This window comes from Kineococcus rugosus (assembly GCF_050871975.1).
In the GTDB taxonomy this organism is placed as follows: Bacteria; Actinomycetota; Actinomycetes; order Actinomycetales; family Kineococcaceae; genus Kineococcus.
The window spans coordinates 1-43,712 of record NZ_JBJLSJ010000040.1; the positions used below are offsets into that span (position 1 = coordinate 1).

Sequence of the window (43,712 nt, forward strand, 5' to 3'; positions counted from 1 at the left end):
GGGGGGCCGCCCCCGGACCACCCCCCCCCGGGGGGGCGGCCGGGGGCCGCCCCCCGGCCCCCCCCCCCCGGGGGCCCCCCCCCACGTCCACCTCCTGCGGGCGGGCGCCGCGGTCGGCGCGCCCCCGGCCGCCCGCGTGGTCCAGGACGACGCCGACCACCCTGGCCCGGACCAGCTCCAGGTCCCGCAGGGCGTCGGCCAGCTGCCGGCGGGTCGTGGCCGGGACCTGCGCCACGACGGCCACGCCGTCGACGCCGGTCGCCAGCGCCGCCGCGTCGGCGGCGGCCAGGACGGGCGGCGCGGTCAGCAGGACGAGGTCGAAGCTGGCCTGCAGCTCGTCCAGGACCCGTTGCAGCGCAGCGGACCCGACGAGCTCGTCGGCGCCGGGGGACAGGTCGTGCCGCGCGGTCCCGGCGGGCAGGACGGACGGCCCGGGGGTCTCCACGCGGCGGACCGCGGCGCCGGCGGGGACGGCGTCGAGCAGGACGTCGGCCAGGCCCGGACCCGGGCCCAGCCCCAGCGTCCGGGCCAGGGCGGGGGAGCGCAGGTCGGCCTCGACGAGCAGCACGCGGGTCTCGTGGTCGGCCAGCGCGCGGGCCAGCTCCAGGGCGAGGCCGGCGCCCCGGCCGCCGTCGGCGGCGGGCACCACGAGGAACCGGTGGGAGCCGTCCCCGGCCAGGGACCGGACGGTGGCCCGCAACCGCCGCACCGCCTCGGCCCGGTCGCCCCGGCCGCGACGCCGGCCCGGGCGCCGGCCGCGCCCGGGCGCGGGCAGGACGGCCAGCACGGGGACGTCGGTGACCTCCAGGACGTCGTCGCGGTCGCGGACGCGGGTGTCGAGCAGCTCGCGGCCCACGACGACACCGACGACGAGCAGCGCGCCGAGCACGGCGCCGATCCCGGCGTCGAGGCGGCGGTCGGGGGAGAACGGGGCCCGCGGGGCGGTGGCGGGGGCCACGGTGGTGACGTCGATGGTCGTCGCCTCGCCGGGTTCGACCGGCGAGAGCGACTCGGTGGCGTCGGCGAGCTGGTCGCCGACGGCGTTCGCGATGGCCGCGGCGGACTCGGCCGACCCGGCCACGGCGGTGATGTCGATGAGGACGGTGTCCTGCTGGGCCTGCGCGGTCACCTGGTCGGCAAGGGCGTCGGCGGTGGTGTCCAGGCCGAGCTGGTCGACGACCGGCTGGAGCACGGTCGGGGTGACGGCCAGCCGCACGTAGGACTGCACGAGGCTGCGGGTGTAGGAGGACCCCTGCGCCAGCTCCCCGATGGACTGGCCCTGCCCGGGGGACAGGAACACGCTGGCGGTGGCGCGGTACTGCGGTGCGGTCCGGTAGCTGGCGCCGTACCCCAGGGCGCCGCCGAGCGCGAAGCACAGCAGCAGGGCCAGCCAGGACCGGCGCAGCAGCGCCAGGTACGCGATGAGGTCCACAGCCGCCTCTCCCGCTCCCGGGACCGTCCTGGGCGCGGCGACTGCAAATATAGGTGCCTTCCCCGGCAGGAGGAGCACATTCGGTGAGGGGTGTTGTACGCGCAGCCAGGGGCCGGGTGAGGCCGGCCGACCGCGGGACGTGGGGTCCGGTGGGCCGCAGCGCCGGCGCGAAGCTCCTCGTGATGGGCGTCTCGGGGTTGCTGTCCGTCGTCTCGATCCGCCTCGTCCTGGGGCACTACGGCGTCGAGGCGTACGCGCAGTACGGGCTGCTGGTCTCCATCGCGGCCCTGCTCCCGTTCGCCGACCTCGGGATGGGCGCCGCGGTCCTCAACAGCGTCGCGGCCGCGACCGACCCCGCCCGCGACGAGCACGTGCGCCGCACCCTCGTCGGGGTGTTCCGGGTCGTCGCGGTCTCGGGCACCCTCATCGTCGCCGCGGGCGCGGTGGTCACCGCGGCGGGCGGCTGGCCGACGCTGCTGGGGGAGGGCCTGCTGCCCGGTTCCGGGCCGGCCGCGGCGATGACGTGCCTGGTGCTGTTCTGCCTGACCCTGCCCCTGGCCGTGGGCCAGCGGATCCTCACCGCGCTGGGCCGCAACCACGTCCGCGTCCTCGTGCAGGGGCTGGCCTCGCCGCTGTTCGCGACGACGGTCGCCGTCCTGGTCGCCACCGGCGCGCGCGGCGGCGGGTACCTCGCCGCGTTCTCCTACGGCGGCGGCGTCCTCATCGCCGCGCTCGGCTCGCTGCTGGCCTTCCGCCGGCTGCCGGGCCTGGCCGGGGCGGTCCTGCGGGACGTGTGGCGGGTGCGGGCCGTGCGCGGCGCCCCCGTGCTGGGGGTGGCCGGGCCGTGGCTGGTCCTGACCCTGGCCCTGCCGGTCGCGATGCAGACCGACCGGCTGCTGCTGAGCCACCTCGCCGGCAGCACCGAGCTGGCCGAGTACGGGCTGGGCTTCTCGCTGTTCTCCATCCTCAGCCAGACCGTCAGCGCCGCCGGGGTGGCGCTGTGGCCGGTGTTCGCGAAGGCGCGGACCGCCGGGCAGGTGCGGTCGCCGTTCGCGATGGCCGGGGCGTTCGGGGCGGGTGCGGCGGCGGCCGCGGTCGCGCTGGCGCTGGTGCTGCCGTGGGTGGTGCCCGTCGCCGGCGACGGGGCCGTCCGGCTCGACGCGTGGCTGACGTGGGCGCTGGTGGCGCTGGTGGTCGTCCAGGCGGTGAACTACCCGCTGGGCATGTACATGACCGACGCGGCGGGCCTGCGGTTCCAGGTGCCGCCGGTGCTGCTCATGGTGCCCCTGAACCTGGGGTTGTCGTGGTGGCTGACGACGCGGCTGGGCGCGGGCGGGCCCGTCGTCGGGTCGGCGGTCGCGGTGGCGCTGTGCCAGTTCGCCCCGGGCGTCCTCTACGTGCGGCGCGACCTCGCGCGGCGGCGGCGGGAGGCCCGCGCGACCCTGCCCGGGCCGGCCGGTCCCGGGATACGTTGAGGGCGTGGGCGTCTCCAGAACCCCGGGGTTCGAACGGGTCCGGTTGTACCGCACCCTGCGCACGGCCCACCTGGAGCAGGCGCTGCAGCTGCACCCGGCCGTCATCGTCTACTCGCGGCGCCGCTACGACTTCGACGACGCCCTGGCCGCGCGCCTGGACCTCGTGCACGCCGGGCCGTGGCGGGCCGCGGCCCTGCTGCTGCGCCGCGGCGCCGCCGAGGTCGAGGTCAACGAACCCCTCATGCGGATGGCGGTCCGGGCCACGGCCGTGGCCGTCGCCGCCGCCCGGGTCCGCGGGCTGCTCACCGGCCGGCAGCCGCGCCTGGTCAGCTACGGCATCGAGAACCTCGACCCGTTCGGTGCCCCCCGCGACGCCCGCGCCGCGCTCGCCGCGCACCTGGACCGGGCCCTGACCCGTTTCGTCTGGGGTCAGCTGGACCGCTTCGTGTACGGCACCGAGGCCGCCCGCGACCTGTACGCGCGGCTGCTGCCGCCGTTCGGCGACCCCGCCGGGCACCGGCTGCTGCCGACCCTGCCGCAGCCGTGCGACTGCCCGCCCGCCCCCCGCGACCGGAGCGCGGTGCTGTTCCTGGGGGCCTTCTCGCCCCGCAAGGGCTTCGGGCTGCTGCGCGAGGCCTGGCCCGCGGTCCGCGACGCCGCGCCGGGTGCGCACCTGCACCTGGCCGGTCAGGGCGCGCAGGCCGCCGAGGCGGCCGCCTGGGCCGAGGCCGACCGGACCGTCGAGCTGTCCCTGGACCCGCCCCGCCCGCTCGTGCACGCGGCGCTGCGCCGCGCCCAGGTGCTCGTGCTGCCCTCCCAGCCGCAGCCGGGCTGGCGCGAGCAGCTCGGGCTGCCGCTGACCGAGGCCCTGGCGCACGGCTGCACCGTCGTCACGACCGACGAGACGGGCCTGGCCCCGTGGCTGCGCGCGCACGGCCACACCGTCGTCCCGGCCGGCGGCAGCCCCGGCGAGCTGGCCGGGGCCGTCGCCGCCGCCCTGCGCGCGGCCCGCCCCGCCGCCGGTGTGCTGGCCGACCTGCCCGCCCGCGACGGGCGCCTGGCCGCCGACGACTGGCTCTTCGCCCCCTCGCCCCGTTGACCGCCCGCTGACCGCCCGGGTCTCAGCGGCGGGTGAACTCCACGACCTCGTCCAGGGTCCCCGTCCACTGCCGCCCCCGCGCGAACCCGGCCGCCGCGAGCACCGCGTCGTCGGCCGCGACCGTCGCGTCGCCCGGCCGCCGCACGACCCAGACGGTGTCGTGGCCGGCGAGGCGGTCCAGGGACTCGCCCAGCGGCCGGGACCGCCCGGTCAGGTCGCCCACCTCGGTGGCCGGGGCGAGCAGCGTCACGTCCTCCAGGCCGGTGAAGCAGCGCGGGTAGGCCACCGAGACGGCCCGGGTGGTGAGCGTCACGACGCCGTCGACCGGCGCGCGGCGGGCCCCGAAGTAGACGGCCTGGCCGGGGGAGGCGTTGCGGCACAGGTACTGCGCGACCTGCGCCCAGTCCGCGCCGCTCTTGGCGTCCGGCTGCCGCTGCGAGGCGAGCACCGGGACCACCAGCAGCACCGCCAGCGCCGCGACCACCGCCCGCGGCCGCCGGCCCAGCGCGGCCAGGCCCGAGCCCAGCAGCAGCGCGAGGGCCGGGGTGCAGAAGGCGAAGTAGCGCGCGTTGTGCAGCGGGGCGGACACCAGGGAGTACCCGGCCACCACCGCCGTGGGCAGGACCAGCCAGGGCAGCGCCCACAGCGCGGTCCGGCGCGCGCCGGCCGGGCCCCTCGCGGCCCGGGCCAGCGCCACCGCGACCAGGGCCCAGCCCAGGACGGCCAGCGCGACCGCGGCCGGGCGCCACCAGTCCGTCCCCCGCCCGGGCGCGCCGACGACGGTGGGGGTCTCGCCGAGGAAGAACTGGTTGACGACGACGCGCACCGCCAGCTCGACGGGGCCGAGGTGGGCGTCCCCGAGCTGCCCGCTCTGCCGGCGCGCCAGCAGCAGCACGGGCGAGGTGACCAGCGCCGCGGCCGCGGCGCAGGCCAGCCAGGCCAGCCGGTCGCGCCGGGCGGTCCCGCGCCGCAGCACCAGGGTGGTCCCGTGCGCGGCGAGCAGCAGCAAGAGGTAGACGTTCAGGACGCACCCGGTCGCCGCGCAGGCGGTGTAGGCGATCCAGGGGCCGCGGCGGTGCCGGTCCAGGGCCCGCACGAGCAGCACGGTGGCCCAGACCGCGAGCGCGGTGGCCGCCGCGGACGAGCGGGCCTCGGCGCCCGCCCACGTCACCCGCGGCAGCAGCGCGAACGCCGCCGCGGCCAGCAGCGGCACCGGGCCCGGCCCGGCCAGCCGGCGGGCCAGGACGAGGACGCCGACGGCCGCGACGCCCACGGCCACGGCGCTGGGGGCGCGCAGCGCGAGCTCGGAGGTGCCGGCCACCGCGGTCCAGACGTGCGCCGCGGCGTAGTACAGCCCGTGCACGGCGTCGAGGTGCTGCAGCATCCGCCACAGGTCGGCGGGGTCGCGGCCCGCGGCGGAGATCGTCGCGGCCTCGTCAGTCCACAGCGAGGGCCGCCACGCCCCGGCGAGGGACACCAGCGCCGCCAGCAGGCCGACCAGGGGGAGCAGCACGCCGTCGCGCACGGGGCGCGCGGCGGGCGCCGGGGCGCGGGTGGACAGCGCGCTCACACCGGCACCGGGGTCCCGCGGCGTCCGGTGCGCCGCCCGGCCAGGGCCCGGTACAGGTCGGCGTGCGCCCGCCCCACGACGTCCCAGTCGCGCCCGGACAGGTCCGGCCGGCCGGCCGGCGGGTCGTCGCGGACGGCCGTCAGGGCCCGTTCGAGGTCGTCCGCCCGCAGGGGGCCGGTGAAGGTGTGGACCCAGCCGGGCCCGACCTCGGCGGCCAGCTCGGCGGCGGCCGGCCCGGCCGGCAGCAGCACCGGCCGGTCCAGCGACAGCGCGAGCAGCTGCGCCCCCGACCCGCCGCGGGCGGGGTAGGGCAGGACGACGAGCTCGGCGGCGGTGACGGCGCGCACGAGGCCGTCGTCGTCGAGGTGCCGCAGGTCGGCCAGGACGCGCCGGTCGCGGGCGGCGGCGGCGCGCACCCGCCCGGCCAGCGCGGCGTCGGCCGGGGCCCCGGCCACGTGCAGGGAACGCTCGCCGGGCAGGGCCTCGAACGCGGCCAGCAGGTCGTCGACGCCCTTGTAGGCGCGCAGCAGCCCGGGGTGCACGACCCGCCCGGGCACCTTCGGCGAGCCGGGGCGGCCGGCGTACCAGTCGCGGTAGTGCCCGTGCGGGACGACGACGGGCGCCGAGCGCGGGCAGGTGGTCCCCACGGTGCGGCCGGTGAGGTGCACGGTCGTGGTCGTCACGGCGTCCAGGCGCCGCAGCAGCAGGCGCTCGACCGCGCCGCCGGGTTCGTGCGGGGTGGGGTTGTGCACGGTCCGCACGACGGGGGTCCGGCGCCGGCGCACCCGCGCCCACAGCGCCGCCGTCGCGACGGCCCGCACCAGGCGCCCGCGGCGGGTCCGGCTGCGCAGCAGCAGCTCGGGCCAGTGCAGGTGCAGCACGTCGTAGCGGCCCAGCAGGGCGCGCGGCCAGGAGAACGTCACCGCCCGCACCCCGTCGGCCGTCCCGGTGGGCAGGTTCCGCAGCAGCAGCGTCAGGTACGGGTTCGACGTGGGCCGCGGGGTCCGGAACGACTGCAGGACCACGGGGCCGCCGGTCGAGCTGCCGGTCGAGCTGCCGGTCGAGCTGCGGGACAACGGGTCAGCCGTTGGTCTCGATGAACTGCCGCAGCAGGGTCGAGGTCGTCCCGCGGGTGTAGGGGAAGTACACGACGCGGGCCCCGACGGCCGCCATGCTCGCCTCCAGGACGGCGCCCTTGGGCGTCCCGCGCCAGTCGTCGCCCTTGAACAGGACGTCGAAGTGCAGGCGGTGCCACATGGGCATCTTGTCGCTGGTGCAGTCGTCGACGACGACGCGGTCCACGACGGACAGGCTCTGCAGGATCTCCAGCCGCTCGGCCAGCGGGATGACCGGCCGCCGCCCCTTCGTGGCCTCCAGGACCTCGTCGGTGACGGCGCCGACGACGAGCTCGTCGCAGGACTCCCGCGCCCGGCGCAGGATGTTCAGGTGCCCCACGTGGAACAGGTCCCACGCCCCGGGGACGTAACCGGTGCTCATGCCGTCCTCCCGTCGAGCGCGCCGACCTGCCGGAACCACGCCACCATCGAGGCGGCGGTGACGAGGGTGAACGCGACGGCCAGCGCGCCGTACACCCAGCCGAACAGCGCGGGCACGCCCGCCAGGACCATCACCAGGCACAGGACGCCGTAGTCGACCGGCACCGAGGCCAGCGACCGCAGCGTCGAGTGCGCGCGCGCCTCCCCGGCGGCGACGGTGGCCTGGCCGTCGCGCGTCCCGGCCAGCCGGCGCAGGTGGTCGTTGAGGATGATGGTGAAGAACCACGTGCTGGCCACGGCGCTGAACAGCAGCGGCAGCAGCAGCCACGCCCCCGGGCGGGGGTCCCAGCCGCGGTGCGCGGCGATGAGCACCGCGAGGTGGACGGTGGCCGTCTTGGCGGCGTCGACGACGTGGTCGAGCCACTCGCCGGCCGCCGACCCGCCCCCGCGCAGCCGAGCGAGCTGGCCGTCGGCGGCGTCGAGGGCGTAGCCGAGGACGAGCAGCGCGGCCACGACCGGCCCGGTCCACCACCGCGGCGGCAGCAGCGCCAGGGCGGCGATCCCGAGGCCGGTGGCGACGGCGGAGGCCGCCGTGACCTGGTTCGGGGTGGCGCCGAGGACGTGCGCGGCGGCGGCGAGCCGCCGGCCCAGGGGCCGGTTGACGAACCGGGAGTAGGCGGGTGCGCCGCGGGCGCTCTTCTGCGCCCCCGCGAGGCGGGCGAGCGAGGCCCCGTAGCGGGGCCGCGCGAGGGTGACCACCGGGTCGGCCGGGGTGGCCGTGAGATCGTCCATGGTCTGGTCCAGCCTGCCACCGTGGTGACTCTGCGTGTGCGAATTGCTAGAAGTTTCGGTCACGGAGTGTCCTGACGGGACGAGGATGGCCTTCCGAGGGAAGATTGCGGAGAGAAACGGACGGTACACGCCGTGCAGCCGACTGGGGAGAGCACCACGCGTGTCGTGGTCGCCGTGCTGACCTACCGACGCCCCCGCGACCTGGCCGAGGTGCTGCCCGCGCTGCGCGCCCAGGCCGCCGCCGTCCAGCCCCCGGCCCGGGTCCTCGTCGTCGACAACGACCCCGCCGCCGGCGCCGCGGGGGCGGTCGCGGCGCTCGCGGCCACCCCCGGCGCGCCGCTCGCCCACGTCCACGAGCCGCGCCCGGGCATCGCCGCCGCCCGCAACCGCGCGCTGGCCGAGGCCGCCGGCGACGACGTGCTCGTCTTCGTCGACGACGACGAGCGGCCGGCCCCGGGCTGGCTGGCGCACCTGCTGGCCCTGCACGCGCGGACGGGCGCGGCCGGGGTCGTCGGCCCGGTGGTGTCCCGGTTCGAGGGCCCGCTGGACCCCTGGATCGCCGACGGCCGGTTCTTCGAGCGGCGCCGGCTGCCGACCGGGACCCCGGTGGCGGTGGCGGCCACGAACAACCTGCTGCTGGACCTGCGGCAGGTGCGGGCCGCCGGCGTCGCCTTCGACGAGCGGTTCGGGCTCAGCGGCGGCTCCGACACCCTGTTCACCCGGGCCCTGGTCGCGGCCGGGCTGCAGCTCCTGTGGTGCGACGAGGCCCTGGTCACCGACGTCGTGCCCCCGGCCCGGGCGACCCGGGACTGGGTGCTGCGCAGGGCGTTGCGCAGCGGCAACGGGTGGAGCCGGACCTCCCTGAAACTGGATCCCCGGCTCGCGGTGCGCCTGCGGCTCAGCGCCGCGGGCGCGGTGCGCGCGGGCGCCGGGGCGGGTGCGCTGCTGGCCGGGACCTGCGCCCGGCGCCGGCCCTGGCGGGCCCGCGGGGCGCGCACCCTGGCCCGCGGGCTGGGCATGGTCGGGGGAGCCTGGGGCTGGACGTACGTCGAGTACGCCCGGCCCGCGGCGCGGCCGGCTACGGGTGCAGCTCCCGGCACGCCGACAGGGCCGGCAGCAGCCCGCCGCTGAGCGCCTGCTGCAGCGAGGGGGCCGTGGAGTCTCTGTCCGACAGGCTGATCGTGAGCGCGGACCCGTCCCGTCCGTGCGTCGGCCAGGCGATCGCCAGGTCGGGGTCGAGGGGGTCGACGCCGTGCTCGCGCTCGGGGGCGTACCCCGTGGAGCACAGGTACACGACGGTGGAGCCCTCGGCCAGGGAGCAGAACGCGTGCCCGACGCCCTCGGGCAGGAACACCGACCGGCGGTCCACGTCGTCGAGCAGCACCGAGGCCCAGCGCCCGAAGGCCGGCGACCCCACGCGCAGGTCGACGACGACGTCCAGGACCGCCCCGGCGGGGCAGAACACGTGCTTGGCCTGTCCCGGGGGGACGTCGGCGTAGTGGACGCCGCGCACGACCCCGGCCGCCGACACCGAGCAGTTGGCCTGCGCCAGCGCCAGGTCCCGGCCGGTGGCCGCGCGCAGGTCCGGCGCCCGGAACCACTCCAGGAAGGTCCCGCGGGGGTCGTGGTGCAGGGGCGGGGTCAGGACCAGCGCCCCCGGGATGGGAAGTTCTTCCACGTGCACTCAGTGACCTCAGGATTCCGCAGCGTCAAGACCTGCACATCTGCAGGTAACGCTCAGTATGCTCGGCGCGATCACGTTCTAGAAGCTCTTGGGTACGGGGGGTGACCGGATGCGCTGGATGGTGACCGGAGCCGGCGGACTGCTCGGTCACGACGTCGTGCGGGCGGTGCACGACGGCGACCCGCGCGCCGACGTCGTCGCCCTCACCCGCGGCGATCTGGACGTCCTCGACGCCGACGCCTGCCGCCGGGTCCTGGCCGGGGCCGACGTCGTCGTCAACTGCGCCGCGTGGACCGCCGTCGACCGGGCCGAGACCGAGGAGGCCGCGGCGACCGCCGTGAACGCCGGCGGGGCCGCGAACGTGGCCGCCGCCGCCGCGGCGACGGGAGCCCGGCTCGTCCACGTCTCCACCGACTACGTCTTCGACGGCCGCTCCCGGCGGCCCTACCGCGTGCAGGACCCGACCGGGCCGGTCTCGGCGTACGGGCGCGGCAAGCTCGCGGGGGAGCGGGCGGTGGCCGCCGCCGCGGCCGACGCGCTCGTGGTGCGCACGGCCTGGTGCTACGGCGCGGCCGGGGCCTGCTTCCCGCGCACCGTGCTGCGGCTGGCCCGCGAGCGCGGCGCCCTGTCGGTCGTCGACGACCAGGTCGGGCAGCCCACCTGGACCGCCGACGTCGCCCGCGTGATCGTCGACCTCGTCCTGGCCGCGGCCCCGGCCGGCACCTACCACGCGACGGCCGCCGGGCGCGGGACCTGGTGGGAGTTCGCCCGGGAGGTCGTCGCCGCCGGGGGCCTGCCCGACGTCCCGGTGCGGGCCGTGGCGACCGACGCGTTCCCCACCCCGGCCCGTCGCCCGGGTTTCTCCGCCCTGGACGCCACCGACCTCGCCCGCGTCGGCGTCGAGCCCATCGGCGACTGGCGCGAGCGCTGGGCGGTCGCGGCCCGGGAGGTGCTCGACGGGGCGCGGGAACTGGTCTAGAACCGGTCGGAGAACCGGGGCCGGTCCAGCAGCCCGAGCAGGTAGTCCCCGTACCCGCTCCTGGCCAGGGCCGTCCCCCGTGCGCGCAGCTCGTCGTCGGAGATCCAGCCCTTGACCCAGGCGACCTCCTCCGGGCACCCGATCTTCAGGCCCTGCCGCGCCTGGAGCGTCCCGACGAAGTTGCTCGCCGCGAGCATCTGGTCGAACGTCCCGGTGTCCAGCCACGCCGTGCCCCGGGGCAGGACCTCGACGTTCAGCCGGCCCCGTTCCAGGTACGCCCGGTGCACGTCGGTGATCTCCAGTTCCCCCCGCGCGGAGGGTTCCAGGTCGCGGGCGATCCCCACGACGTCGCCGTCGTAGAAGTACAGGCCGGGCACCGCGTAGGTGCTGCGCGGGTGGGCGGGTTTCTCCTCCAGCCCCACGACCCGCCCGTCGGCGTCGAACTCGACGATCCCGTACGCGCTCGGGTCGCGCACCTGGTACGCGAAGATCGTGGCGCCCTCGACCGAGGCAAACCGCTCCAGCTGCTGCCCCAGGCCCGGGCCGTAGAAGACGTTGTCCCCCAGCACGAGCGCGACGTTGTCGTCCCCGATGAACTCCTCGCCGATGAGGAACGCCTGGGCCAGCCCGCCGGGTTCGGGCTGCACCGCGTACGACAGCTCGACGCCGAAGTCGGACCCGTCGCCGAGGAGGTGCTGGAACTGCGGGGCGTCCTGCGGGGTCGTGATGACCAGGATCTCCCGGACCCCGGCCAGCATCAGCGTGGACAGCGGGTAGTAGACCATCGGCTTGTCGTAGACGGCCAGCAGCTGCTTGCTGGTCGCCCGGGTGATGGGGTGCAGTCGCGTCCCCGATCCGCCGGCCAGGATGATCCCCCGCATGGGGTGAGTGTGCCACTACTGTGTGTCGCATGAGGTTGCTCGTGACCGGTGGGGCCGGGTTCATCGGCAGCCACTACGTGCGCACCGCGCTGACCACCGCGGCCGACGTCACCGAACTCGTCGTCCTCGACCGGTTCACCTACGCGGGCAACCCCGAGAACCTCGCCCCCGTCGCCGCCGACCCCCGCCTGCGGGTCGTGCGTGCCGACGTCGCCGACCCCGCCGCCGTCGACCCGCTGGTCGCCGCGGCCGACGTCGTCGTGCACTTCGCCGCCGAGACCCACGTCGACCGCTCGATCGAGGGCGCGGCCGGCTTCGTGCGCACCAACGTCGTCGGCACCCAGGTGCTGCTCGACGCCGCGCTGCGGCACGGCGTGGGCAAGTTCGTGAACGTCTCCACCGACGAGGTGTACGGCTCCCTCGAGACCGGGTCCTGGACCGAGGACCACCCGCTGGAACCGAACTCGCCGTACTCGGCCTCCAAGGCGTCGGCCGACCTGCTCGTGCGCGCCTACGGCCGAACCCACGGCCTGCCCGTCTGCACGACCCGCTGCTCCAACAACTACGGGCCGTACCAGTTCCCCGAGAAGGTGGTCCCGCTGTTCGTGACCAGCCTGCTCGACGGCGGCACCGTCCCGCTGTACGGCGAGGGCGCCAACGTGCGCGACTGGCTCCACGTCGACGACCACTGCCGCGGCATCGACCTCGTCGTCCGGGGCGGCCGGCCCGGGGAGGTCTACAACATCGGCGGCGGGACCGAGCTGACCAACCGGCAGCTCACCGAACGCCTCCTGGCCGCCGTCGGCGCCGACTGGAGCCGGGTGCGGCACGTGCCCGACCGCCCGGGCCACGACCTGCGGTACTCGGTGGACACCACCAAGATCCGGACCGAGCTCGGGTACGCCCCGGTGCACGACCTCGACGCGGGCCTCGCCGAGACCGTCGAGTGGTACCGCACCCACGAGCACTGGTGGCGGCCGCTGCTGGCGACCCGCCCCTAGCGGGCCAGCTCGGCGAACTCCGCACCGGTCGCGGCCGCCAGGTCCTGCGGCGCCAGCTCCACCTGCAACCCGCGCCGCCCCGCGCTGACGAGCACCGTGGCGAAGCCGCGCGCGGAGACGTCCAGGAACGTCGGCAGCGCCGTCCGCTGGCCCAGCGGGCTGATCCCGCCGACGACGTACCCGCTGCTGCGCTGGGCCCGCGCCGGGTCGGCCATCACCGCCCTCTTCCCGCCGGCCGCCGCGGCCAGCGCCTTCAGGTCCAGCATCCGCGCCACCGGCACCACCGCGCACACGAGGCGGCCGTCGACGTCGGCCAGCAGCGTCTTGAACACCCGGTGCTCGTCGACGTCGAGGCCGCCGGCCCGCAGCGCGCGGACGGCCTCGTCCCCGAACCCGTCGTGGGCGGCGTGGTCGTAGGGCCGGGGCGTGTGCTCGACGCCGCGGGCGGCCAGCAGCTTCAGCGCCGGGGTCCCGGCGTCGGCCCTGCGCGCCATCAGTTCGCGCTCACCGGCCACTCGGGCAGCTCCGTGGCCGGGACCGCGCCGAAGGTCTGGATCAGGGCCGTCTCGCGGCGCAGCACGTCCAGCTCGGCCTGCAGCCGGGCGGTGGTGTCGGGAGCCTCCAGCAGCCGCTGCCGCTGGTCCAGGTCCAGCACCACCGCGGCCGCGACCAGGTACGACAGCACCCGCGGGTCGTCGGGCGCCTCGGCGCCGCCGATGTCGAGCACGTCGCGGTACTCGTCGAACGCGCGGCTGACCGAGTCCGCCAGCACCGTCAGCCGGCCGTCGCTGTCGTCGTCCTCGACGTCGTCGTCGCCGAACGGCTCGACCAGCCCGGTCAGGTACGGCGTCCCGGCGGACTCGTCGATCCCCACGACCCGGAAGCGGCTGGCCCCGACGGTGACGATCTCGTACCGGCCGTCCTCGGTCTCGGTCACGTCGCGCACCAGCGCCACGCAGCCCACCGAGTGCAGGCCCTGGACGTTGCCGGGCCCCACCTCGTGACCCGCCTTGATCGCCACGACGCCGAAGCCGCGCACGTCGTCCCCGTCCAGCTCCCCGTCGAGGCCGCCGTCGCCCACCAGGTCCTGCACGAGCAGCCGGTAGCGCGGCTCGAAGACGTTCAGGGGCAGCACGAGACCGGGGAACAGGACGCTGCCCAGCGGGAACAGCGGGAGGCGTTGCGGCACGCGAGCCACCCTAAGACCTCCGGATCGTAGACTCGCCTCCCGTGAGCACCCCCCTCCTGCGCCGCGTCGACCTGCGGGGTCAGGTCCTCGACGCGATGGCCCTGCGCTCGGTCGTCCCGCGCGCCGACGTCGACGTCGCCGCCGCCCTGGCCGGCGTCGCCCCGATCTGCGAGGAGGTCCGCGCCCGCGGCGTCCCGGCCCTGCTGGAGCTCACCGAGCGCTTCGACGGGGTCCGCGTCGAGGACGTCCGCGTCCCGGCCCAGGCCCTCGCCGACGCCCTGGAGGGCCTGGACCCGCAGGTGCGGGCCGGGCTGGAGGAGGCCGTCCGCCGCGCCCGGCTCGTCCACGCCGACCAGCGGCGCACGACCACCACCACCGAGGTCGTGCCCGGCGGCACCGTCTCCGAGCGCTGGGTGCCCGTCGGCCGCGTCGGGCTCTACGTGCCCGGCGGCCGGGCGGTCTACCCCTCCAGCGTCGTCATGAACGTCGTCCCGGCCCAGGCCGCGGGCGTCGCCTCGATCGCGGTGACCAGCCCCGCGCAGAAGGAGTTCGGCGGCTCGGTGCACCCGACGATCCTCGCCGCGTGCGCGCTGCTGGGCGTGGAGGAGGTCTACGCCGTCGGCGGCGCGCAGGCCGTGGCAATGTTCGCCTACGGGGCCCGGGACGCCGACGGGACCCTCGTCGTGCGGCCCGTGGACGTCGTGACCGGCCCGGGCAACATCTACGTCGCCTCCGCCAAGCGGTACGTCCAGGGCGTCGTCGGCATCGACTCCGAGGCCGGCCCCACCGAGATCGCCGTCCTGGCCGACGCCACCGCCGACCCCGTCCACGTCGCGGCCGACCTGGTCAGCCAGGCCGAGCACGACCCGATGGCCGCGGCCGTCCTGGTCACCGACTCGCCCGCGCTGGCCGACGCCGTCGACGCGGCCCTGGCCGAGCGGGTCGCGGCGACCAAGCACTCCGGCCGCGTCGAGGAGGCCCTGCGGGGCCGGCAGTCGGCCACCGTCCTCGTCGACGACGTCGAGGCGGGCCTGGCCGTCGTCGACGCCTACGCCGCCGAGCACCTGGAGATCCAGACCGCCGACGCCCGCGCCGTCGCGGCCCGCGTCCGCAACGCCGGGGCGGTGTTCGTCGGGCCGCACTCGCCGGTGTCGCTGGGCGACTACTGCGCCGGGTCCAACCACGTCCTGCCCACCGGCGGCACCGCCGCGCACTCCGGCGGGCTGAGCGTGCAGACGTTCCTGCGCGGCATCCACGTCGTCGACTACGACGAGCGGGCGCTGCGGGACGTGGCCCCGCACGTGGTGGCGCTGGCGGGGTCGGAGGACCTCCCCGCCCACGGCGAAGCGGTGACGGCGAGGTTCGGCCGGTGAGCGGGGAGGAGCCCGACCTGCCCGACTTCGACTTCGACGCCGAGTTCGAGAAGGCGTTCGGGCCGAAGAAGCCGCTGCGGTCGGTCATCGTCGTCGGCGTGAGCCAGGCGCAGGCGCTGGCCGCGCTGCTGCCCGAGCACGGCGTCCAGGCGCACGTCGTGCCGGTCAAGGGCATCGGGTCGGTGCTCGTGACCCTGGACCCGGGCACGGGGGAGCAGGACGTCGCCACCCTGTCCGCGGCCGTCCCGCAGGCCGAGTTCGTCCTGTTCACCGTCGGCGAGGAGTCGATCGAGGGGCAGGCGTGGGTGGGCGGGGCCCGCGGGGAGGACCCCCGGCCGGGTCTGCTGCTGTCGGTGTGGCCCGACCTCGTGCAGGACCTGGTGCTGGGCAAGGCCGACCCGGCCGAGCACGCCGTCGGCACCGAGCCGCCCCGCAGGGGCGGGTTCTGGAAGCGCCGGCGCGGCGGCGGCGAGGACGAGGACCGCTGACGCGGCGGGGTCCACGTCGGGGTCGGGGCGGGGTCGGGGCGGGGATCGCGACGCGGTGACCCCGCGCTCGTTGCAAACGTTCTCAGAAAGGTGCGCCCGAAGCCTTCCGCCCGGCTCCGGGGTGTCCTAGCGTTCTTCCGCAGCGTGTTGTGCGCACGACCCGATGAAGCGTCCGGAGGAACTGCCTCGTGCCTGCCATGAACGTGGCCGTGCTGGGGTGCTGGCACGTCCACGCCAAGGACTACGCCCGCTCCGCAGCGGCCCACCCCGACACCACCCTCGTCGCCGCCTGGGACCCCGATCCCGCGCTCGGCCGCCCGCTGGCCGAGGAGTTCGGGATCGAGCACACCGACGACCTCGACGCCCTCCTCGCCCGCGAGGACGTGCACGCCGTCACCGTCACCACCGAGACCACCGCCCACACCGAGGTGATCTCCAAGGCGCTCGCCGCCGGCAAGCACGTCTTCACCGAGAAGCTGCTCGCCCCCACGGTCGAGGAGTCCGAGCGCCTCGTCGCCCGGGCCGCCGACGCCGGGCTCGCCCTCGTCGTGTCCCTGCCGCGGCTGTACCACGGGTACACCCTCGCGATCCTGGAGCTCCTCGGCTCCGGGGCGCTGGGGACGCTGACCCACGCCCGGGTGCGGCTGTCCCACGACGGCGCCGTGCACGGCGGCGACCCCGGCTGGCTGCCCGACCGGTTCTTCGACCCGGTCCCCAGCGTCGGCGGCGCGCTCACCGACCTCGGCTGCCACCCGGTCTACCTGACGCAGCTGTTCCTCGGCGCCGAACCGCGGACCGTCCGCGCGGTGTACGGCTCGGTCACCGGCCGCGCGGTCGAGGACCACGCCGTCGTCACCGTCGGGTACGACGACGGCCGGATCGGCGTCGTCGAGGCGGGGTTCGTCAGCGACGACGCCTTCACGATCGACGTGCACGGGACCGAGGGGTCCGTGCACTACACCGACGACGGCGGGCGCCTCACCCACCGCCGCCCCGGCGGCCGGGTCGAGCAGCTCGACGTCCCCGCCGACGCCCCCGACGCGTTCGCGCAGTGGGTGCGGCACGCCGCCGCCGGGACCCGCGCGACCGAGAACCTCGCACGTGCCGTCGACCTCACCCGCCTCGTCGTGCGGGCCAACACCGCAGCAGGAGTGAAGGAATGAGCAGGACCGTCACCGGGACCGTCAAGGTCGGCCTCATCGGCGGCGGCGGGATCACCCGCGCCCACGTCAAGGGGTACCGCGCGCACGCGGAGAAGATCGCCGTCACCGCCGTCGCCGACGTCGTCGAGGAGGCCGCGAGCACCCGCGCCGCCGAGCTCGGCGCCGAGGCGTTCACCGACTACCGCGAGATGCTGCGCACGGCCGACCTCGACGCCGTCGACATCTGCCTGCCGCACCACCTGCACGCCGAGGCCATCGTCGCGGCGGCCGAGGCGGGCAAGCACGTGCTGTGCGAGAAGCCGCTGTGCCTGACGGCCGACGAGGCGGCCCGCGTCGCCGGGGCCGTGCGGGCCAACGACGTCACCCTCATGTGCGCCCACAACCAGCTGTTCTTCCCCTCGGTGGCCAAGGCGAAGGAGATCCTGGACTCGGGGGTCCTCGGGACCGTCTACGAGGTCCGGACGACCGACAGCTTCCACAACGACTTCGACCCCGAGAACATGGGGTGGCGCGCCTCGGCCCGCACCAGCGGCGGCGGTGAGCTCATCGACACCGGGTACCACCCGACGTACCTGCTGCTGCACCTGGCCGACGCCCGGCCGACCGAGGCCACCGCCTTCCTGTCGACGCACCGGCTGAAGTTCATGGAGGGCGAGGACTCGGCGCAGGTGCTCGTCCGCTTCGACAACGGCGTGGTCGGGCAGATGGTCACCAGCTGGGCCTACGACCCGGCGCCGGGCACCGAGAAGTTCTCCGTCGTCGGCGAGCTGGGGTCCCTCACCGGGACCGCGAACTCGGTGACGTACCGGCTGCGCAGCGGCCAGGAGGAGACCTTCGAGTTCGCCGAGGTCGACTCCTTCGTCGAGGAGATCGGCGCGTTCGCCGACTGCCTGCGCACCGGGACGCGGCCCCTGCACACCGAGACCGAGGGGATCGCGGTCCTCGGGGTGCTGCTCGCGGCCTACGAGGGTGCGCGCACCGGGACGATCGCGAAGGTCCTGACGATCTGAGGGGCTCGTCCGGGCGTGTGATCCCGACTGGACGGCGCACGCCCGGACCGCCCGGCGCGTACGGTGGACGTCCGTGCGCCCCCTCCTGGACTGGCTGAACTCGCCTGCGCTGGTCGCCTTCTCGGCCCCGACGACGTGGGCCGAGGTCCTGGGGTTCGTCACCGGCGCCGTCTGCGTCTGGTTCGTGGCCCGGCAGAACGTCTGGAACTGGCCGCTGGGCATCGCGAACAACCTCCTGTGGATCGTGCTGTTCGCCTCGGTGGGCCTGTACGCGGACTCGGGTCTGCAGGTCGTCTACGTGGTCCTCGCGGTCTGGGGCTGGTACCAGTGGCTGCGCGGAGGGGACTCGCGCAGCGGGTTGGTCGTCACCCGCACGACCGCCCGGCAGTGGCGGGGGTTGCTGGTGGCCGGTGCCGTCGGCGGGGCGGGACTGGTCCTGTACCTCGACCACTTCACCGGGTCCACCGTGCCGCTGGCCGACGCCGCCACGACGACGCTGTCCCTGCTGGCGACGTGGGGGCAGTGCCGCAAGAAGGTGGAGTCCTGGTGGCTGTGGATCACCGCCGACGTGGTCTACGTCCCCCTGTACCTGCACAAGGGGCTCACCCTCACGGCCGTCCTGTACGTCGGCTTCCTGGTCCTGTGCGTGAAGGGACTGCTCGCCTGGCGGCGCGACCTCGGGGTCGGCCCCGTCCCGGTGCCCGCGTGAGGACGGGTCTGGTCGTCGGGAAGTTCTACCCCCCGCACCCGGGGCACCACGCCCTCGTCGAGACCGCCGCCGACCGTTGCGACGAACTGGTCGTCCTCGTCGAGGCCGCCGACCGCGAAACGGTCCCCCTCGCCGACCGGGTCGCCTGGATGCGGGCCGAGCACCCGCGGGTCCGCGTGCTGGGGGCCCGCTGCGACGCCCCCGTCGACTACGGCAGCGAGACCGTCTGGGCCGCGCAGGTGCGCATCGTGCAGGTCGCACTGGCCCTGGCCGGCGTCGACCGCGTGGACGTCGTCTTCTCCAGCGAGGCGTACGGGACCGAGCTCGCGCGCCGGCTGGGTGCCGTCCACGACCTCGTCGACCCGGGACGGACCCGCGTCCCGCTCTCGGCCACCCGGGTCCGCACGGACCCCCTGCGGCACTTCGCGAGCCTGCGCCCCAGCGTGCGCGCCGGTCTCGCCGTCCGGGCGGTGCTGCTGGGCGCGGAGTCGACCGGTACGACGACCGTCAGTCGTCTCGTCGCCGAGGAGCTGCGATCCCGCGGCGGTGCGCACGCGCGCACGGAGTGGGTGCGCGAGCACGGCCGCGACCACTCCGTGGAGCTCCTCGAACGTCGCGGTCCGGGTGCGCGCATGGAGGACGTCGTCTGGACCCCGGCGGACTTCGCGGCCATCGCGACCCGGCAGAACGCGCTGGAGGAGGAGGCGGCCCGCACGGGTGGTCCGGTCCTCGTCTGCGACACCGACTCCCTGGCCACGACGATCTGGGAACGCCGCTACCTCGGGAGCACGTCGCGCGCCACGCAGGAGGCCGCCGACCGCCGCAGCCCGCGCCGCACGTACTTCGTCACCGACCACGTCGGCGTGCCGTTCGTGCAGGACGGGTACCGCGACGGCGAACACGTCCGCGCAGAGATGACCGACTGGTTCCTGCAGGCGTTGACCGCCGCGGGGGAGTCGTGGGTCCTGCTCACCGGGTCGATCGCCGAGCGCGTCGAGCTGACCCTGCGGGTGGTCGACCGGCAGGTCGCCGACCGGTTCACCTTCGGCGAGCCCCTGGGTTAGCGCCGCACGCTGACGACGACCTCGCTGTCGGTGACGCTGACCGCCTCCACCGTCAGCCCGCCCACCTCGGCCGAGGTGCCGACGGCGAGCGAGACGTCCTGCCCCGCGACCTCCAGGTCGACGGTCCCGTCGCCCACCCCCGCCAGCCGGGCCTCCACGCCGAGCACCGACACCGCGGCGTCGTCCTGCGAGCGCGGGTAGGTGATCGTGCACCCGTCCAGCGTGCAGTCGGTCGCGCCGGAGGAGTCCCCGGAGGCGCAGCCGGTGAGGACGGCGACGGCGAGCAGCAGGGCGGGGACGGAGCGCACCGGGCCAGGGTAGGTCGGGCGGGCCGGCCCCGTCTGGGAGACTTGCCCCCGTGACCGAGACGACCACGCTGGCCGACCTGCCGCTGCGCGAGGACCTGCGCGGCGAGCACCCCTACGGCGCTCCCCAGCTGCACGTCCCGGTCGTGCTGAACGTCAACGAGAACCCGTACCCGGTCGCCCCCGAGGTCGTCGCCGACATCGCCGCCGCCGTCGCGGAGGCCGCGACCGGGCTGAACCGCTACCCCGACCGCGAGTTCCTCGACCTGCGCGCCGACCTCGCCGCGTTCCTGCGCACCGAGTCCGGCGCCGACCTCGCCCCCGAGCAGGTCTGGGCGGCCAACGGGTCCAACGAGGTCATGCTGCACGTCCTGCAGGCCTTCGGCGGCCCGGGCCGGACCGCGCTGAGCTTCGCCCCCACCTACTCGATGTACCCCGAGTACGCCCGCGACACCCTCACCACCTGGGTGACGGGGCGGCGCGAGGACGACTTCACGGTCGACGTCGACCACGCCCGCGAGCAGGTCCGCCTCCACCGCCCCTCGGTGGTGCTCCTGACGAGCCCGAACAACCCGACGGGGACCGCGCTGCCGCTGGAGACCGTCGAGGCGGTGCTGCAGGCCGCCGGGAACGCCGTCGTGGTCGTCGACGAGGCCTACGGGGAGTTCCGCCGCGCCGGCACCCCCAGCGCGCTGGAGCTGCTGCCCCGGTACGGCAACCTCGCCGTCAGCCGCACCATGAGCAAGGCGTTCTCCCTGGCCGGTGCCCGCGTCGGGTACCTCGCGGCCTCGCGGGCGTTCGTCGACGCGCTGCGGATCGTGCGCCTGCCGTACCACCTGTCCGCCGTCACCCAGGCGACCGCCCGCGCCGCGCTCAAGCACTCCGCGGCCCTGCTCTCGACCGTCGACGAGCTCCGCACCCGGCGCGACGAGACCGTCCAGTGGTTGCGCGGCAGCGGTTTCGACGTCGCGGAATCGGACGCGAACTTCGTCCTGTTCGGACGGTTCGAGGACCGGCACGCGGTCTGGCAGGGGTTGCTGGACCGCGGTGTCCTCATCCGCGAGACCGGCCCGGCCGGCTGGCTGCGGGTGACCGTCGGCACGGCCGACGAGATGCAGAAGTTCCGATCGGCACTCCAGGAAGTGGTGGACGAGAAGTGAGCCGTACCGCGCGGATCGAGCGCAGCACCAGCGAGTCCAGCGTCCTCGTCGAGCTCGACCTCGACGGGTCGGGGCAGACGCGGATCGACACGAGCGTGCCGTTCTACGACCACATGCTCACGGCCCTGGGCAAGCACTCGCTCATGGACCTCACCGTCCGCGCGACCGGCGACACCCACATCGACGTCCACCACACCGTCGAGGACACCGCCATCGTCCTGGGCCAGGCGTTCCGGCAGGCGCTGGGGGACAAGGCCGGCATCCGCCGCTTCGCCGACGCGACCGTCCCGCTGGACGAGGCGCTGGCGCACGTCGTCGTGGACGTCTCGGGCCGGCCGTACTGCGTCCACGAGGGCGAACCGGCCGGGCAGGAGTTCCACCTCATCGGGGGTCACTTCACCGGTTCCCTGACCCGGCACGTGCTGGAGAGCTTCGCCTTCCACGCCCAGATCTGCCTGCACGTGCGGGTGCTGGCCGGCCGGGACCCGCACCACGTCGTGGAGGCGCAGTTCAAGGCGCTGGCCCGCGCGCTGCGCTACGCCGTCGAGCCGGACCCGCGCGTGCAGGGCATCCCCTCCACCAAGGGCGCGCTGTGAGCCGCAGCGTCGTCGTCCTGGACTACGGGTTCGGCAACGTCCGGTCCGCGGTGCGCGCCCTGGAGCGCGTCGGCGCCGACGTCGAGCTCACCGCCGACCGCAAGCGGGCTCTGGAGGCCGACGGCCTGCTCGTGCCCGGGGTGGGGGCCTTCGCCGCCGTCAACGCGGGGCTGAAGGCCATCGGCGGGGACTCCATCGTCGACCGGCGGCTGGCCGGCGGCCGCCCGGTCCTGGGGATCTGCGTGGGGTTGCAGGTCATGTTCGAGACGTCCACCGAACCCGGTGAGGGGCTGCCCGACGGGCTGGGCCAGTGGCCGGGCACGGTGGAGCGGCTGCCCGCCGAGGTCGTCCCGCACATGGGGTGGTCGACCGTCGAACCGCCCGCGGGCTCGACGCTGTTCGCCGGGATCGAGGACGAGCGGTTCTACTTCGTGCACTCCTACGCGGTGCAGCGCTTCGAGATGGTCGACACCACCGACGGCCGGGTCCCGCTGCCGCAGCTGACGTGGGCCGAGCACGGCACGCGCTTCGTCGCGGCCGTGGAGAACGGCGCGCTGTCGGCGACCCAGTTCCACCCGGAGAAGTCCGGTGACGCGGGGGCGCAGCTGCTGCGCAACTGGGTGGGCTCCCTGGCCTGAGGGGCCCGGTCCGGTGGTGCCCCGGCACCACCGGACCCTCGTAGACTCGCCCCCCGTGACCAGCGAGAACACCCCCACCCCCCGGCGCCTCGAACTGCTCCCGGCGGTCGACGTCGCCGACGGCCAGGCCGTCCGGCTCGTCCAGGGCGAGGCCGGCAGCGAGACCTTCTACGGCGCCCCGCTCGAGGCGGCCCTGGCGTGGCAGGAGGCCGGGGCGGAGTGGGTGCACCTCGTCGACCTCGACGCCGCCTTCGGCCGCGGGTCGAACCGCGAGCTGCTCGCCGAGGTCGTGGGCCGGCTCGACGTCGCCGTGGAGCTGTCCGGCGGCATCCGCGACGACGCGTCCCTGGAGGCCGCGCTGGCGACCGGGTGCCGGCGCGTGAACCTGGGGACCGCCGCCCTGGAGGACCCGGAGTGGACGCGCGCGGCCATCGCCCGGCACGGCGACCGCATCGCGGTCGGTCTCGACGTGCGCGGCACGACCCTCGCCGCGCGGGGCTGGACCCGCGAGGGCGGGGACCTGTGGGAGGTCCTGGCGCGCCTGGACGCCGACGGCTGCTCGCGCTACGTCGTCACCGACGTCACCAAGGACGGCACCCTGCGCGGCCCGAACGTCGACCTGCTGCGCGAGGTCTGCTCGCGGACGTCGGCTCCCGTGGTGGCCTCCGGGGGGATCTCGAGCCTGGAGGACCTGCGCGTGCTGCGCGACCTGGTCGACACCGGCGTCGAGGGCGCGATCGTGGGCAAGGCCCTGTACGCGGGCGCGTTCACCCTGCCCGAAGCGCTCGACGTGGCGGGTCGGCCCTGACCGAGCACCGCGCCGGGCACGAGGAGGGCCACGACCCGCGCCGCACGGACTCCGCGGGGGTGCCGTGGGCCGGGCGCACCCTGGCGCCCAACGCCTTCGCCGCCGACGACGGGTCCCGGTCCGGGCCGCTGGCGCGGGCGCTGGAGGCCTGGGCGGGCACCGGTGGGGACGCCGTGGAGCGGGTGCGCGCCGAGCGCGCGGTCGTCGCGGCGCTGGCCGGCAGCCGGGTCTTCGCCCCCGTCGTGGCCGAGCTGGGTGAGGTCGGCGCCGACGGCGGCGACAAGAGCGCCGACATGGCGCTGGCGCTGCTGACCCAGCCCGACGGGCGGCGGGGGCTGCCGCTGTTCACCGACCTCGCGGCGCTGTCGGCCTGGCGCGCTGACGCCCGCCCCGTCCCGGTCCCGGCCGAGCAGGCGGCCCTGTCGGGGGTGCAGGAGGAGTGCGACGTGCTCGTGCTCGACCCGGCAGGGCCGGTGCGCTTCGTGGTGCGCCGCAGCGCGTTCTGGACCCTGGCGCGGGGTGGGGAGTGGATCCCCGCCGCGCTGGACGCGACGGTGGCCGCCGCGGTCGCCGACGCCGTGGCCGACCTGCCGGCCGTGCGGGGGACCCGCTGCGAGCCCGGCCGCGGTGCGGAGCTGCGGGTCGTGCTGGGGGTCACCCCGGGGCTGGACCGACCGAGGCTGGACGAGCTGCTGCGGGTCGTGGGGGAGCGGCTGGCCTCCGGCGTCGTCGCCGAGCGGGCCGAGTCCCTGGAGTTCCAGGTCCTGCCCGCCTGACCCCGCGGGCCCGGGTCGTCGCCCGCCGGACGACGACCCGGGCGGTGGGGCCTCAGCCCTCGGCCGACTCCGCCGCCACGGTCTGCTCGCGCGCCTTGATCGTGGTGTAGGCGCCGATCCCGGCCGCGGTCAGGGCGAGCACCGTCGTCCAGCGCTTGTTGAAGACGTGCCCGGTGGCCGCGTCGAGGCTGAGGCGCCCCGGGCCGCCGACGGCCAGCGCCACCGAGGCCAGGCCCAGCACGGCCGGGTACTCGAAGCCGCCGGAGGTGGCGAAGAACCCGTTGGGCTTGTGCACGAACGAGGCCGCCGCCATCGCCGCGGCCGCCGAGGCGCCGCCGACGGGGGTGGCCAGGCCGAGGGCGAGCAGGGCGCCGCCACCGGCCTCGGAGGCGCCGGCCAGGACGGCGTTGCGCTTGCCGGGGCGGAAGCCCATGGCGTGCATCGCGCCGGCGGTGCCCTCCAGGCCGCCGCCGCCGAAGGCGCCGAAGAGCTTCTGCGCGCCGTGCGCGATCAGCGTGCCGCCGATCCCGAGACGCAGGGCGAGCAGGCCGAGGTCGTTGGTCGCCACGTGGTACCTCCAGGTGCTTGCGGGTTCAAGGTTTGCGGGGTACATCAGACCACCTCGGCGCCGCACCCCGCGCAGCGGGGCGGGCACCGGGCGGACGGGGCGCCGGGGCCTGCCAGAGTGCTCGCCGTGCCTCCCGCCGTCCCCGGCCGCGCCACCGCTCTCGCCCGGGCGTTCCGCCCCTACCGCGACGTCCTGTCGGTGCGCGGCGTCGTCCTCCTCGAGCTCGTCGGCTCCCTGGGGCGGGTCCCGCTGTTCATGGCCGGCATCGTCTGCGTGCTGCACGTCGTGCAGACCCTGGGGCTGGGCTACGGCCCGGCCGGTCTGGTCGGTGCGGCCGCGACCGTCGGCACCGCGGTCAGCTCGCCGTGGCGCGGCTGGGTCGTGGACCGCTACGGGTTGCGGCGGGCGCTGGTCCCGACGGTGCTGGCCCAGGCCGCCTGCTGGTCGATCGCGCCGTTCCTGCCGTACGCGGGGCTGCTCGCGGTCTCGTTCGTCGCCGGTGCGCTCGGTCCGCCGGTGTTCACGGTCGTGCGCCAGTCGCTGGCGGTGGTCGTCCCGCCCGAGCGCCGCCGCACGGCGTTCTCCCTGGACGCCGTGCTCGTCGAGTTCTCGTACATGGTCGGTCCCGCGGCCGGGACGGCGATCGCCCTGGGGTCCTCCACGACGACGGCCATGCTGGTGGTGGGCGCCGCCCAGGTCGTCGCGGCCGCGGCGCTGTTCGCCCTGGACCCGCCGCTGCGCAGCGCCCCCGCCGACGTCGAGCACCGCGGCGCGGCGAGCCGGGGCGGGCACGGGGTCTGGACGTCGGCCCTGCTGCTGGCGATGGCGTGCGCGTTCGCCGCCGACCTGGTCCTGTCGGCCACCGACATCGGCATCGTCGCGCGGTTGCGCGAGGAGGGGGCGGTCGGCTGGACGGGGCTGGTGCTGGCGGTCTGGGCCGCCGGGTCGGTCGTCGGCGGGCTCGTGCACGGGGTGCTGCCCCGCGCGGTGCCGCCGTGGCTGCTGGTGGCCTGCCTCGGGGCGGCCACGGTGCCCCTGACGGTGCTGCACGGACCGCTGGCGCTGGCGCTCGGGGCCTTCGTGGCGGGGCTGTTCTGCGCGCCGGTCATCAGCGCCACCGTCGACCTGGTCGCCCACGGCGTCCACGAGTCGGTGCGCGGGCGGGCGATGGGCTGGCACGCGGCCGCGACGACCGTCGGCGCCGCCGCCGGTGCGCCGCTGGCCGGAGCCGTCAGCGACGCCGGCGGGACCGGCGCCCCCTTCCTGGTCGTGGGTGCGCTCGGCCTGGTCGCCGGGGCGGTGACCGCCGGGCTCGCCCGGCGGACGCGCCTCAGACCACGCTTCCCGTGAGGCGCTCGCCGGGGCCCTTGCCCGGTTCGTCCGGGACCGCCGAGGCCTCGCGGAAGGCCAGCTGCAGCGAGCGCAGGCCGTCGCGCAGGGAGCGGGCGTGCTGCCCGCCGATGTCGGGGGCGGAGGTGACCACGAGACCGGCCAGCGCGGTGATGAGGATCCGGGCCTCGGCCAGGTCCAGGTGGTCCTCGGCGTCCGGCCCCTCGGCCAGCCCGCACTTGACGGCGGCGGCGCTCATGAGGTGGACGGCGGTGGTGGTGACGATCTCGGCGGCGGGGACGTCGGCGATGTCGCGGGCGAACCCGTCGGCCGGGGAACCGGCGCCGTCGCCGTCGGGGGTGCTCTGTGACTGCATGCTGATACTCTTGCAGGCGACCGACCGGCACACGTCAGCCGATCCCCGCGGAACACCACCGGGGGACCGGTGGTCCGTGGGGCCGGCACGCGAAGCGGAGGCCTCCTCCCACCCCGGTGCTCACGGCGCCGCGGGTCCTGGTCCGCGGTCCTCCCCGGAGGGCCGCAGCGGCGTCCCTCGTCGCGCTCGTCCCTCGTGGTCGAGGCGTGGTGGGTGCGCCGTCGGATCTGGTGGCCCCCGCAGCGCGTCCGTGCACGGGGGCCTTCCTCGTGTCCGGCGGCCCCACACGACGACGAAGGAGCAGCACATCAGCGAGCCCCGCATCAACGACCGCATCCGTGTTCCCGAGGTGCGGCTCGTGGGCCCCAACGGCGAACAGGTCGGCATCGTGCGCGTCGAGGACGCGCTGCGGCTGGCGGACGAAGCAGGCCTCGACCTCGTCGAGGTCGCTCCGACGGCGCGGCCGCCGGTCTGCAAGCTCATGGACTTCGGCAAGTTCAAGTACGAGTCCGACATGAAGGCCCGCGAAGCCCGCAAGAACCAGACGAACACGATCCTCAAGGAGATCAGGTTCCGTCTGAAGATCGACCCGCACGACTACGGCACCAAGAAGGGCCACGTCGAGCGGTTCCTCAAGGCCGGGGACAAGGTCAAGGTCATGATCATGTTCCGCGGGCGTGAGCAGTCGCGGCCCGAGATGGGCTTCCGGCTGCTGCAGCGCCTCGCGGAGGACGTGGCGGACCTGGGCAGCGTCGAGAGCTCGCCGCGCCAGGACGGCCGCAACATGGTGATGGTCATCGGGCCGCACAAGAAGAAGGCCGAGGCCAAGGCCGAGGAACGCCGCCGCAAGGACGCCGAGGCCGCGCAGCCGGCCGACGACGCCCCGGCCGCGGAGGCCCCGGTCGCCGCCTCGTCCGACGAGACGGCCGCCACGGCGTCCTGACGCCCACCTGACACGGCCCGCGGGAGGCACGCTCCCGCGGGCCGTTCGCCAGACCAGGCCGGGGTCCACCCCCCGGCACCGAACACAGGAGAAGACGTGCCCAAGAACAAGACCCACTCCGGCGCCAAGAAGCGGTTCCGCACCACCGGCTCCGGCAAGGTCATGCGTGAGCGCGCCAACAAGCGCCACCTGCTCGAGGTGAAGCCGAGCAAGCGCACCCGTCGCCTCTCGGTCGACGCGGTCGTGTCGCCCGCGGACGCCAAGAAGATCAAGAAGCTCCTCGGCATCTGATCCGCGGCCGGTCCACCCGGACCGGTGCTCACCGACAACCAGCGGGCGCGCGACCCCTCCGGTCCCGCCGCAGCCCGCGACCGACTGACTAGGAGTACCCCGTGGCACGCGTGAAGCGCGCAGTCAACGCCCAGAAGAAGCGTCGCACCGTCCTCGAGCAGGCCAGCGGCTACCGCGGCCAGCGCTCGCGCCTGTACCGCAAGGCGAAGGAGCAGGTCACCCACTCCCTCGTCTACGCGTACCGCGACCGCAAGGCCCGCAAGGGCGACTTCCGTCGCCTGTGGATCCAGCGCATCAACGCCGCGGCCCGCGCCGAGGGCATGACCTACAACCGCTTCATCCAGGGCCTGAAGGCCGCTGAGATCGAGGTCGACCGTCGCATGCTGGCCGAGCTCGCCGTGTCCGACCCGGCCGCCTTCTCGGCGCTGGTGAAGACGGCCAAGGCCGCCGTCCCGGCGACCGCGGCCCCCGAGGGCTCCGCGGCCTGATCCGCCGGACCCCGACGCAGAACGCCCGGCAGTGCCGCACACCGACGTCCCCGTCCTCTCGAACCCCCGAGCGGAGCGGGTGAGGTCCGTGCACGCGCTGACCGGGCGTTCGGCGCGTCAGCGCCACGGGCGGTTCCTCGCCGAGGGCCCGCAGGCCGTGCGCGAGGCCGTCGCGGCCGGGGCGGCGCTGGAGCTGTACGTCACCGCGGACGCCGCCGAGCGGTACCCCGGGATCGTCGCCGGGGCCCCCAGGGTGTGGACCGTCACCGACGAGGTCCTCGCCGCGATGAGCGACACGGTCACCCCGCAGGGGCTCGTCGCGGTCTGCCCCGCGACGACGACCGACCTCGAGGACGTCCTCGCCGCCCAGCCGCGCCTGGTCGCCGTCCTGGACCGCGTCCGCGACCCGGGCAACGCCGGGACGGTCCTGCGCGCCGCCGACGCCGCCGGTGCCGACGCCGTCGTCCTGACCGCCGGCAGCGTCGACGTCTTCAACCCCAAGTGCGTCCGGTCGACCGCCGGCAGCCTGTTCCACCTGCCCGTCGTCGTCGGCGTCCCCCTCGCCGACGCCGTGACGGCGTTGCAGCGCAGCGGTTCCACCGTCCTGGCCGCCGACGGCCGGGGGGACCGCGACCTCGACGACCTGGCCGACGAGGCGGCGCGCGGGACGGTGCGGGACGTCGACCTGCGCCGCCGCACGGCGTGGGTGTTCGGCAACGAGGCCGCCGGCCTGGACGACCGGGGCCGGTCCCTGGCCGACGCGGTGGTGCGGGTCCCGCTGCACGGGCGGGCCGAGAGCCTGAACCTGGCCACCGCGGCCGTGGTGTGCCTCTACGCCAGCGCCCGCGCGCACCGCGGCGCGCACCCCGCCGCACCGGCCTGAGCGGTCCCCGCGGTGGTGGGCCGTCCCCGATGCCTTAGTGTCACAGCGTGCCCGAGGCGAGGGGGAGCGCCGGGGCCGCGTCGTCGGCCCGTCCCCTCGTGGTGCCCGAGCTCCGGTTGGACGACCTTCCCGACGGTGTCGTCGTGGTCGCCGGCGACGGGTCCATCACCGACCTGAACCAGGTGGCCGAGCGGCTGCTGGGCCGGCCCCGCGCCGAGCTCGTCGGCACGCCCCTGCGGCGGGCCCTGCCGCTGCAGGACACCTCCGGGCGCCGCTGGTGGGACGTCCTGCGCGACGCCGGCCGCCGCCCCAGCGGGGTCACCGAGGACGGCCACCCCGAGCGGCTGCTGCTGCTGCCCGGCGGCACCGAGCTGCTGGTGACCGCGCGCTTCCACCGCGACGGGACCGGCCGGCTGCTGCGCGCCGTCCTGGCGCTGCGCACCCCCGACGAGCGCCGCCGCGCCGAGACCGACACCACCAGCCTCATCGCGACCGTGGCCCACGAGCTCCGTTCCCCGCTGACGTCGGTGAAGCAGTTCACCGCCAGCCTGCTGCGCCGGTGGGACCGGTTCACCGACGAGCAGAAGCGCCTCATGCTGAGCACGGTGCAGGCCGACGCCGACCGCGTCAGCCGCCTGGTCGGGGACCTGCTCGACGTCGCCCGCGTCGACGCGGGCCGGTTGACGGTGCACCGGCGGCCCATGGACCTGGCCGCGCTGGTGCGCGAGCACGTCGACCGGCTGCGGATGGCCGGGTACGACGACGAGCGGTTCGTGCTGACGGTGGCCCCGGACCTGCCCGAGCTGTGGGCCGACCCCGACCGGATGGCCCAGGTCGTGACCAACCTCGTGGACAACGCGGTGCGCCACGGCGCGGGGACCGTGGAGGTGGCGGTCGCCGCCGTGGACGGGTGGGTGGTCCTGACCGTCGACGACGGCGGCGAGGGCGTCCCGGACGAGAACCGGCCGTACGTCTTCTCGAAGTTCTGGCACGGCGGCGCCCGCAGCGGGACCGGCCTGGGCCTGTACGTCACGCGCGGCCTGGTGGAGGCGCACGGCGGCGACGTGGACGTCGACACCGCCCCGGCCGGGGGCGCCCGCTTCACCGTGCGGCTGCCCGCGGGCGAACCGGCGCCGGTGGCCTGAGGCTCGCGGGCGGCCGGGGCCGGCTGTCTGGGAGGATCGGGTCAACGACCCGATCCGCCCGTCCCGAGGAGTGCGCACCCCGATGTCCGACCAGCCCGACGTGCCCGAGGGCGCGGTGGACGAGGCGAGCGTGCAGGCCGCCCTCGACGCCGCCCTGGCCGCGGTGGCCGCGGCCGCCGACCTCGACGAGCTCAAGGCCGCCCGCCTGGCGCACGCCGGTGACCGCAGCCCCCTGGCCCTGGCCAACCGCGCCATCGGGACGCTGCCCGGGCCCGAGAAGGCCGCCGCCGGCAAGCGCGTGGGCCAGGCCCGCGGCCGCCTGAACGCCGCGGTCGCCGCGCGCACCGAGGTGCTCGAGGCCGAGCACACCGAGCGGGTGCTGCGCGAGGAGGTGGTCGACGTCACCGTCCCGGCCGCCCGCGCCGAGCGGGGCGCCCGCCACCCCATCCCGCTGCTGGTCGAGCGGGTCGCGGACGTGTTCACCGCGATGGGCTGGGAGGTCGCCGAGGGGCCCGAGGTCGAGGCCGAGTGGTTCAACTTCGACGCGCTGAACTTCGACGCCGACCACCCGGCGCGGCAGATGCAGGACACGTTCTTCGTCGCCGACGAGCAGGGCGGCCCGGGTTCGGGGCTGGTGCTGCGCACGCACACCTCCCCGGTGCAGGCCCGGTCGCTGCTGAACCGCGGGGTCCCGCTGTACGTCGTCTGCCCGGGCAAGGTGTTCCGCACCGACGAGCTCGACGCGACCCACACGCCGGTGTTCCACCAGCTCGAGGGCATCGCGATCGACGAGGGCCTGACGATGGCCAACCTCAAGGGGACGCTCGACCACTTCGCGCGGGCCATGTTCGGCGACGCCGTCCAGACCCGCTGGCGCCCGGCGTTCTTCCCGTTCACCGAGCCCAGCGCCGAGCTGGACCTGCGGTTCTCCCTGGGCCGCGACGCCGAGCGCGGCTGGATCGAGTGGGGCGGCTGCGGCATGGTCAACCCGAACGTCCTGCGGGCGGCGGGGATCGACCCCGACCGCTACCAGGGCTTCGCGTTCGGGATGGGGATCGAGCGGACGCTGATGTTCCGCAACGGGGTGACGGACATGCGCGACGTGGTGGAGGGTGACGTGCGGTTCAGCCGGGTGTTCGGGGTGGAGGACCTCTCGGCCTCCGGCGTGGCGACGGTGCGGGAGGGCGGGCTCTGATGCGCGTCCCGTTGAGCTGGCTCGCCGAGCACGTCGACCTGGAACCGGGGGCCCGCGGCGCCGACGTCGCCGCCTCCCTGGTCCGGGTGGGCCTGGAGGAGGAGGGCGTGCACACCGCCGGCATCACCGGCCCGGTGGTCGTCGGCCGCGTCCTGGACCTGGTGGGGGAACCGCAGAAGAACGGCAAGACGATCAACTGGACCCACGTCGACGTGGGCCCGGAGCACAACGACGCGGACGGCTCGCGCGGCATCGTCTGCGGCGCGCACAACTTCGTCGAGGGCGACCTGGTCGTCGTCGCGCTGCCCGGGGCCGAGCTGCCCGGGGGGTTCGGCATCGCCGCGCGCAAGACGTACGGCCACGTCTCCGACGGCATGATCTGCTCCTCGAGGGAGCTCGGCCTCGGCGACGACCACGACGGGATCATCGTCCTGTCGCAGTTCCTGCCCGGGGTGGAGGTGACCCCGGGGCAGGACGCGCTGGAACTGCTCGGCCTGGCCGAGGAGACCGTCGAGGTCAACGTCACCCCCGACCGCGGGTACTGCTTCAGCATCCGCGGCATCGCCCGCGAGTACGCCCACGGCACCCGCCGTCCCGTCGAGGACGTCCTGCGCGACCCCGTCGACGTCGAGGTGCCGCTGCCGGCCGGGCCCGGTTTCCCCGTGCGGCTGGAGGACGACGCCCCGCTGCGCGGCGCGGTGGGCTGCGACCGGTTCGTCGCGCGCGTCGTGCGCGGGGTGGACCCCACCCGCCCCTCGCCGCGGTTCGTCGCCGACCGCCTGCGGCAGGCCGGGATGCGGCCGATCTCGCTGGCCGTCGACGTGACGAACTACGTGATGCTCGCGACGGGCCAGCCGCTGCACGCCTACGACCTGGACGCGCTGCAGGGCGAGGTCGTCGTGCGGCGGGCCCGGGCGGGGGAGACGCTGACGACGCTCGACGGCGTCGAGCGCACCCTGCACCCCGAGGACCTGCTCATCACCGACGAGGTCCCCGGCGACCCGTCGACGTCGCGGGTGCTGAGCCTGGCCGGGGTCATGGGCGGGCAGGCCAGCGAGGTCACCGACGGCACCCGGGCGGTGCTGCTGGAGGCGGCGCACTTCGCGCAGGTCAGCGTCGCGCGCACGGCGCGCCGGCACCGGCTGCCCTCGGAGGCGGCCAAGCGCTTCGAGCGGGGCACGGACCCGGCGATCTGCGACCGCGCCGTGGAGCTGGCGGTGCGCCTGCTGGTCGAGCACGGCGGCGGCACCCCCGATCCCGGGGCCACCGACGTCGGGGAACCGGCTGCGCCGCAGCCCATCACCATGGACGCCGGGTTCCCCGAGCGCGTCGTCGGCGTCCGGTACGCCGCCGACGAGATCGTCTCGATCCTCACGCAGATCGGGTGCGCGGTGACCGTGGAGGGTCCGGTCCTGACGGTCGTGCCCCCGACGTGGCGTCCCGACCTCGTCGGCCGGGTGCACCTGGTGGAGGAGGTCGCCCGCGTCGCCGGGTACGACGCGATCCCCTCGGTGCTGCCGCCGGCTCCCGCCGGGACGGGCCTGACGTCCGCGCAGCGGGCCCGCCGGTCGGTGGCCCGGGCGCTCGCGGACGAGGGGTTCGTGGAGGTCCTGAGCTACCCGTTCGTGGCGGAGTCGGTGTTCGACGCGCAGCAGCTGCCGGCGGACGACCCCCGCCGCCGGGCGCTGCGGCTGGCGAACCCGATGTCGGAGCAGCAGCCGCTGATGCGGACGAGCCTGCTGGACTCGCTGGTGGAGACGGTGCGGCGCAACGTCTCGCGCGGTCTGCGGGACCTGGCCGTGGTGGAGGTGGGGTCGGTGACGCACCCGAGCCCGGGGGCGGCGCCGGCGCCGGTCCTGGGGGTCGAGGCCCGCCCGGACGAGGAGGACCTGGCCCGCCTGCGCGAGGCGGTCCCGGCCCAGCCGCTGCACGTGGCGGGCGTCCTGACCGGGGTCCGGCGCCGTCCGGGGGCGCTCGGCGACGGGTTCGCCCGCGCCGGGGAACCGGTGAGCTGGGCCGACGCGGTGGAGGCGGCGCGCACGGTCGCCGCGGCCGTCGGGGTCGAGGTGGCGGTGGAGGCGGTCGAGCACGCGCCCTGGCACCCCGGGCGCGGGGCGCGGGTCGTGACCGGCCAGGGGCACACCGTCGGCTACGCCGGGGAGCTGCACCCCGGCGCGGTCGCGGCCCTGGAGCTGCCCGCCCGGGCGGTGGCGTTCGAGCTGGACCTGGACGTGCTGCTGGCGCAGGTGGGGGCGACGCCGCAGGTCGCGTCGCTGTCGCCGTTGCCGGCGGCCACCCAGGACGTCGCGCTCGTGGTGGACGCGGCGACGCCCGCGGCCGCGGTGGAGGCGGCGCTGCGGGAGGGGGCGGGCCCGCTGCTGGAGGACGTGCGGCTGTTCGACGTCTACACCGGTGAGCAGGTCGGGGCGGGGCGCAGGTCGCTGGCCTTCGCGCTGCGCTTCCGGGCGCCGGACCGCACGTTGACGGCCGAGGAGGCGAGCGCGGCCCGGGACGCCGCGGTGGCGGTCGCCGCGGAGCGGACGGGGGCCACCCAGCGTGTCTGAGCCGGTGTCGGGTCCGCTGCGGGTCCAGCCCGTGCGCGCGCTGGTGACCGGCGCGAGCCGGGGCATCGGCCGTGCGGTGGCGCTGGGGCTGGCGCGGGCGGGGTTCACGGTGGCGGTGACGGCCCGCAACGCCCGGGAGCTGGACGAGCTGGTCGAGGAGATCACCTCCGACGGCGGCCGGGCGGTGGCCACCGCGTTCGACGTCACCGACGCCGCGGCGGTGGCCGCGGGGGTGCACGCGCTGGAGCTGGAGCTGGGCGGTTTCGACCTGCTGGTGCAGTCCGCGGGCCGCATCGAGGCCCGGGAGGTCCCGCCGTGGGAGGCGGACCTCGCCCAGGTCAGGGCGGTGCTGGAGGCCAACGTGCTGGGGCCGTTCCACGTCGCGCGGGCCGTGCTGCCGGGGATGGTGGCGCGGGGGGCGGGCCGGGTGGTGGACCTGAGCTCGGGGGCGGCGTCGAAGGACGGCGGGACGTACGCGGCGTACGCGGCGAGCAAGGCGGCGCTGTTCCGCCTCGGCGGGGCGATCGCGGCCGCGGGGGCCGAGCACGGCGTCCTGGCGTTCGAGCTGTCGCCCGGGGTGGTCCGCACGGCGATGTCGTCGGGCATGCGCCAGCACGCCGACCGCACGGACTGGACGGACCCGGAGGAGGTCGTGGCCATGGTGCTGGCGATCGCGAGCGGGGAGCTGGACGCGTGGTCGGGCCGGTTCCTGCGGGTGGGGGCGGACACGCCGGCCTCCCTGCGGGCCGCGGCTCCCGCGCTCACCCCGACGGCCCGCCGGCTGGTGGTCGCGCCGTACGGTCCGGACGACCCGATCGCCTGACCCCTCCATGCATGACTAGACCGTTGCGTGTATGTTCATGCACATGGAACCCGGGAAGCGGCTGAAGGTCGCCGTCGCAGGGGCCAGCGGCTACGCCGGTGGCGAGGTCCTGCGCGTGCTGCTGAACCACCCGCACGTCGAGATCGGCGCCCTCACCGGTGCCTCCAACGCCGGCAGCCGCCTCGGCGAGCTGCAGCCGCACCTGCTGCCGCTGGCCGACCGCGTCCTGCAGCCCACGACGCCGGAGGTCCTCGCCGGCCACGACGTCGTCTTCCTGGGCCTGCCGCACGGCACCTCGGCGGCCGTGGCGGCCCAGCTCGGCGAGGACGTCGTGGTCGTGGACCTCGGGGCCGACCACCGGCTGACCGACCCCGCCGCGTGGGAGCGGTTCTACGGCGGCGAGCACGCCGGGTCCTGGCCCTACGGCCTGCCGGAGCTGCCCCTGGCCGGCGGCGGCTCCCAGCGCGACCGGCTCGCCGGGGCGCGGCGCATCGCCGTCCCGGGCTGCTACCCGACCGCGGTGAGCCTCGCGCTCGCCCCCGGCTTCACGGCCGGCCTGCTCGACCCGGCGGACGTCGTGGTGGTGGCCGCCTCGGGCACCTCCGGCGCCGGCAAGGCCCTCAAGCCCCACCTGCTGGGGTCGGAGGTCATGGGGTCCATGAGCCCGTACGGCGTCGGCGGCGGTCACCGGCACACCCCGGAGATCGAGCAGAACCTCACCCTCGCGGGCGGGTCCGGCGTCACGGTGTCGTTCACCCCGACCCTGGCCCCGATGTCGCGGGGGATCCTCGCCACCTGCACCGCGCGGCTGGCCGCGGGGGCCCGCGCCGACGACGTGCGCGCGGCCTGGGAACGCGCCTACGCCGCTGAGCCCTTCGTCCACCTGCTGCCCGAGGGGCAGTGGCCCTCCACGGCCCAGGTGCTCGGCGCGAACGCCTGCGCCCTGCAGGTCGCCGTCGACGAGCACACCGGCCGGGTCCTGGTCGTCGCGGCCATCGACAACCTCGTCAAGGGGACCGCCGGCGGTGCCGTGCAGTCCGTCAACATCGCCCTCGGCCTGCCCGAGGGCGCCGGTCTGACCGCAGTGGGAGTCGCCCCGTGAGCGTGACGGCAGCAGCAGGTTTCCGGGCGGCGGGGGTGACCGCGGGGCTGAAGGCCTCCGGCCGGCCCGACCTCGCCCTCGTGGTCAACGACGGTCCGCTGGACGCGGCCGCGGCGGTCTACACCTCCAACCGGTGCAAGGCGCACCCGGTGCTGTGGAGCGAGCGCGCCAGCGCCGACGGCCACGTCAAGGCCGTCGTCCTGAACTCCGGCGGCGCCAACTGCTTCACCGGCCCGCAGGGTTTCCAGACCACCCACGCCACCGCCGAGCTCGTCGGTGAGCTCACCGGGTCCGGCGCCGCCGACGTCGTCGTGTGCTCCACCGGGCTCATCGGCGTGGAACTGCCGCGCGAGGCGGTGCTCGAGGGCGTGCGCGCGGCCTCCGCGGCCCTGTCGACCGAGGGCGGGACGGCCGCCGCGACGGCGATCATGACGACGGACACCGTCTCGAAGCAGGCCATCGGCAGCGGCGACGGCTTCGTCGTCGGCGGCATGGCCAAGGGCGCGGGCATGCTGGCCCCCGGCCTGGCCACGATGCTCGTCGTCCTGACCACCGACGCCGTCGTGGGGGCCGCCGACCTCGACCGGGCGCTGCGGGCCGCGACCCGCACCACCTTCGACCGCGTCGACTCCGACGGGTGCATGTCCACCAACGACACCGTGGTGCTCATGGCCTCCGGCGCCGGCGGCGTCACCCCCGACCCGGCGGCCTTCGACGAGGTCGTCCGGCGGGTGTGCGCCGAGCTGGCCCGCATGCTCGTCGGCGACGCCGAGGGCGCCGACCACGACATCGCGATCGAGGTCGTCGGGGCGGCCACCGAGGCCGAGGCCGTCGAGGTCGCCCGCTCCGTCGCCCGCAACAACCTGTTCAAGGCCGCCGTCTTCGGCAAGGACCCGAACTGGGGCCGCGTCATGGCCGCGGTGGGGACGACGTCGGCGCGCTTCGACCCGCAGACGCTCGACGTGAGCCTGAACGGCGTCCCGGTCTGCGTCGACGGGACCCCGCACGCCGACCCGGCGCAGGTCGACCTGGGCCCCCGCGAGGTCCGCGTCCGCATCGACCTCAAGGCGGGGGACGAGACGGCCACGGTGTGGACGAACGACCTGACCCACGCCTACGTCCACGAGAACAGCGCGTACTCCTCGTGAGCGAACTCGCCGAGCTCAGCGCCCAGGACAAGGCCAGCGTCCTCGTCGAGGCCTTGCCGTGGCTGCAGAAGTGGCACGGCGCCCTCGTCGTGCTCAAGTACGGCGGCAACGCCATGGTCGACGACGAGCTCAAGCGCGCCTTCGCCGAGGACGTCGTGTTCCTGCGCACCGCCGGGCTGCGGCCCGTCGTCGTCCACGGCGGCGGCCCGCAGATCTCCACGATGCTGCGCAAGCTCGACATCCGCAGCGAGTTCCGCGGCGGTCTGCGGGTCACCACCCCCGAGACGATGGACGTCGTCCGGATGGTGCTCACGGGTCAGGTCGGCCGCGAGCTGGTCGGTCTGCTCAACGCCCACGGCCCCCTCGCGGTCGGCCTGTCCGGTGAGGACGCCGGTCTGCTGCGCGCCACCCGGCGCGGGGCCGTCGTCGACGGCGAACTCGTCGACGTCGGCCTCGTCGGCGACGTCGTGGGGGTCGACCCCCGGGCCGTGGTGGACCTCCTGGACGCCGGGCGCATCCCCGTCATCTCGACCGTCGCGCCCGAGGTCGACGACGACGGGAACCCCGTCCACGGCCGGGTCCTCAACGTGAACGCCGACACCGCGGCGTCGGCCATCGCCGTGGCCCTGGGCGCGCAGAAGTTCGTCGTCATGACCGACGTCGCCGGGCTGTACCGCGACTGGCCGAACACCGACTCCCTCGTGCGGGAGATCGGGGCCGACGACCTCGCCGAGCTGCTGCCGTCCCTGGAGTCGGGGATGGTGCCCAAGATGGAGGCCTGCCTGCGCGCGGTGCGCGGCGGCGTCCCCCGCGCCACCGTCATCGACGGCCGGCAGGCGCACTCGGTCCTGCTGGAGGTCTTCACGACGTCCGGCAACGGCACGATGGTCGTGCCGTGAGCACTCAGGGAGGAACCGTGGAACTGGCCCGGACGGCCGAGGCGCTGCCCGCGACGGACGGTTCGTCGCAGGCGTGGCTGGACCGCTACGCGCATTCGGTCATGCAGACCTTCGGCACCCCGCAGCGCGTCCTGGTCCGCGGTGAGGGCCCCTACGTGTGGGACGCCGAGGGCACGAAGTACCTCGACCTGCTCGGCGGGATCGCGACGAACTCCCTCGGTCACGCCCACCCGCTGCTCGTCGCGGCCGTGACCGCGCAGCTGACGACGCTGGGGCACGTCTCGAACTTCTTCGCCTCCGCCCCGCAGGTGGCCCTGGCCGAGCGGCTGCTGGAGGTCTCCGGCGCCCCGCGGGGCTCGGCGGTGTTCTTCGCGAACTCCGGCGCCGAGGCCAACGAGGCCGCGTTCAAGATGGCCCGGCGCACCGGCCGGACCAAGGTCGTCTCGACCCTCGGCGCGTTCCACGGCCGGACGATGGGCGCGCTGGCGCTCACCGCCAAGGAGGCCTACCGCGCGCCCTTCGAGCCGCTGCCCGGCGGGGTCGAGTTCGTCCCCTACGGCGACCTCGGCGCGCTCGGGCGGGCCGTCGACGGCGCCACGGCCGCGGTGTTCCTCGAACCCCTGCAGGGGGAGAACGGGGTCGTGCCCGCCCCCGACGGCTACCTCGCCGGTGCTCGCCGGATCACCGCCGAGCACGGCGCGCTGCTCGTCCTGGACGAGGTCCAGACCGGCATCGGGCGCACGGGGGAGTGGTTCGCGTTCCAGAACCCCCGGCACGAGGGCGTGGTCCCCGACGTGATGACGCTGGCCAAGGGCCTGGGCGGCGGGATCCCGGTCGGGGCGGTCGTCGCCTTCGGGCCGGGCAACGCGACGCTGCTGGGCGCGGGGCAGCACGGCACGACGTTCGGGGGCAACCCGGTGGCGTCGGCGGCCGGGCTCGCGGTGCTGCACGCGATCGAGCGCGACGGCCTGCTGGCCAACGTCCGCGCCGTCGGGGCGCACCTGCGCGCGGCGGTGGAGGCCCTGGGGCACCCGCTCGTCGAGGGCGTGCGCGGGGAGGGGCTGCTGCTGGGCATCGGGTTGACCCGCCCGGTCGCCGGCGAGGTCGTGCAGGCCGCGCTGGCGAACGGCTTCATCGTCAACGCGGCTCGTCCGGACACCGTCCGGCTGGCCCCGCCGCTGGTGCTGACCGCGGCGCAGGCCGACACGTTCACCGCGGCCCTGCCCGCGATCCTCGACGCCGTCCAGGCGGAGGTGGCCCCGTGACCGTCCGGCACTTCCTGGCCGACGACGACCTGACCCCCGCCGAGCAGGCGGAGGTCCTGGCCCTGGCCGCGCGCCTGAAGGCCGACCGGTTCGCCGAGCGGCCGCTGGCGGGACCGCAGACCGTCGCGCTGCTGTTCGACAAGCCCTCGACCCGGACCCGGGTGTCCTTCAGCGTCGGCGTCGCCGACCTCGGCGGGGTGCCGCTGGTGGTCGACGCGGCTGGTTCGCAGCTGGGCCGCGGTGAACCGGTCGCCGACACCGCGCGGGTCCTCGAGCGCATGGCCGCGGCGATCGTGTGGCGCACGTTCGCCCAGAGCGACCTCGTCGAGATGGCCGCGAACTCCCGGGTGCCGGTCGTGAACTCCCTCACCGACGACTACCACCCCTGCCAGATCCTGGCCGACCTGCAGACGGTCGCCGAGCACAAGGGGACGCTGGCCGGGCTGACGCTGGCCTACGTCGGCGACGGGGCGAATAACATGGCCCACTCCTACGCCCTCGGCGGCGCGACCGCCGGGCTGCACGTGCGGATCGGCACCCCGTCCTCGGACCTGCCCGACCCCGCCATCATCGCCCGGGCGCAGGCGGTCGCGGCGACCACCGGCGGTTCGGTCGCGGTGACCTCCGACCCCCTCGAGGCGGTCGCCGGCGCGGACGTCGTCGCGACGGACACCTGGATCTCGATGGGGCAGGAGGGCCAGGAGTTCGAGCGCTTCCGCCCGTTCTCGCTGACCTCCGCGCTGCTGGCGCGGGCCAAGGACGACGCGATCGTCCTGCACTGCCTGCCGGCCTACCGCGGCAAGGAGATCGACGCCGACGTCCTGGACGGCCCGCGGTCGGTGGTGTGGGACGAGGCGGAGAACCGCCTGCACGCCCAGAAGGCGCTGCTCGTCTGGTTGCTGGAGAAGTCCCGGTGAGCCTGGCACCGGGGTCCGGCGCGGGGACGAAGGCGTTCCGGCACGACCGGATCGCCACCGTGCTCGCCCGGTTCCCGGTGCGCTCGCAGACCGAGCTGGCCGCCCACCTCGCCGAGGAGGGGGTCGCCGTCACGCAGGCCACCCTGTCGCGGGACCTGGTGGAGCTGGGCGCGGTGAAGGTCCGCGACGGCGACCGCGGCCTGGTCTACGCCCTGCCGGCCGAGGGCGGTGACCGGACACCGCGCCGCGGCGTCGGGCAGGAGGTGCTGGACGCGCGCCTGGCCCGCTGGTGCGAGGAGCTGCTCATCAGCGCCGAGGCCTCGGCGAACCTCGTCGTCCTGCGCACGCCCCCGGGGGCGGCGCAGTTCCTGGCCAGCGCGGTCGACCACTCGGTGATGCCGACGCTGCTGGGCACCATCGCCGGCGACGACACGGTGCTGGTGATCACCCGCGACCCCCTCGGCGGGGACGCCGTCGCCGCCCGGTTCCTCGCCCTGGCCCGCCGCGCCACCCCCGAGGACCCCCAGAACGACCTCCAGGACGACCCCGAGAGCGAAGTGGACGTGTGATGACCGAGAACTCCCCCCAGCAGGGCGAGAAGGGTTTGTGGGGTGCCCGGTTCGCGACCGGCCCGGCCGAGGCGATGGCGGCCCTGTCGAAGTCCACGCACTTCGACTTCCGGCTCGCCCGCTACGACCTGGCCGGTTCCCGGGCCCACGCCCGGGTGCTGCGCACCGCGGGGCTGCTCGACGAGGCGACGCTGGACGCGCTGCTGGCCGGCCTGGACGCGCTGGAGGCCGACGTGGTGTCGGGCGCGTTCGTCCCGGCCGCCGAGGACGAGGACGTCCACTCGGCCCTGGAGCGCGCGCTGGTGGAGCGCGTCGGCGCCGACGTCGGGGGGCGGCTGCGGGCCGGCCGGTCCCGCAACGACCAGATCGCGACGCTGCTGCGGATGTTCCTGCGCGACCACGCGCGGGTCGTCGCCGGGCTCGTGCTGGACGTCGTCGAGGCGCTCCTGACCCAGGCCGCGGCGCACCCGGGCGCGGCGATGCCGGGCCGCACGCACCTGCAGCACGCCCAGCCGGTCCTGCTGGGCCACCACCTGATGGCGCACGCCTGGCCGCTGCTGCGCGACGTGGAGCGGTTGCGGGACTGGGACGCCCGCGCGGCGGTCTCGCCGTACGGCTCGGGGGCCCTGGCCGGTTCCTCCCTGGGCCTGGACCCGGTCGCGGTGGCCCACGAGCTGGGGTTCACCCGCAGCGTCGAGAATTCCATCGACGGCACGGCCTCGCGCGACGTCGCGGCCGAGTTCGCGTTCGTCGCGGCGATGATCGGCGTGGACCTGTCCCGGATCTCCGAGGAGGTCATCGCCTGGGCGACCAAGGAGTTCTCCTTCGTGACGCTCGACGACGCCTGGTCGACCGGGTCGAGCATCATGCCGCAGAAGAAGAACCCCGACGTCGCGGAGCTGGCCCGCGGCAAGGCGGGCCGGCTCATCGGCGACCTCACGGGTCTGCTCGCGACGCTCAAGGGCCTGCCCCTGGCGTACAACCGCGACCTGCAGGAGGACAAGGAACCCGTCTTCGACGCGGTCGACACCCTGGAGCTGCTGCTGCCGGCGGTGGCGGGGATGGTCGCGACGCTGCACTTCCACACCGACCGGATGGCCGCGCTGGCCCCGCAGGGCTTCGCGCTGGCCACCGACGTCGCGGAGTGGCTCGTGCGCCAGGGGGTGCCGTTCCGCGAGGCGCACCAGGTCTCCGGGGCCTGCGTGCGCCGCTGCGAGCAGCGCTCGGCGGCCGAGGGCCGCAGCGTCGAGCTGTGGGACCTGACGGTGGAGGACCTGGCGTCGATCTCCCCGCACCTGACCCCCGAGGTCAAGGACGTGCTCTCGACCGAGGGGTCGCTGTCCTCGCGCGACGGCGTCGGCGGGACGGCCCCGCTGCGGGTCGCCGAGCAGCTCGAGGCGGCCCAGGACGCCCTCGCGAGGCACCTGGCGTGGGCGCGCCCGTGAGCCTGCCCCGGTCGTTCTACGACCGGGACGTCCTGGAGGTGGCGCGCGACCTGCTGGGCCGGGTCGTGCGCCACCGGACCCCCGCGGGTGTCGTGGGGGTCCGGCTGAGCGAGGTCGAGGCGTACGCCGGGCAGCAGGACCCGGGGTCGCACGCCTTCCGCGGCCCCACCCCCCGCACCCGCGTGATGTTCGGCGAGCCCGGGCACGCCTACGTCTACTTCTCCTACGGCATGCACTGGTGCGTGAACCTGGTCTGCGGTCCCGAGGGCACGGCCTCGGCGGTCCTGCTGCGGGCGGGTGAGGTCGTCGAGGGCCTGGAGCTGGCCCGGTCGCGCCGGGTCGCGGCCCGCAAGGACGTCGACCTGGCCCGCGGCCCGGCGCGGCTGACGCAGGCCCTGGGCGTGGACCGGGCGCAGGACGGCGTCGACGTGTGCTCGGGGGGTCCCTTCGAGGTCGTGGCGGGGGAGCCCGTGGCGGACGCGGACGTGGCGTGGGGGCCGCGGGTGGGGGTGGCCGGGGCGGGCGCACCGACCCCGTGGCGCGCTCGCGTCGTGAACGACCCAACGGTGTCCGCGTACCGTGTCGGCGGGCGACGGTCGCCCGGTACGCGGAGCACCTAGGGGAGAACGAGTCGTGAGCGACGTCTGGGACGAACTGCAGTGGCGGGGCCTGGTGGCGCACTCCACCGACGAGGCCGCGCTGCGGGAGGCTCTGGCGACGGGTCCGCTCACCTACTACGTGGGGTTCGACCCGACCGCCGCGAGCCTGCACGTCGGTCACCTCGTGCAGGTGCTCACCGCCCGGCGCCTGCAGCGGGCCGGTCACCGCCCGCTGATCCTGGTGGGCGGGGCGACGGGCCTGGTGGGGGACCCGCGGCCGTCGGCCGAGCGGACGATGAACGACCCCGCGGTGGTCGCCGGCTGGGTCACCGGGCTGCAGGCGCAGATCGCCCCGTTCCTGGACTTCGAGGGTCCGGCGGCGGCGACGATGGTCAACAACCTCGACTGGACGCAGTCGATGTCGACGATCGAGTTCCTGCGCGACGTGGGCAAGCACTTCAGCGTGAACCGCATGCTGGACCGCGAGGCCGTGAGCAAGCGCCTGGCCACGACGGGCATCTCCTTCACCGAGTTCGCCTACGTCCTGCTGCAGAGCAACGACTACCTCCAGCTGAACCGCCTCCACGGCTGCACGCTGCAGCTGGGCGGCTCGGACCAGTGGGGGAACATCACCGCCGGCTGCGAGCTCGTCCGCCGGGTGGACCAGGAGACGGTCCACGCCCTGGCGACGCCGCTGCTGACGAAGGCCGACGGGACGAAGTTCGGCAAGACCGAGTCCGGAGCCGTCTGGCTGGACCCGGACCTGACCAGCCCGTACGCGTTCTTCCAGTTCTGGCTCAACGCCGAGGACGCGAAGGTCGTCGACTACCTCAAGGCGTTCAGCTTCCGCAGCCCCGAGGAGATCGAGGAGCTCGGGCGCGCCGTGCAGGAGAACCCCCGGGCGCGGGCGGCTCAGCGGGCGCTGGCGCACGAGGTGACGGCGCTGGTCCACGGGGAGGCCGCCGCGGTGGCCGTGGAGCAGGCCTCGTCGGCGCTGTTCGGCGGGGCCGACCTGGACGGCATCGACGAGCGGACGCTGCGCGGGGCGCTGGAGGAGCTGCCGACGGCCACGCCGGCCGACCGGACGGTGCGGGTGGCCCAGCTGTTCGCCGACACCGGCCTGGCGACGAGCCTGAGCGGCGCGCGGCGCACCATCGGCGAGGGTGGCGCGTACGTGAACAACGTCAAGGTGGCCGACCCCGAGGCGACCCTGGCCGACGTGCAGCTGCTGCACGACCGGTACGCGGTGCTCCGGCGCGGCAAGAAGTCGCTCGCGGCAGCCGCACTCCCGTTGCCGCAGTAGCAGATCGGTCGTCGGGGCGCACGCGATTTGCATGCCGCCCCGACGGCCGCGTAATGTTCTCGATGTCGCCCCGGCGGGGCGGAAAACCGGAGCTCACGAGCTTGGGTGGTCCGCGTCCAGGGGGTGGCGCCGGGAGGTCTTGACCGGGGTGGGGTTGCAGGTTGGCCCGATG

Annotated in this window: 46 protein-coding genes; 34 read left to right on the forward strand and 12 right to left on the reverse strand. The window is 75.6% G+C overall.

Annotated elements, in window-relative coordinates:
- Positions 1-1,432: Wzz/FepE/Etk N-terminal domain-containing protein (locus tag ACRYM6_RS19320; protein WP_432544514.1), on the reverse strand; the 1,432-nt coding region annotated here is incomplete at its 3' end.
- Between the two features lie 149 nt (positions 1,433-1,581).
- Between ACRYM6_RS19320 and ACRYM6_RS19325 the strand changes: the two genes are divergently transcribed.
- Both ACRYM6_RS19325 and ACRYM6_RS19330 read left to right on the forward strand, forming a co-directional pair.
- Positions 1,582-2,907 carry an oligosaccharide flippase family protein gene (locus ACRYM6_RS19325; protein ID WP_432544515.1) on the forward strand — a complete coding sequence of 442 codons (1,326 nt, stop codon included), beginning with the start codon at positions 1,582-1,584 and terminating at the stop codon, positions 2,905-2,907.
- Positions 2,908-2,911: 4 nt separating this feature from the next.
- Positions 2,912-4,006 (forward strand): glycosyltransferase, encoded by a 1,095-nt coding sequence (locus ACRYM6_RS19330; RefSeq protein WP_432544516.1) that lies wholly within the window; start codon positions 2,912-2,914, stop codon positions 4,004-4,006.
- Positions 4,007-4,028: 22 nt separating this feature from the next.
- On the opposite strand, the gene ACRYM6_RS19335 is transcribed toward ACRYM6_RS19330, so the two are convergent.
- Genes ACRYM6_RS19335 through ACRYM6_RS19350 form a run of 4 tightly spaced genes read right to left on the reverse strand, consistent with a single transcriptional unit; the run spans position 4,029 to position 7,864 of the window.
- A complete protein-coding gene (locus tag ACRYM6_RS19335; protein ID WP_432544517.1) occupies positions 4,029-5,576 on the reverse strand; it encodes a glycosyltransferase family 39 protein in 1,548 nt (515 codons plus the stop codon).
- Positions 5,573-6,652 carry a hypothetical protein gene (locus tag ACRYM6_RS19340; protein ID WP_432544518.1) on the reverse strand — a complete coding sequence of 360 codons (1,080 nt, stop codon included), beginning with the start codon at positions 6,650-6,652 and terminating at the stop codon, positions 5,573-5,575. The genes ACRYM6_RS19335 and ACRYM6_RS19340 overlap by 4 nt, the downstream gene beginning before the upstream one ends.
- Positions 6,653-6,656: 4 nt before the next feature.
- Positions 6,657-7,073, reverse strand: a complete 417-nt coding sequence (locus ACRYM6_RS19345) for an adenylyltransferase/cytidyltransferase family protein (RefSeq protein ID WP_432544519.1) — start codon at positions 7,071-7,073, stop codon at positions 6,657-6,659.
- Positions 7,070-7,864 (reverse strand): CDP-alcohol phosphatidyltransferase family protein, encoded by a 795-nt coding sequence (locus ACRYM6_RS19350; RefSeq protein ID WP_432544520.1) that lies wholly within the window; start codon positions 7,862-7,864, stop codon positions 7,070-7,072. Before ACRYM6_RS19350 ends, ACRYM6_RS19345 begins: the two co-directional genes overlap by 4 nt.
- Positions 7,865-8,038: 174 nt before the next feature.
- Between ACRYM6_RS19350 and ACRYM6_RS19355 the strand changes: the two genes are divergently transcribed.
- The gene (locus tag ACRYM6_RS19355) at positions 8,039-8,995 is read left to right on the forward strand and encodes a glycosyltransferase family 2 protein (protein WP_432544521.1); all 957 of its coding nucleotides are present in this window, start codon (positions 8,039-8,041) and stop codon (positions 8,993-8,995) included.
- Here the strand turns inward: ACRYM6_RS19355 and ACRYM6_RS19360 are convergent.
- On the reverse strand, positions 8,943-9,548 hold the full coding sequence (locus ACRYM6_RS19360) for a dTDP-4-dehydrorhamnose 3,5-epimerase family protein (RefSeq protein WP_432544522.1): 606 nt from the start codon (positions 9,546-9,548) through the stop codon (positions 8,943-8,945). The two genes, ACRYM6_RS19355 and ACRYM6_RS19360, sit on opposite strands and share 53 nt — an antisense overlap.
- 109 nt (positions 9,549-9,657) lie before the next feature.
- On the opposite strand from ACRYM6_RS19360, the gene rfbD reads away from it, so the two are divergent.
- Positions 9,658-10,527, forward strand: a complete 870-nt coding sequence (gene rfbD, locus ACRYM6_RS19365) for a dTDP-4-dehydrorhamnose reductase (RefSeq protein WP_432544523.1) — start codon at positions 9,658-9,660, stop codon at positions 10,525-10,527.
- Here rfbD and rfbA read toward each other — a convergent pair.
- Entirely contained in the window at positions 10,524-11,408 is an 885-nt protein-coding gene (rfbA, locus tag ACRYM6_RS19370) for a glucose-1-phosphate thymidylyltransferase RfbA (RefSeq protein ID WP_432544524.1), read from the reverse strand. The two genes, rfbD and rfbA, sit on opposite strands and share 4 nt — an antisense overlap.
- 29 nt (positions 11,409-11,437) lie before the next feature.
- On the opposite strand from rfbA, the gene rfbB reads away from it, so the two are divergent.
- Positions 11,438-12,409, forward strand: coding sequence for a dTDP-glucose 4,6-dehydratase (rfbB, locus tag ACRYM6_RS19375; protein ID WP_432544525.1), 972 nt, complete (start codon positions 11,438-11,440; stop codon positions 12,407-12,409).
- Here the strand turns inward: rfbB and ybaK are convergent.
- Both ybaK and ACRYM6_RS19385 read right to left on the reverse strand, forming a co-directional pair.
- Positions 12,406-12,903, reverse strand: coding sequence for a Cys-tRNA(Pro) deacylase (gene ybaK, locus ACRYM6_RS19380; protein ID WP_432544555.1), 498 nt, complete (start codon positions 12,901-12,903; stop codon positions 12,406-12,408). The two genes, rfbB and ybaK, sit on opposite strands and share 4 nt — an antisense overlap.
- Positions 12,903-13,598 carry an LON peptidase substrate-binding domain-containing protein gene (locus ACRYM6_RS19385; RefSeq protein WP_432544526.1) on the reverse strand — a complete coding sequence of 232 codons (696 nt, stop codon included), beginning with the start codon at positions 13,596-13,598 and terminating at the stop codon, positions 12,903-12,905. The genes ybaK and ACRYM6_RS19385 overlap by 1 nt, the downstream gene beginning before the upstream one ends.
- Before the next feature lie 95 nt (positions 13,599-13,693).
- Between ACRYM6_RS19385 and hisD the strand changes: the two genes are divergently transcribed.
- The 6 genes from hisD (at position 13,694) to ACRYM6_RS19415 (ending at position 19,405) form a co-directional block, all read left to right on the forward strand.
- A complete protein-coding gene (gene hisD, locus ACRYM6_RS19390; RefSeq protein WP_432544556.1) occupies positions 13,694-14,971 on the forward strand; it encodes a histidinol dehydrogenase in 1,278 nt (425 codons plus the stop codon).
- Positions 14,968-15,459 carry a hypothetical protein gene (locus ACRYM6_RS19395; protein ID WP_432544527.1) on the forward strand — a complete coding sequence of 164 codons (492 nt, stop codon included), beginning with the start codon at positions 14,968-14,970 and terminating at the stop codon, positions 15,457-15,459. The genes hisD and ACRYM6_RS19395 overlap by 4 nt, the downstream gene beginning before the upstream one ends.
- A gap of 197 nt (positions 15,460-15,656) precedes the next feature.
- Positions 15,657-16,622, forward strand: a complete 966-nt coding sequence (locus ACRYM6_RS19400) for a Gfo/Idh/MocA family protein (protein WP_432544557.1) — start codon at positions 15,657-15,659, stop codon at positions 16,620-16,622.
- Positions 16,619-17,632 (forward strand): Gfo/Idh/MocA family protein, encoded by a 1,014-nt coding sequence (locus ACRYM6_RS19405; RefSeq protein ID WP_432544528.1) that lies wholly within the window; start codon positions 16,619-16,621, stop codon positions 17,630-17,632. Before ACRYM6_RS19400 ends, ACRYM6_RS19405 begins: the two co-directional genes overlap by 4 nt.
- Before the next feature lie 73 nt (positions 17,633-17,705).
- Positions 17,706-18,341, forward strand: coding sequence for a nicotinamide riboside transporter PnuC (gene pnuC / locus ACRYM6_RS19410; protein ID WP_432544529.1), 636 nt, complete (start codon positions 17,706-17,708; stop codon positions 18,339-18,341).
- On the forward strand, positions 18,338-19,405 hold the full coding sequence (locus tag ACRYM6_RS19415; protein WP_432544530.1) for an AAA family ATPase: 1,068 nt from the start codon (positions 18,338-18,340) through the stop codon (positions 19,403-19,405). The genes pnuC and ACRYM6_RS19415 overlap by 4 nt, the downstream gene beginning before the upstream one ends.
- Here the strand turns inward: ACRYM6_RS19415 and ACRYM6_RS19420 are convergent.
- The gene (locus ACRYM6_RS19420; protein WP_432544531.1) at positions 19,402-19,713 is read right to left on the reverse strand and encodes a hypothetical protein; all 312 of its coding nucleotides are present in this window, start codon (positions 19,711-19,713) and stop codon (positions 19,402-19,404) included. The two genes, ACRYM6_RS19415 and ACRYM6_RS19420, sit on opposite strands and share 4 nt — an antisense overlap.
- Positions 19,714-19,763: 50 nt before the next feature.
- On the opposite strand from ACRYM6_RS19420, the gene ACRYM6_RS19425 reads away from it, so the two are divergent.
- Genes ACRYM6_RS19425 through ACRYM6_RS19445 form a run of 5 tightly spaced genes read left to right on the forward strand, consistent with a single transcriptional unit; the run spans position 19,764 to position 23,688 of the window.
- Complete coding sequence (locus ACRYM6_RS19425) at positions 19,764-20,870, forward strand: histidinol-phosphate transaminase (protein ID WP_432544532.1); 1,107 nt, start codon at positions 19,764-19,766, stop codon at positions 20,868-20,870.
- Positions 20,867-21,466, forward strand: coding sequence for an imidazoleglycerol-phosphate dehydratase HisB (gene hisB, locus ACRYM6_RS19430; RefSeq protein ID WP_432544533.1), 600 nt, complete (start codon positions 20,867-20,869; stop codon positions 21,464-21,466). Before ACRYM6_RS19425 ends, hisB begins: the two co-directional genes overlap by 4 nt.
- Positions 21,463-22,104, forward strand: coding sequence for an imidazole glycerol phosphate synthase subunit HisH (hisH, locus tag ACRYM6_RS19435; protein ID WP_432544534.1), 642 nt, complete (start codon positions 21,463-21,465; stop codon positions 22,102-22,104). Before hisB ends, hisH begins: the two co-directional genes overlap by 4 nt.
- A 55-nt stretch (positions 22,105-22,159) precedes the next feature.
- Positions 22,160-22,912, forward strand: coding sequence for a bifunctional 1-(5-phosphoribosyl)-5-((5-phosphoribosylamino)methylideneamino)imidazole-4-carboxamide isomerase/phosphoribosylanthranilate isomerase PriA (priA, locus tag ACRYM6_RS19440; protein WP_432544535.1), 753 nt, complete (start codon positions 22,160-22,162; stop codon positions 22,910-22,912).
- Positions 22,913-22,971: 59 nt separating this feature from the next.
- Positions 22,972-23,688: an SseB family protein gene (locus tag ACRYM6_RS19445; protein WP_432544536.1), complete on the forward strand. Its 717-nt coding sequence runs from the start codon at positions 22,972-22,974 to the stop codon at positions 23,686-23,688.
- Between the two features lie 52 nt (positions 23,689-23,740).
- Here ACRYM6_RS19445 and ACRYM6_RS19450 read toward each other — a convergent pair whose 3' ends face one another.
- Positions 23,741-24,256, reverse strand: a complete 516-nt coding sequence (locus ACRYM6_RS19450) for a DoxX family protein (RefSeq protein WP_432544537.1) — start codon at positions 24,254-24,256, stop codon at positions 23,741-23,743.
- A gap of 126 nt (positions 24,257-24,382) precedes the next feature.
- Here ACRYM6_RS19450 and ACRYM6_RS19455 point away from each other — a divergent pair, with 126 nt between their 5' ends.
- The gene (locus tag ACRYM6_RS19455) at positions 24,383-25,606 is read left to right on the forward strand and encodes an MFS transporter (protein WP_432544538.1); all 1,224 of its coding nucleotides are present in this window, start codon (positions 24,383-24,385) and stop codon (positions 25,604-25,606) included.
- Here the strand turns inward: ACRYM6_RS19455 and ACRYM6_RS19460 are convergent.
- Complete coding sequence (locus tag ACRYM6_RS19460; protein ID WP_432544539.1) at positions 25,587-25,961, reverse strand: DUF1844 domain-containing protein; 375 nt, start codon at positions 25,959-25,961, stop codon at positions 25,587-25,589. The two genes, ACRYM6_RS19455 and ACRYM6_RS19460, sit on opposite strands and share 20 nt — an antisense overlap.
- Positions 25,962-26,268: 307 nt before the next feature.
- Between ACRYM6_RS19460 and infC the strand changes: the two genes are divergently transcribed.
- The 17 genes from infC (at position 26,269) to tyrS (ending at position 43,540) form a co-directional block, all read left to right on the forward strand.
- Positions 26,269-26,904, forward strand: coding sequence for a translation initiation factor IF-3 (infC, locus tag ACRYM6_RS19465; protein ID WP_432544558.1), 636 nt, complete (start codon positions 26,269-26,271; stop codon positions 26,902-26,904).
- A gap of 96 nt (positions 26,905-27,000) precedes the next feature.
- Positions 27,001-27,195, forward strand: a complete 195-nt coding sequence (gene rpmI, locus ACRYM6_RS19470) for a 50S ribosomal protein L35 (protein WP_432511998.1) — start codon at positions 27,001-27,003, stop codon at positions 27,193-27,195.
- 101 nt (positions 27,196-27,296) lie between these two features.
- Positions 27,297-27,683 (forward strand): 50S ribosomal protein L20, encoded by a 387-nt coding sequence (rplT, locus tag ACRYM6_RS19475; RefSeq protein WP_432544540.1) that lies wholly within the window; start codon positions 27,297-27,299, stop codon positions 27,681-27,683.
- A 31-nt stretch (positions 27,684-27,714) separates the two neighbouring features.
- Entirely contained in the window at positions 27,715-28,566 is an 852-nt protein-coding gene (locus ACRYM6_RS19480; protein ID WP_432544541.1) for a TrmH family RNA methyltransferase, read from the forward strand.
- Positions 28,567-28,613: 47 nt separating this feature from the next.
- Positions 28,614-29,711: a sensor histidine kinase gene (locus ACRYM6_RS19485; RefSeq protein ID WP_432544542.1), complete on the forward strand. Its 1,098-nt coding sequence runs from the start codon at positions 28,614-28,616 to the stop codon at positions 29,709-29,711.
- 82 nt (positions 29,712-29,793) lie between these two features.
- A complete protein-coding gene (gene pheS, locus ACRYM6_RS19490; RefSeq protein WP_432544543.1) occupies positions 29,794-30,906 on the forward strand; it encodes a phenylalanine--tRNA ligase subunit alpha in 1,113 nt (370 codons plus the stop codon).
- The gene (gene pheT, locus ACRYM6_RS19495) at positions 30,906-33,470 is read left to right on the forward strand and encodes a phenylalanine--tRNA ligase subunit beta (protein WP_432544544.1); all 2,565 of its coding nucleotides are present in this window, start codon (positions 30,906-30,908) and stop codon (positions 33,468-33,470) included. The genes pheS and pheT overlap by 1 nt, the downstream gene beginning before the upstream one ends.
- 4 nt (positions 33,471-33,474) lie before the next feature.
- On the forward strand, positions 33,475-34,293 hold the full coding sequence (locus tag ACRYM6_RS19500; protein WP_432544545.1) for an SDR family NAD(P)-dependent oxidoreductase: 819 nt from the start codon (positions 33,475-33,477) through the stop codon (positions 34,291-34,293).
- Between the two features lie 43 nt (positions 34,294-34,336).
- Complete coding sequence (gene argC / locus ACRYM6_RS19505) at positions 34,337-35,395, forward strand: N-acetyl-gamma-glutamyl-phosphate reductase (RefSeq protein WP_432544546.1); 1,059 nt, start codon at positions 34,337-34,339, stop codon at positions 35,393-35,395.
- Positions 35,392-36,543 carry a bifunctional glutamate N-acetyltransferase/amino-acid acetyltransferase ArgJ gene (gene argJ, locus ACRYM6_RS19510; protein ID WP_432544547.1) on the forward strand — a complete coding sequence of 384 codons (1,152 nt, stop codon included), beginning with the start codon at positions 35,392-35,394 and terminating at the stop codon, positions 36,541-36,543. Before argC ends, argJ begins: the two co-directional genes overlap by 4 nt.
- Complete coding sequence (gene argB / locus ACRYM6_RS19515; RefSeq protein WP_432544548.1) at positions 36,540-37,442, forward strand: acetylglutamate kinase; 903 nt, start codon at positions 36,540-36,542, stop codon at positions 37,440-37,442. Before argJ ends, argB begins: the two co-directional genes overlap by 4 nt.
- Entirely contained in the window at positions 37,439-38,707 is a 1,269-nt protein-coding gene (locus ACRYM6_RS19520; protein ID WP_432544549.1) for an acetylornithine transaminase, read from the forward strand. The genes argB and ACRYM6_RS19520 overlap by 4 nt, the downstream gene beginning before the upstream one ends.
- Positions 38,704-39,624, forward strand: a complete 921-nt coding sequence (gene argF, locus ACRYM6_RS19525) for an ornithine carbamoyltransferase (protein ID WP_432544550.1) — start codon at positions 38,704-38,706, stop codon at positions 39,622-39,624. Before ACRYM6_RS19520 ends, argF begins: the two co-directional genes overlap by 4 nt.
- Positions 39,621-40,193 (forward strand): arginine repressor, encoded by a 573-nt coding sequence (locus ACRYM6_RS19530; RefSeq protein ID WP_432544551.1) that lies wholly within the window; start codon positions 39,621-39,623, stop codon positions 40,191-40,193. The genes argF and ACRYM6_RS19530 overlap by 4 nt, the downstream gene beginning before the upstream one ends.
- Entirely contained in the window at positions 40,193-41,638 is a 1,446-nt protein-coding gene (gene argH / locus ACRYM6_RS19535) for an argininosuccinate lyase (RefSeq protein WP_432544552.1), read from the forward strand. Before ACRYM6_RS19530 ends, argH begins: the two co-directional genes overlap by 1 nt.
- Complete coding sequence (locus ACRYM6_RS19540; RefSeq protein WP_432544553.1) at positions 41,635-42,258, forward strand: DNA-3-methyladenine glycosylase; 624 nt, start codon at positions 41,635-41,637, stop codon at positions 42,256-42,258. The genes argH and ACRYM6_RS19540 overlap by 4 nt, the downstream gene beginning before the upstream one ends.
- Before the next feature lie 13 nt (positions 42,259-42,271).
- Positions 42,272-43,540, forward strand: coding sequence for a tyrosine--tRNA ligase (tyrS, locus tag ACRYM6_RS19545; protein WP_432544554.1), 1,269 nt, complete (start codon positions 42,272-42,274; stop codon positions 43,538-43,540).
- The last annotated feature ends 172 nt before the right edge of the window (positions 43,541-43,712 follow it).

Coding starts and splice junctions, on each gene's coding strand:
- ACRYM6_RS19345 (WP_432544519.1), bottom strand. CDS start 7,073: ATGAGCACCGGTTACGTCCCCGGGGCGTGGGACCTGTTCCACGTGGGG.
- ACRYM6_RS19350 (WP_432544520.1), bottom strand. CDS start 7,864: ATGGACGATCTCACGGCCACCCCGGCCGACCCGGTGGTCACCCTCGCG.
- rfbD (WP_432544523.1), top strand. CDS start 9,658: ATGCGCTGGATGGTGACCGGAGCCGGCGGACTGCTCGGTCACGACGTC.
- rfbA (WP_432544524.1), bottom strand. CDS start 11,408: ATGCGGGGGATCATCCTGGCCGGCGGATCGGGGACGCGACTGCACCCC.
- rfbB (WP_432544525.1), top strand. CDS start 11,438: ATGAGGTTGCTCGTGACCGGTGGGGCCGGGTTCATCGGCAGCCACTAC.
- ybaK (WP_432544555.1), bottom strand. CDS start 12,903: ATGGCGCGCAGGGCCGACGCCGGGACCCCGGCGCTGAAGCTGCTGGCC.
- hisD (WP_432544556.1), top strand. CDS start 13,694: ATGGCCCTGCGCTCGGTCGTCCCGCGCGCCGACGTCGACGTCGCCGCC.
- ACRYM6_RS19400 (WP_432544557.1), top strand. CDS start 15,657: ATGAACGTGGCCGTGCTGGGGTGCTGGCACGTCCACGCCAAGGACTAC.
- ACRYM6_RS19405 (WP_432544528.1), top strand. CDS start 16,619: ATGAGCAGGACCGTCACCGGGACCGTCAAGGTCGGCCTCATCGGCGGC.
- ACRYM6_RS19460 (WP_432544539.1), bottom strand. CDS start 25,961: ATGCAGTCACAGAGCACCCCCGACGGCGACGGCGCCGGTTCCCCGGCC.
- pheS (WP_432544543.1), top strand. CDS start 29,794: ATGTCCGACCAGCCCGACGTGCCCGAGGGCGCGGTGGACGAGGCGAGC.
- pheT (WP_432544544.1), top strand. CDS start 30,906: ATGCGCGTCCCGTTGAGCTGGCTCGCCGAGCACGTCGACCTGGAACCG.
- argC (WP_432544546.1), top strand. CDS start 34,337: ATGGAACCCGGGAAGCGGCTGAAGGTCGCCGTCGCAGGGGCCAGCGGC.
- argH (WP_432544552.1), top strand. CDS start 40,193: ATGACCGAGAACTCCCCCCAGCAGGGCGAGAAGGGTTTGTGGGGTGCC.